This is a genomic window from Cytobacillus firmus DS1 (assembly GCF_000565285.1).
Lineage (GTDB): Bacteria > Bacillota > Bacilli > Bacillales > Cytobacillaceae > Cytobacillus > Cytobacillus firmus_A.
This window is the reverse complement of sequence record NZ_APVL01000005.1, coordinates 230,685-274,159: the sequence shown is the minus strand read 5'-3', so window position 1 is coordinate 274,159 and position 43,475 is coordinate 230,685. Positions and strand designations below refer to the sequence as shown.

The 43,475-nt window shown below is 42.6% G+C and carries 48 protein-coding genes and 2 riboswitches (1 of these 50 only partly in view); of the genes, 11 read left to right on the top strand and 37 right to left on the bottom strand.

Annotated elements, in window-relative coordinates; all coding sequences use genetic code 11:
• Positions 1-67: 67 nt before the first annotated feature.
• From PBF_RS09005 to PBF_RS08900, 23 genes are all read right to left on the bottom strand, one after another.
• Entirely contained in the window at positions 68-370 is a 303-nt protein-coding gene (locus PBF_RS09005) for a YunC family protein (RefSeq protein ID WP_035329361.1), read from the bottom strand.
• A 115-nt stretch (positions 371-485) separates the two neighbouring features.
• Positions 486-1,331, bottom strand: coding sequence for a DUF72 domain-containing protein (locus PBF_RS09000; RefSeq protein ID WP_035329360.1), 846 nt, complete (start codon positions 1,329-1,331; stop codon positions 486-488).
• A gap of 395 nt (positions 1,332-1,726) precedes the next feature.
• Positions 1,727-3,124 (bottom strand): Fe-S cluster assembly protein SufB, encoded by a 1,398-nt coding sequence (sufB, locus tag PBF_RS08995; protein WP_035329359.1) that lies wholly within the window; start codon positions 3,122-3,124, stop codon positions 1,727-1,729.
• A 106-nt stretch (positions 3,125-3,230) separates the two neighbouring features.
• Entirely contained in the window at positions 3,231-3,680 is a 450-nt protein-coding gene (gene sufU / locus PBF_RS08990; protein WP_035329358.1) for a Fe-S cluster assembly sulfur transfer protein SufU, read from the bottom strand.
• On the bottom strand, positions 3,670-4,899 hold the full coding sequence (locus tag PBF_RS08985) for a cysteine desulfurase (RefSeq protein WP_035329357.1): 1,230 nt from the start codon (positions 4,897-4,899) through the stop codon (positions 3,670-3,672). The genes sufU and PBF_RS08985 overlap by 11 nt, the downstream gene beginning before the upstream one ends.
• Positions 4,899-6,209: a Fe-S cluster assembly protein SufD gene (gene sufD / locus PBF_RS08980; protein ID WP_035329356.1), complete on the bottom strand. Its 1,311-nt coding sequence runs from the start codon at positions 6,207-6,209 to the stop codon at positions 4,899-4,901. The genes PBF_RS08985 and sufD overlap by 1 nt, the downstream gene beginning before the upstream one ends.
• Before the next feature lie 17 nt (positions 6,210-6,226).
• A complete protein-coding gene (sufC, locus tag PBF_RS08975; RefSeq protein ID WP_035329355.1) occupies positions 6,227-7,012 on the bottom strand; it encodes a Fe-S cluster assembly ATPase SufC in 786 nt (261 codons plus the stop codon).
• 332 nt (positions 7,013-7,344) lie between these two features.
• Positions 7,345-7,497: a hypothetical protein gene (locus PBF_RS26435; RefSeq protein ID WP_169799774.1), complete on the bottom strand. Its 153-nt coding sequence runs from the start codon at positions 7,495-7,497 to the stop codon at positions 7,345-7,347.
• Positions 7,498-7,790: 293 nt separating this feature from the next.
• Positions 7,791-8,162 (bottom strand): carboxymuconolactone decarboxylase family protein, encoded by a 372-nt coding sequence (locus tag PBF_RS08970; RefSeq protein ID WP_035329354.1) that lies wholly within the window; start codon positions 8,160-8,162, stop codon positions 7,791-7,793.
• A 131-nt stretch (positions 8,163-8,293) separates the two neighbouring features.
• Entirely contained in the window at positions 8,294-9,136 is an 843-nt protein-coding gene (locus tag PBF_RS08965; protein ID WP_035329353.1) for a MetQ/NlpA family ABC transporter substrate-binding protein, read from the bottom strand.
• A 12-nt stretch (positions 9,137-9,148) separates the two neighbouring features.
• Positions 9,149-9,817, bottom strand: coding sequence for a methionine ABC transporter permease (locus PBF_RS08960; protein WP_035329352.1), 669 nt, complete (start codon positions 9,815-9,817; stop codon positions 9,149-9,151).
• Complete coding sequence (locus PBF_RS08955) at positions 9,810-10,835, bottom strand: methionine ABC transporter ATP-binding protein (RefSeq protein ID WP_035329351.1); 1,026 nt, start codon at positions 10,833-10,835, stop codon at positions 9,810-9,812. Before PBF_RS08955 ends, PBF_RS08960 begins: the two co-directional genes overlap by 8 nt.
• Before the next feature lie 153 nt (positions 10,836-10,988).
• Positions 10,989-11,092: riboswitch (SAM riboswitch) on the bottom strand.
• 140 nt (positions 11,093-11,232) lie between these two features.
• Entirely contained in the window at positions 11,233-12,549 is a 1,317-nt protein-coding gene (locus tag PBF_RS08950; protein ID WP_035329350.1) for an O-acetylhomoserine aminocarboxypropyltransferase/cysteine synthase family protein, read from the bottom strand.
• Between the two features lie 85 nt (positions 12,550-12,634).
• A riboswitch (SAM riboswitch) is annotated at positions 12,635-12,735 on the bottom strand.
• 51 nt (positions 12,736-12,786) lie between these two features.
• Positions 12,787-13,125 carry an SCP2 sterol-binding domain-containing protein gene (locus PBF_RS08945; protein ID WP_035329349.1) on the bottom strand — a complete coding sequence of 113 codons (339 nt, stop codon included), beginning with the start codon at positions 13,123-13,125 and terminating at the stop codon, positions 12,787-12,789.
• A gap of 143 nt (positions 13,126-13,268) precedes the next feature.
• The gene (locus PBF_RS08940) at positions 13,269-14,540 is read right to left on the bottom strand and encodes an MFS transporter (RefSeq protein ID WP_035329348.1); all 1,272 of its coding nucleotides are present in this window, start codon (positions 14,538-14,540) and stop codon (positions 13,269-13,271) included.
• 153 nt (positions 14,541-14,693) lie between these two features.
• The gene (locus PBF_RS08935) at positions 14,694-15,002 is read right to left on the bottom strand and encodes a thioredoxin family protein (protein WP_035329347.1); all 309 of its coding nucleotides are present in this window, start codon (positions 15,000-15,002) and stop codon (positions 14,694-14,696) included.
• A gap of 15 nt (positions 15,003-15,017) precedes the next feature.
• Positions 15,018-15,371: a toprim domain-containing protein gene (locus tag PBF_RS08930; protein WP_035329346.1), complete on the bottom strand. Its 354-nt coding sequence runs from the start codon at positions 15,369-15,371 to the stop codon at positions 15,018-15,020.
• A 501-nt stretch (positions 15,372-15,872) separates the two neighbouring features.
• Positions 15,873-16,112, bottom strand: a complete 240-nt coding sequence (locus tag PBF_RS08925; protein WP_035329345.1) for a YusG family protein — start codon at positions 16,110-16,112, stop codon at positions 15,873-15,875.
• 170 nt (positions 16,113-16,282) lie between these two features.
• Positions 16,283-16,666, bottom strand: a complete 384-nt coding sequence (gene gcvH / locus PBF_RS08920; protein ID WP_009331744.1) for a glycine cleavage system protein GcvH — start codon at positions 16,664-16,666, stop codon at positions 16,283-16,285.
• A gap of 82 nt (positions 16,667-16,748) precedes the next feature.
• Positions 16,749-17,108 carry an arsenate reductase family protein gene (locus PBF_RS08915; RefSeq protein WP_035329390.1) on the bottom strand — a complete coding sequence of 120 codons (360 nt, stop codon included), beginning with the start codon at positions 17,106-17,108 and terminating at the stop codon, positions 16,749-16,751.
• Positions 17,109-17,317: 209 nt separating this feature from the next.
• Positions 17,318-19,102, bottom strand: coding sequence for an acyl-CoA dehydrogenase family protein (locus PBF_RS08910; RefSeq protein WP_035329344.1), 1,785 nt, complete (start codon positions 19,100-19,102; stop codon positions 17,318-17,320).
• Positions 19,103-19,167: 65 nt separating this feature from the next.
• Positions 19,168-20,343 carry an acetyl-CoA C-acetyltransferase gene (locus PBF_RS08905; RefSeq protein WP_035329343.1) on the bottom strand — a complete coding sequence of 392 codons (1,176 nt, stop codon included), beginning with the start codon at positions 20,341-20,343 and terminating at the stop codon, positions 19,168-19,170.
• Positions 20,344-20,382: 39 nt separating this feature from the next.
• Positions 20,383-22,764 (bottom strand): 3-hydroxyacyl-CoA dehydrogenase/enoyl-CoA hydratase family protein, encoded by a 2,382-nt coding sequence (locus PBF_RS08900; RefSeq protein ID WP_035329389.1) that lies wholly within the window; start codon positions 22,762-22,764, stop codon positions 20,383-20,385.
• Positions 22,765-23,017: 253 nt separating this feature from the next.
• Here PBF_RS08900 and PBF_RS25380 point away from each other — a divergent pair, with 253 nt between their 5' ends.
• The 3 genes from PBF_RS25380 (at position 23,018) to PBF_RS08890 (ending at position 24,019) form a co-directional block, all read left to right on the top strand.
• Positions 23,018-23,149, top strand: coding sequence for a YuzL family protein (locus tag PBF_RS25380; RefSeq protein ID WP_081757252.1), 132 nt, complete (start codon positions 23,018-23,020; stop codon positions 23,147-23,149).
• 151 nt (positions 23,150-23,300) lie between these two features.
• Entirely contained in the window at positions 23,301-23,573 is a 273-nt protein-coding gene (locus PBF_RS08895; RefSeq protein ID WP_035329342.1) for a hypothetical protein, read from the top strand.
• A 98-nt stretch (positions 23,574-23,671) separates the two neighbouring features.
• Positions 23,672-24,019 (top strand): spore coat protein, encoded by a 348-nt coding sequence (locus tag PBF_RS08890; RefSeq protein WP_035329341.1) that lies wholly within the window; start codon positions 23,672-23,674, stop codon positions 24,017-24,019.
• 500 nt (positions 24,020-24,519) lie between these two features.
• On the opposite strand, the gene PBF_RS08880 is transcribed toward PBF_RS08890, so the two are convergent.
• From PBF_RS08880 to PBF_RS08860, 5 genes are all read right to left on the bottom strand, one after another.
• On the bottom strand, positions 24,520-24,768 hold the full coding sequence (locus PBF_RS08880) for a YusU family protein (RefSeq protein WP_035329339.1): 249 nt from the start codon (positions 24,766-24,768) through the stop codon (positions 24,520-24,522).
• 65 nt (positions 24,769-24,833) lie between these two features.
• Positions 24,834-25,583: an IucA/IucC family C-terminal-domain containing protein gene (locus PBF_RS08875; RefSeq protein ID WP_081757255.1), complete on the bottom strand. Its 750-nt coding sequence runs from the start codon at positions 25,581-25,583 to the stop codon at positions 24,834-24,836.
• 2 nt (positions 25,584-25,585) lie between these two features.
• Positions 25,586-26,404, bottom strand: coding sequence for an ABC transporter ATP-binding protein (locus PBF_RS08870; protein ID WP_035329338.1), 819 nt, complete (start codon positions 26,402-26,404; stop codon positions 25,586-25,588).
• An 81-nt stretch (positions 26,405-26,485) separates the two neighbouring features.
• A complete protein-coding gene (locus PBF_RS08865; RefSeq protein ID WP_035329337.1) occupies positions 26,486-27,541 on the bottom strand; it encodes a FecCD family ABC transporter permease in 1,056 nt (351 codons plus the stop codon).
• Complete coding sequence (locus PBF_RS08860; protein ID WP_035329336.1) at positions 27,541-28,542, bottom strand: FecCD family ABC transporter permease; 1,002 nt, start codon at positions 28,540-28,542, stop codon at positions 27,541-27,543. The genes PBF_RS08865 and PBF_RS08860 overlap by 1 nt, the downstream gene beginning before the upstream one ends.
• Positions 28,543-28,768: 226 nt before the next feature.
• Here PBF_RS08860 and PBF_RS08855 point away from each other — a divergent pair, with 226 nt between their 5' ends.
• From PBF_RS08855 to PBF_RS08840, 4 genes are all read left to right on the top strand, one after another.
• Complete coding sequence (locus PBF_RS08855) at positions 28,769-29,737, top strand: ABC transporter substrate-binding protein (protein ID WP_035329335.1); 969 nt, start codon at positions 28,769-28,771, stop codon at positions 29,735-29,737.
• 266 nt (positions 29,738-30,003) lie between these two features.
• A complete protein-coding gene (locus PBF_RS08850) occupies positions 30,004-31,497 on the top strand; it encodes a spore germination protein (RefSeq protein WP_035329387.1) in 1,494 nt (497 codons plus the stop codon).
• Positions 31,498-31,551: 54 nt separating this feature from the next.
• The gene (locus PBF_RS08845; RefSeq protein WP_035329334.1) at positions 31,552-32,652 is read left to right on the top strand and encodes a GerAB/ArcD/ProY family transporter; all 1,101 of its coding nucleotides are present in this window, start codon (positions 31,552-31,554) and stop codon (positions 32,650-32,652) included.
• Positions 32,649-33,707: a Ger(x)C family spore germination protein gene (locus tag PBF_RS08840; protein WP_035329333.1), complete on the top strand. Its 1,059-nt coding sequence runs from the start codon at positions 32,649-32,651 to the stop codon at positions 33,705-33,707. Before PBF_RS08845 ends, PBF_RS08840 begins: the two co-directional genes overlap by 4 nt.
• A gap of 31 nt (positions 33,708-33,738) precedes the next feature.
• On the opposite strand, the gene rodA is transcribed toward PBF_RS08840, so the two are convergent.
• From rodA to PBF_RS08825, 3 genes are all read right to left on the bottom strand, one after another.
• Positions 33,739-34,911, bottom strand: a complete 1,173-nt coding sequence (rodA, locus tag PBF_RS08835) for a rod shape-determining protein RodA (protein ID WP_035329332.1) — start codon at positions 34,909-34,911, stop codon at positions 33,739-33,741.
• A 248-nt stretch (positions 34,912-35,159) separates the two neighbouring features.
• Positions 35,160-35,942, bottom strand: coding sequence for a DUF4931 domain-containing protein (locus PBF_RS08830; protein ID WP_035329331.1), 783 nt, complete (start codon positions 35,940-35,942; stop codon positions 35,160-35,162).
• A gap of 389 nt (positions 35,943-36,331) precedes the next feature.
• On the bottom strand, positions 36,332-37,096 hold the full coding sequence (locus tag PBF_RS08825) for a FixH family protein (RefSeq protein ID WP_035329330.1): 765 nt from the start codon (positions 37,094-37,096) through the stop codon (positions 36,332-36,334).
• Positions 37,097-37,393: 297 nt separating this feature from the next.
• Here PBF_RS08825 and spoIIP point away from each other — a divergent pair, with 297 nt between their 5' ends.
• Genes spoIIP through PBF_RS08815 form a run of 3 tightly spaced genes read left to right on the top strand, consistent with a single transcriptional unit; the run spans position 37,394 to position 39,510 of the window.
• Positions 37,394-38,527 carry a stage II sporulation protein P gene (gene spoIIP / locus PBF_RS08820; RefSeq protein WP_035329329.1) on the top strand — a complete coding sequence of 378 codons (1,134 nt, stop codon included), beginning with the start codon at positions 37,394-37,396 and terminating at the stop codon, positions 38,525-38,527.
• Entirely contained in the window at positions 38,514-38,711 is a 198-nt protein-coding gene (locus PBF_RS25785) for a hypothetical protein (protein WP_142753065.1), read from the top strand. Before spoIIP ends, PBF_RS25785 begins: the two co-directional genes overlap by 14 nt.
• A 43-nt stretch (positions 38,712-38,754) precedes the next feature.
• On the top strand, positions 38,755-39,510 hold the full coding sequence (locus tag PBF_RS08815; RefSeq protein ID WP_235192224.1) for a (S)-benzoin forming benzil reductase: 756 nt from the start codon (positions 38,755-38,757) through the stop codon (positions 39,508-39,510).
• A gap of 32 nt (positions 39,511-39,542) precedes the next feature.
• On the opposite strand, the gene PBF_RS08810 is transcribed toward PBF_RS08815, so the two are convergent.
• Together PBF_RS08810 and PBF_RS08805 are read right to left on the bottom strand one after the other, a co-directional pair.
• Positions 39,543-40,178, bottom strand: a complete 636-nt coding sequence (locus PBF_RS08810) for a histidine kinase (RefSeq protein WP_035329327.1) — start codon at positions 40,176-40,178, stop codon at positions 39,543-39,545.
• A gap of 268 nt (positions 40,179-40,446) precedes the next feature.
• Positions 40,447-41,274 (bottom strand): DUF2935 domain-containing protein, encoded by an 828-nt coding sequence (locus PBF_RS08805; RefSeq protein ID WP_035329326.1) that lies wholly within the window; start codon positions 41,272-41,274, stop codon positions 40,447-40,449.
• 127 nt (positions 41,275-41,401) lie between these two features.
• Here PBF_RS08805 and PBF_RS27005 point away from each other — a divergent pair, with 127 nt between their 5' ends.
• A complete protein-coding gene (locus tag PBF_RS27005) occupies positions 41,402-41,533 on the top strand; it encodes a hypothetical protein (RefSeq protein WP_268745101.1) in 132 nt (43 codons plus the stop codon).
• 378 nt (positions 41,534-41,911) lie between these two features.
• On the opposite strand, the gene PBF_RS08800 is transcribed toward PBF_RS27005, so the two are convergent.
• The 4 genes from PBF_RS08800 to PBF_RS08785 form a co-directional block, all read right to left on the bottom strand.
• Positions 41,912-42,124 (bottom strand): hypothetical protein, encoded by a 213-nt coding sequence (locus PBF_RS08800; protein WP_035329325.1) that lies wholly within the window; start codon positions 42,122-42,124, stop codon positions 41,912-41,914.
• Positions 42,125-42,227: 103 nt separating this feature from the next.
• The gene (def, locus tag PBF_RS08795) at positions 42,228-42,806 is read right to left on the bottom strand and encodes a peptide deformylase (protein WP_035329324.1); all 579 of its coding nucleotides are present in this window, start codon (positions 42,804-42,806) and stop codon (positions 42,228-42,230) included.
• The gene (locus PBF_RS08790; protein WP_035329323.1) at positions 42,799-42,990 is read right to left on the bottom strand and encodes a helix-turn-helix transcriptional regulator; all 192 of its coding nucleotides are present in this window, start codon (positions 42,988-42,990) and stop codon (positions 42,799-42,801) included. The genes def and PBF_RS08790 overlap by 8 nt, the downstream gene beginning before the upstream one ends.
• Before the next feature lie 209 nt (positions 42,991-43,199).
• Positions 43,200-43,475, bottom strand: partial view of a potassium/proton antiporter gene (locus tag PBF_RS08785; protein ID WP_035329322.1) — the 3' portion only. Its footprint extends 1,215 nt past the window's final position; the window shows 276 of its 1,491 coding nt (coding positions 1,216-1,491); the start codon falls outside the window, past its right edge — the gene reads right to left on this strand; the stop codon is at positions 43,200-43,202.

Below are 43,475 nucleotides of genomic sequence, written 5' to 3'. Positions count from 1 at the left end.
TTATCGACGTTCAAAATTTTATACTTTCTTATCTTTTAAAAAAAGACAGGCCTATTCAGGCATGCCTTTAGATCATTTTGAGCAGTGCTTCTTTTCCGATCGTTCCTTTAACAATGCCCAGTTCCTCTGCCTCATAAGTGACAGATTCAAGCGGGGCATTCAACAGCTGATCTATCGTTTTTACACCGACAGCCCTGCCGGCAATTACTTTGCGGTCCTTAAGTTTCTCATTCAGCAAAGCTACATCCAGGGCTCCGCACATGATATACCCTTTATCATTCGTTACCACCAGCAGATTGGTCTTCGGCAGCTGCACCGAAACACTCAAAAAAGTGTGGCCATCTATATCAATCGGCTTCAGATCAATCATACCTGCACCCACTCCTTTCCTTTTCCCTTACACAATATGTGCGGACAAGGAAAAGGGTGAAAGTGACAGGCACCTATACCAGTTGCTGAAGTGGTACAGGTGCCTGTCACCCGCTTTAGAATAAATCAAGCTGTCTGGGAGCAAGCTGCTGATATTCGATATCGAGCATTTTGATCATTTGTTTAGCGTTGTCTGCCGCGTCACCGCCGGAGTTGTTGTTGAAGACTACGAAGACATTTTTACATTTTTTCTCGAGCATTTTTAGATGTTCTGCCCATTCTGCCAGTTCTTTTTCGTTATAGCGGTACAGATAGCGGACCTCCCGCCAGTTGTCCGCATTCTTCTTCTGCCAGCCGTGAAAGTTTCGGCCATGAAACCGAACAAGAACCTTATCAGGACTGGTTGTTTCCAGGACCATTGGAATAGAGCCCACACCGGCTTGCGGCTCGTCACAGATGCTGTGAATCCAGTCTTCCTCTTTCAAAAAGCTTAATGTGCTTTCCCTAAACTCGGGACGAAACCATGATTGATGCCTGAACTCCAGGGCACAGGGGATATCCCCCATCTGCTCCTTGCACCAGCGAAGGTACTCGACATTAGCTTTTTTGCAGTCAAACCATGGCGGAAATTGAAACAGCACCATAGCCAGTTTGCCGGATTCGATATAAGGCTCCAATGAAACTTTAAATGCTTCAAACATTTCTTCCTTGCTTTCAAAAGGGATTTCGCCTCTCTGATGGCCCGTCATGCCCTGATAGGCTTTTACAATGAATTGAAAACCGTCCGGGGTGTTTTTTACCCATCTGGCGGAGTTGCGCTTCGGCTGCACAGCATAAAATGCAGAGTCCACCTCAACGGTCGGAAAATGGCCGGCGTACTCCTTTAATTTATCTCTCGGCGAAATGGCGCCTGTATAAAGGCTATCATGATCGCCCCAGCCTGTTACGCCTATGATAATCATTGAAGCACCTCCGTTTACCTAAGTATTGTCAAGTTAAAATGAAAACTAATTTAGCTTTTATCAAAGTGATATATCTTCACTTTAGCAGTTTAATCACCACTTTTCCAAAAATAGATAAAAACCATTTTTCTATTTAAAAACCCGCTTACCATGGCAGGTAAACGGGTTTTCATAAAGTGAAACTTCAATCAGTGGGAGTGCTTTTCCCCCTGCTGATTGTTAGTTGAGGCCCACAGGAAGTGGGTCACAAAGACCTTGCCACAGGATGTGGCGTTCTTTAGTCTTTGTCCTTCTTTCGGGGCCTTTACGGGCAGTTTGACCCCCACTTAGCTCCATTGATAATCTGAGTCTTGATATGGGGTCTTACTGCCCGTTAGACTGCGACAAAATATCTATTAACCGATGGAACCTTCCATCTCAAACTTTATCAGTCGGTTCATCTCTACTGCGTATTCCATTGGAAGTTCTTTCGTAAATGGCTCGATGAAGCCCATTACGATCATTTCTGTTGCTTCTTCCTCAGAAATTCCGCGGCTCATAAGATAGAATAGCTGTTCTTCAGATACTTTTGAAACCTTCGCTTCATGCTCAAGAGAGATGTTATCGTTCAGGATTTCATTGTAAGGAATTGTATCTGAAGTTGACTGGTTATCCATGATTAACGTATCACACTCGATATTGGCACGTGCACCGTCCGCTTTGCGGCCGAAGTGAACAATCCCGCGGTATGTTACTTTACCGCCCTGCTTGGAAATCGATTTTGATACAATCGTTGAAGAAGTGTTTGGAGCAAGGTGAATCATTTTCGCACCTGCGTCCTGATGCTGCCCTTTGCCTGCTAATGCAATGGAAAGGGTCATACCGCGTGCGCCTTCTCCTTTAAGAATAACTGCCGGATATTTCATTGTCAGTTTTGAACCGATGTTACCGTCAATCCATTCCATTGTTGCGTTTGATTCACAAACCGCACGCTTCGTAACCAGGTTGTATACGTTGTTTGCCCAGTTTTGGATCGTTGTATAACGGCAATATGCGTCTTTTTTGATGATGATTTCAACAACAGCACTATGAAGTGAGTTGGTTGTGTATACAGGTGCTGTACAGCCCTCTACATAGTGTACATGTGCGCCTTCATCAACAATGATAAGCGTACGCTCAAATTGCCCCATGTTCTCAGAGTTAATGCGGAAATATGCCTGCAATGGCGTATCAACCTTAACTCCTTTAGGAACATAGATGAAAGATCCGCCAGACCAAACGGCCGAGTTTAATGCAGCAAATTTGTTGTCTGTTGGAGGGATAACCTTTGCCCAGTGCTCACGGAAGATATCTTCATTTTCGCGAAGAGCGGAATCTGTATCCTTGAATACGATTCCTTTTGCTTCAAGATCTTCCTGCATGTTATGGTAAACAACCTCTGATTCATACTGTGCAGAAACACCTGCAAGATACTTCTGCTCTGCTTCCGGAATACCCAATTTATCAAACGTCTGTTTGATTTCTTCAGGAACCTCATCCCAAGAGCGTTCAGTTTTTTCAGAAGGCTTTACATAATACGTAATTTCATCAAAGTTTAATGACGCTAAATCTCCGCCCCATTGCGGCATAGGCATGTTATAGAAATGGTCCAATGATTTTAAACGGAAGTCAAGCATCCATTGTGGCTCTTCCTTCAATTTTGAAATCTCTTCAACAATTTCTTTTGTCAAACCGCGTTTTGATCGGAAAATGGAAACGTCTTTATCGGCAAAACCATACTTGTAATCGCCGATCTCAGGCATCTTTTTTGCCATCGTCGTATTCCTCCATTCATATAGGAAAGGGTTCACACCCTATCAATTCATAGTTTTTTAGCACACAAGGCAGACGAAAAAGTTTTTAATCAAACGTTTGATTGATTTATTCCTGTTCTTCTTTCTCCGTGCCGACGCCTTTTTCCATTGCTTTCCATGCCAAAGTGGCGCATTTGATTCTGGCAGGGAATTGGGAAACTCCCTGAAGAGCTTCGATATCGCCAAGATCCAGATCATCTTCATCATATTCTTTTCCCAGCATCATGTCAGAGAAAACTTTGGAAAGCTTTAAGGCTTCTTCAATATTTTTACCCTTGATGGCTTGGGTCATCATGGAAGCTGAGGACATGGAGATGGAACATCCTTCGCCTTCAAATTTCGCATCAGCCACTTTGCCGTCCTCAAGCTTCAGCGTCAATTGAATCCGGTCCCCGCAAGTAGGGTTATTCATATTGATCGTCAGGCTGTCATCTTCAAGTACCCCTTTGTTACGAGGGTTTTTATAATGATCCATTATAACCTGGCGGTAAAGGGTATCTAAATTTTTAGAAGACATCGCTGAAATACTCCTTTGTTTTGACAAGCCCTGAAACAAGCTTATCAATATCTTCTTCCGTATTGTACAGATAGAAGCTTGCACGTGCAGTTGCCGACACCTTAAGCCACTTCATCAGCGGCTGTGCACAATGATGGCCGGCGCGGACTGCAATTCCTTCTGCATCCAATACAGTTGCCACATCATGTGGATGAACATCGTCTATATTGAAGGTAACCAGACCGGCCCGTTTCGAGGCTTCTTTCGGCCCATATATAGTCATTCCGTCTATAGAAGACATTTTTTCCATAGCATAAGCGGCCAGCTTGTGCTCATATGCCTCAATTTCATCCAGGCCAATCTGCTCAAGGAAATCAATAGCGGCACCCAGTCCAATGGCACCTGCAATAATTGGCGTGCCTCCTTCGAATTTCCACGGAAGCTCCTTCCATGTCGATTCATAGAGGCCGACAAAATCGATCATTTCGCCGCCAAATTCAACGGGCTCCATTTTTTCAAGGTGCTTTTTCTTTCCGTAAAGAACACCGATGCCGGTAGGGCCACACATCTTATGGCCGGAAAAGGCAAGAAAATCACAATCCAGGTCCTGCACATCAATTTTCATATGCGGAGCACTTTGTGCACCATCCACAACCATAATCGCGCCATTTTCATGGGCGATTTTTGCAATTTCCTTAATCGGGTTCATAACACCGAGTACATTTGATACCTGCATAATAGACACGATTTTCGTATTGCTTGTCACTGTTTCCCTAACATCTTCAAGAGAGATGGTCCCATCCTCCTGAAGCGGAAGGTACTTTAATGTAGCGCCCGTTTGTCTGGCAACCTGCTGCCAAGGGATGATATTGCTGTGATGCTCCATATAGGTAATCACAATTTCATCACCTTCGTTCAGGTTATCGCGCCCGTAGCTTGCTGCAACTGTATTGATGGAAGTTGTTGTTCCTCTTGTAAAAATAACTTCCTCAGTCGATTTGGCATTAATGAATTTACGTACCTTTTCCCTGGCACCTTCATAGCCATCCGTTGCTCTCGTGCCTAGCGTATGGACGCCTCTATGAACATTCGAGTTATATTCCCGGTAGTATTTATCAATTGCCTCAATTACCGGAACAGGTTTTTGGGAAGTAGCGGCACTGTCCAGATAAACAAGAGGCTTTCCATTGACTTCCTGATCCAGGATGGGAAACATTTGCCGAATCTCACGGGCATTCATTATTTTACTTTCCTTTCAATGACAGCAGTCAGCTGCTTTTTAACGCCTTCGATCGGAAGAGCATTAACAACAGGCGCCAAGAAGCCGTGAATAACAAGACGTTCAGCCTCTTTTTGGGAGATACCGCGGCTCATTAGATAATAAAGCTGCAATGGATCCACACGGCCAACTGAAGCTGCGTGTCCTGCTGTTACATCATCTTCATCGATTAATAAAATCGGGTTGGCATCCCCGCGAGCTTTTTCGCTTAGCATCAGTACGCGTGACTCCTGCTCGGCATTTGACTTGGAAGCCCCATGCTCGATTTTACCGATTCCATTAAAGATGGATGAAGCAGAGTCTTTCATGACCCCATGCTTTAAAATGTAGCCTTCGGAATTCTTCCCGAAATGAACTACTTTCGTTGTAAAGTTTTGAGTCTGTTCCCCGCGTCCTACAACAACTGTTTTAGTATCCCCGAAAGAACCGTCTCCAACAAGGTTAGTTGTATTCTCTGAAACTGTATTGCCATCGTTCATAAGTCCAAGAGCCCACTCAATGCGGGCATCACGGCCTGCAACCCCGCGGCGGTTTACATAAGCAGTTGTTCCCTTAGCAAGTGTGTCAACCGCACCATACTGTACTCGTGCATTCGCACCTGCAATGACCTCTGTAACAATATTGAAGATGCCGTTCGCTTCCTCAACTACAGAAACATAGTTTTCCACGTAAGTAACTGAGCTGTTATCATCAGCTGCAACCAATACATGGTTGAATAGGTTTGCCTCTTTATCATCATGGATATATACAGCCTGAATCGGCGCTGAAATTTCCACATTTTTCGGAACGTACAAGAACGCTCCGCCGTTTAAAAGAGCCGCGTGCAAAGAAGTTAAACGGTGTTCGTCCGTCTTGACGCCATCCTTCATAAAATATTTCTGAAGAAGCTCGCTGTGTTCTCTTGCCGCTGTAAAGATGTCTGTGAAAATAACACCTTTTTCCTGAAGTTCTTTAGATACAGACAAATGCGTAGGTCTATTATTGCGCTGAATATATAAATTCTGATCGCCAGCTTCTGTATCAATCAGGTTTCTTACATCCTCAGGAAGGTCGTTTAGAGACGCAAAGTCTTCGCTTCCGACAATGTGCTTTTCGAACTGTGTGAAGTTCCATTTATCTATTTTGGTTTTATCAGGCTTTGGCATTGGCAGGCTTTCCGCGTCTGCAAGCGCATTTAGACGGAGTTCTGTCAGCCATGCCGGCTCGCCCATATCTTTTGAAAAGGAACTAACATATTCCTTATCAAATGGTAGTTTTATTTCCGTTGTCATAGTGATCCCCCTAACGCTTACGCTTCTTGCCCAACTGTTTCGTCTTCAATGCCCAATTCTTTTTTAATCCAGTCATATCCTTCTGCTTCTAAGCGCTGTGCAAGCTCAGGCCCGCCTGATTTTACAACGCGGCCCTGCATCATCACGTGAACATGGTCAGGTGTGATGTAGTTAAGAAGGCGCTGGTAGTGTGTGATAATTAAGCAGCCAAATTCTTCTCCGCGCATTTCATTGATTCCTTTAGAGACAACTTTCAATGCATCGATATCCAAACCGGAATCGATTTCATCCAGGATAGCCATTTTAGGTTCAAGCATCATTAATTGCAGAATTTCATTGCGCTTCTTTTCTCCGCCTGAGAAACCTTCATTAAGATAGCGCTGAGCCATGTCAAGATCCATTTCAAGAAATTCCATCTTGCTGTCCATTTTGCGGATGAATTTCATAAGAGAAATTTCATTGCCTTCTTCAAGTCGGCTGTTAATTGCAGAACGTAAAAAATCGGCATTTGTTACGCCGCTGATTTCACTCGGATATTGCATTGCAAGGAACAGGCCGGCACGTGCGCGCTCGTCAACTTCCATTTCAAGAACATCTTTACCATCTAACGTGATGCTTCCCTGTGTTACTTCGTATTTTGGGTGGCCCATGATAGCAGAAGATAAAGTAGATTTACCTGTACCGTTCGGCCCCATAATAGCGTGAATTTCTCCGCCTTTAATCTCAAGGTTTACACCTTTTAGTATTTCTTTTCCCTCAATAGCAACATGAAGGTCTTTAATTGTAAGTACTGATCCTGCCATAATATATACCTCCGTCAATAAAAGAAGATTTGTAAATCGGTTTCATTCGCAAATCTCTATTCTCATTTTATTCTCATTACAATCTTATAACAAATCAAATATCATAGCAACTCTTTCAGACCATTAACAAACTTTTCAAACGAAAATGTTTAGAAAGCCTGTAAATATAGATTTTATCATATAAAATCTATGTTATCAAAGAGCGAAATTACCGGAAACCAGATGTCCTGTCTATTTTTTCCCGGTGCTGTAATTTCATGTATTGCAAAAAGAAAACCAGTGCATCATTGGCACTGGTTACTATTTACTTCATTATTATATATACCTTTAACTTAGGAATGAATTTTTCTTTCAAGATCGGCAACTAAGCGCTGGCTTTGAAGATAATCTTCTTCACGTCTTTTTTCAACTTCCATTCGAATATCATGTTTCCGGCTGTACACTTCATATCCAACTCCATGGGCAGCTTGCATAGCTTTTTCCATTTCACTCGTGTAGTTCAGCTGTAACTGACTGATAATGAATCAATCCTTTCGGTTTTTATGCTTTTCAGCATTTAGTATTACATCTAAAATCTTAACACTCATCATATACCCCACACAAAACGGAAAAAACCTGATTTTTTTAGCAAAATAAGGAATGAGGGCTGGTGAAACGCTCTCATATTCCTTATCCTTAGAATCCTGGCTGAATGCTCTGGGATAATGGTTGTTTTATTAATTTTCTGAAAAATCATCATTGGAAAAGAAAGCTCCTGCTATTGAGCAGGAGAAGTTTTTCAGTGATTTTGCTGATTCAATTCTGTCATTGCCTCTTGGACGAGCGTAACCGCCTGGCTCATGGCCGCTCCGCCGCCAAAAGCTGCTGTTACTCCTACCGCCTCAAGAATTTCTGCTTCAGACGCCCCTTGATCAATGCAGCCTTTCGTGTGGTAAATAATACAGTATTCATCCTGAGAATATAAACTGATTCCAAGCGCGATAAGCTGCTTCTCTTTTTGCGATAAAACTCCTTCTTTAAAGCAGGCTTCTGTAAAAGCATTATAATGCTGTGCCAAATCCGGCATTTTTTCAGTGAAAACACCTAATCCCACTTTATAATCATGAAGGGCCGCTTCTATTGAGTTTGAAGGTTCATGATAATGTTCCATCGATCTCCACTCCATTTCAAATAGTATCAAGGTTAGTATGTTTGATTGCTTTTCAATCTATACGGGAAGTGGGGTTGCTGATCTGTGAAAAAAAAAAAAAACAGGCGCTGTGAACGCCTGCATTTCTGCTATTACTCTGATACCGGCACAACGGCACCTTCATATTTTTCAAGAATGAAATCCTGGATTTCCTTTGAACGAAGCACTTCTACAAGAGCTTTAATTCCTTCTTTTTCTTCATCACCTGTACGTACTGCAATTACATTTACATATGGTGATTCTTTATCCTCGATTGCAATTGAATCTTTAAGAGGATTTAACCCTGCATCGATTGCATAGTTGGAGTTAATCAGGACTGCGTCCCCTTCTCCATTATTGTAGATCTGAGGAAGAAGTGATGCTTCATACTCAGTGTCAAACTCTAATTTTTTCGGATTGTCTTTTATATCTTCCAGTGTTGCTTCCGTTTTTTCAACATCTTCCTTTAAAGTAATAAGTCCCTCAGCTTCCAGCATGGAAAGAATGCGTCCATGGTCTGCTACTGAGTTGCTCATGATGATTGTAGCACCCTCAGGTAGATCCTCAAGATTCTTATACTTTTGGGAGTAGACACCGATTGGCTCAATATGAATTCCGCCTGCATTCGTAAAATCGTATCCATGCTCAGCTTTCTGTGACTCAAGGTAAGGAATGTGCTGGAAATAGTTTGCATCCAGCTCTTTAGACTCGAGAGCCTGGTTTGGCAATACATAATCCTGGAATGTTACAACATCAAGTTCAAAGCCTTTTTCTTCAAGTAATGGCTTTGCTTCTTCAAGAATTTCAGCGTGTGGTACGTTGGAAGCCCCTACTGTAATTTTTGTGCTTTCTTTACTTTCTCCGCTTTCACCGGCATTGCCGTCTTCTGACGTTCCGCAAGCTGCAAGAACAAGTGCTACTGCAAGTGCAAGAGCAAGTGATAACCATTTCTTCATATGAATCTCTCCTTAACGTTTGTCTAATTTAGTTGTTATGATATCTCCAATAAACTGGATGATAAATACGATGATAAGAATAATGACAGTCGCCATAAGCGTCACATCACTTCGGCTCCTCTGGAATCCTTCCAGGTAAGCAAGGTTTCCAAGTCCGCCAGCACCGATGACACCTGCCATGGCTGTGTAGCCTACCAGCGCGATGGCTGTCACGGTAATTCCCGAAACAAGGGCAGGCATTGATTCCGGAAGCAGAACCTTCCATATGATCGTGCTTGTTTTTGCGCCCATTGACTTGGCCGCTTCAATTACCCCTTTATCTATTTCCCTTAAGCCGATTTCAACCATTCGGGCATAAAACGGGGCAGCACCAATAATTAATGCGGGCAGTGCTGCATCCTCCCCAATCATTGTTCCCAGCAGAAACTTCGTGAATGGGATTAATAACACAATCAGGATGATAAATGGAATCGAACGGAATATATTGACGAACGCAGAGATAATTTTATTGATCCCAGCATTTTCCCAAATATTCCCCTTTGAAGTCAGGAAGAGCAGCAGCCCCAAAACCGCTCCTAAAATAAAAGTTGCTAGAACAGAAATAGCTGTCATATAGAGGGTTTCCATTGTGGCTTCCCACATGGAATCCCATTTTACATTTGGAAACCATTCGTTAAGCATTGGAAATCACCTCCACGCCCACCTGCTGAGAATGAATAAATTCGATGGCTTTTGCAACTTCCTCTGCCTCTCCATCAACATGGATGAATAAGGTTCCGTAAGAACCGTTCTGCGTCTGGGAAATTTTCCCCTGTAGGATGTTTACGGTTACCTGAAAATTACGAATCAGGTTTGTAATCAGCGGCTGTTCAGCTGATTCGCCTACAAACCCTAATTGCACCACTTTTCCTTTTGGATACAAATCGACCAGGTGATCAATCGTTTCCTTTGTTTCTTCAGGCTCTGTCACCTGCTGGACAAATCGCTTTGTAATCACAGCTTTTGGATTCTTAAAAACATCCAATACAGGTCCGATTTCAACAATCCGGCCGCCTTCCATAACAGCAACCTGATGGCAGATTTTACGGATCACGTGCATTTCATGTGTAATAAGGACAATGGTTAAGCCCAGACGCTCATTGATGTCAACAAGCAGCTCCAAAATGGAATCTGTAGTCTGGGGATCAAGGGCAGATGTCGCCTCATCACAAAGCAGGACTTTTGGATTGTTAGCAAGGGCTCTGGCAATTCCGACCCTTTGCTTTTGACCCCCGCTAAGCTGAGAAGGATAGGCATCTTCCCTTCCTTCCAGACCAACTAGTTTAATGAGCTCGTCTACTCTTTTGAGTCTTTCCTGCCTGGAAACACCAGCTATTTCAAGCGGAAATGCAATATTCTCTCTTACTGTTCTCGACCATAACAGGTTGAAATGCTGGAAGATCATGCTTATTTCCTGACGTGCTTTTCTCAGCTTGCTTCCCTTTATCTTTGAAACCTCATTGCCTGCTACTGTAACACTTCCATGGGTAGGAAGCTCCAGCCCATTCAGCATGCGGATTAAGGTGCTTTTACCTGCACCGCTATATCCGATAACGCCGAAAATCTCTCCTTCTTTTACCTCCAGGTTTACATCATCAACTGCTTTTACCTGGCCGTTTTTTGAAGAAAATATCTTCTGTACATCTTTTATGGAAATCAATGTGATATTCACCTCTTTTATCGAAAGATACAGATAATAATTAATAGACTGCTTTTTATTCCCTTATCTTTTACTCCTTATAGGCTTTCATGCGCAAAAGCAAAAATGCCTTTCTGCACATGAGCAGAAAGGCATAAAGAGATTTAGTCCTTTCTCTCATCTATCAAAGCTATGCTTTGAGTGAATTGGCACCATTTCAACTAATTGACGGTTGCCGGGCTTCATAGGGCACTTCCCTCCACCTCTCTTGATAAGAGCATTACGTTCTATATTAAATTAATACTTTACATTAATTAAGCAGTTTTTTAATTACGTGTGCTATCGTATCATAGCCATTAAAAAGGTGTCAACGATGAAATTTAAAACTTTTTAAAAAAAACGAATGGTAAATGTTCCTTTATGCTTTTGCCGCAAGCGATGTGAGGCCTGCAGCTGCTTCTATCGCCTGTTCCAGGTCTTCAATCAAATCTTCCGCATTCTCGATTCCGATCGAAATCCGAATTAAATCCTCCGATACTCCGGCAGCCTTTAAACCTTCTTCATCCAGCTGCTGATGAGTCGTGCTTGCAGGGTGGATAATCAGGCTCTTTGCGTCCCCGACATTTGCCACATGCGCCCATAGCTGCAGGCTATTGATCAGCTTGGCTCCAGCCTCTCTTCCTCCCGCGATTCCAAACACAGCCACCGCTCCGGCTCCTTTTGGCAAATATTTATCTGCCAATTCTTTGTCCGGATGGCTTTCATGCCCTGGATAGAGCACCCAATTAACGGCTGGATGCGCCTCCAGATATTCCACAACCTTTTTGGTATTGGCAACGTGCTCCTTCATTCTCACATGCAGAGTTTCAAGGCCCAATGTGAACTGGAATGCACTTTGCGCACTCATTGCAGGCCCTAAGTCTCTTAACAGCTGTACGCGTGCTTTGATAATATAAGCTGCTTCGCCAATTGCTTCGCTATAGACAATATCATGGTAGCTCGAATCCGGCTCTGTAAATCCCGGGAACTTAGAGGAATTCCAGTCAAATTTTCCGCCGTCAACTATTATTCCCCCCATTGTGGTACCATTGCCGAGCAGCCATTTTGTCGCAGAGTGTATGACAATGTCAGCTCCATGTTCAATAGGCCTGCAAAGATAAGGGGTAGCAAAAGTGTTATCGACAATCAGCGGCACACCGTTTTCGTGTGCAATCGCAGCAACCTTTTCAATATCCAGGATTTTCAGGCTCGGGTTTCCAATCGTTTCGGCAAAGACGGCCTTTGTTTTATCTGTAATGGCGCTGCGGAAATTTTCCGGATCCTTTGGATCAACCAGTTTCACCTTTATTCCATACTTGGGAAGTGTGACTGCAAACAAATTATAAGTACCGCCATATAGATTGGATGCAGCAACAATTTCATCGCCTGCTTCGGCAATATTTAAAATGGCAAGTGTAATGGCAGACTGGCCGCTTGCAAGAGCGAGCGCACCCACTCCTCCTTCAAGAAGGGCCACTCTTTCCTCAAATACACTGACAGTGGGGTTATGTATCCTGCTATAAATATATCCCGGCTCTTTCAAGGCAAAGAGATCTGCAGCGTGATCTGTATTCTTGAACTGATAAGCATTATTCTGATAAATCGGGACTGCCCTCGCGCCAGTTACAGGGTCAGGTTTTAGCCCTCCATGCACTCCAATGGTTTCAAATCGGTAATCTTTCTGTTTGCCAGTCATCGCGATCTCTCCTCTATAAAAATGTTTGTATTTCACTTCGAAAAGCTGAAAAACCCTCTTCATAAGAAGAGGGCTGTATCGACTCTTCTTATCTTCCAGAGCATCTGCTCTGCTGGATTTAGCACCGTGTACTTTACCGGTTGCCGGGCTTCGCTGGGCCAGTCCCTCCGCCTCTCTTGATAAGAATATTCAGTTAATTGATGTTAAAATGATATTATCATACTATTGAAAAAATGGTCAAGCATTGTGCAGTGAAATTTTCCCTAAAAAGAAAAAAGACTCAAGGAGCAACTTTTTTCTGTATGTGGTGTCCATCATAATTTTATTTTGGGAAATAGCATCCCTTAACTTTACTTCCCCAGTAATCAGTGACAGCACAGCTTCTTCCGATCCCGTAATTTCTACATCAAAATGGCTGGTGCGGCTTGCCTTCCGTATTTCCCCATTTGAAATTTTCAAAGGAATGCATGTGTTTCCCGCCTTAATAAGCAAAGAGAAATTTGATTTTCTTATGAAAAATCCAAGATTCCCTTTAGCCTTTAATTCCCGGATAAATACATCAGGTAAATCCCTCAAAGCCTCACCTCTTTTAATGGGTCTATTGACTTTAATATTCAGTAATAAAGAGCTTTAACCCTTTATTTTTCATTCGACAAAATCAGAAAGGCAATGCCTGTTTAATTGGCATTGCCTTTTCATTTCCCGAGAAATATGTCAGATTATACTATTTTCACAGAGGTTTCTGCAGCTTTTGTTTTATTATAGCCTCTGAATACAAAGAAAAAATAGAGAGAGCCAATCAAATATAAAGAAGCCGTTATGGTGAATACGAGTGCATATCCCCAATAATCACCATATCTTATGACGATCCCTGTTGAAACTGGTCCCATTACAGCCCAGCCCAGATTGAAAACCATCTGATTGACTGAGTTTGCCAGTCCTTTCATCGAATCATTTACCTTTGACATCATCAGTGACATTTGGATAGGATTCCCGGCATTCATCAACGCCTGCCGGAACAAAAAGCCGATGGCAGCCAGCCAAAGGTTTTCAGTATAAGCAGTTAAAAGCAGGAAAGGAAGTGACATGAGCTGCAGGATCACAACGGCTTTAACCTCTCCCACCTTTCTTACCACAACCGGACCGATAATCATAGCAAAGGCCGTGGCAGCCTGCCCTAATGAAATAATAATGCCAATAGCTGAATTGGAGGCTTCAAAGCGGTCTGCGAAGTATAAATTCAGATAGGGGATAACAAGTCCTGCGCCAACTCCAATTAGCAGCTGAGCAAAAGCAAACATCGCAATAATTTTGACACCTTCATTTTTTGCAGAAAAGTTTTTGAATGACAAACCTTTTATGCCCTTTGCATCGTTTTGATCTTTTGAAACCTCTGCAAAACGCAAAATTGGAAGAAAGCCGGCTATGAAGAACATACTTGCAATCAGCAGGGTTATACGGATGCTGGTAAGCTGATCCGTAAACAAAGAAAATACATCTGTTAATATGCCTCCGCTTAAGTTACCGATCACATTTGCACCCGTCATTATAGCAAAATGGATACTGAATAAATGAACCCTTTGGTCAGCCTTTGAATTCTCAGCCAGCCACGGTATGCCCGATACCTGAAGAAAAGCTGTTGTCAGTCCAGTTAAAAAAGCAAATAAGATCAGGAGTTCCTGCATTTCAACCATACTTCTGAAAAGCATAACTGCGCCTGTAGCAACTGCACCAAACAGCATCGCTTTTTTTCTGCCAATTCGGTCGCTGGCGATTCCTGCCGGCACAAGAATCAGTGCTGTCGCGAGAGCAGTCATGGATATGATTTGTCCATTAACACTTTCGGAGTAGCCGAGCTCCCTTATGTAAAAATTATAGATCACCATGAATATCCCAAAACCAATTTGTGTAAGGATATTCGCCATAAAAGCCAATTTTATGTTGCGGTTATAGCCTTTAAATTGACCAGCCCACTCCCTGTAAAATGCCATCCGGATCCCTTCCCGCAATGTATGATTTTTATTTCGATTCCCTAAGTATCATACTCTTTTGAAGTGAATTTGTAAATATATTTCGAATAGTAAAAAGGCGATCTCCCATTTTATACCATGCAAAAAACCAGGGCGCTTTGCTCCTGGTTTGTGCTAATCGAGGCTTCTGATTTTATCCAATAAATAGGGAACGGATCGGAAAGCATATAATTTTTCGTGTAAAGTTCCTTTTCTGAAGATGAGGAGACAGGGGACGCTTTCCACTCCCCATTTTTCAGCCAATTGCGGCATATAATTTAAGTCCGCTTTCCCCATTTTTTGATCTGGCAGCAATTGTTCTGTAACTGCCAGCATCTTTCCTGCCATCTGGCAGGTTCCGCACATAGGCGTGTACAAATAGATAAGAATCGTTTCTTGTCCGCTAACCGCTTCCTCAATTTCCTGCTGCGACCATTCCTGCATTTTATCATCCTTACTTTATCTGTCGAGATATTGTGTATAAACGTCAATGTTAGCTCCGAGCAGCACTGTTGCCAAATGATGTTCAGGTGCAGTCGCTACTTCTCTGTACATTCTATCGATGTATAGATGCTCTGCCTCTGGAAATTCCCTTTTGAATTGTTTTCTAAGCTTTTCACCTGCTGAATCGGCATCCACCAATATATATACATCCTTATCAAACAGTGTGTCAATTAATTCATCCAGTTTGGTAATGCTTATTGTTCCATTTGTGCAGATAATCTCAACGGGTTCTCTTATAATGCTTTTAACCTTTGTTTTATCTGACTTTCCCTCGACAATAATCACTTTTTCCGGAATTCCATCGTTCATCGTCATCACCTGAAAGGAGTTATTTTAAAACTTTTCGTTTAAACTAAAGCTCTTTTCATAAAGAATGTTGTCCGTTGATTTCCGCTGCGGGCACTTGCTTTCCGCGGGGAGGAATGAGAGCCTCCCCGGCTTCGCCTGCGGGGTCTCTCACTTCCCTCTCTTCCCGCTGGAGTCAAGTGCCCTCCGCTCCAATCAACTCAGTAATACAAATAAATTTTAAAAATCCACAAACTTTTATAAGAACAGCAACTAAAAGCCAGTCATACATTGGTTTTTATCTTAATATATTCATTATTCTCGGTTATGGTGTGAATCTCCTGCCCATTTTGGAGGTTAGGACTGCGCTGATTTTGTATATTCCTTTACCAGTTTTGAAAAGGAAATGTTTTTGAAGAAAAATATTATTATGTGTTCTTTAAACGGCCTATTTCATTGTATGCCCGGTCATATTGCTTTAGCCTATTAAATAAACAGCGGAAATCATTCCGCTGTTTACAGTAGTCAGCACCAGCCGCCTTCGTCACAGTCTGTGTAGCGCTCTTGCGCTTTATCCGGAACGGAGACATTCTGGTATATTTTTTGATGTTCGGTTTCAAAATGATGGGACAATTTGAAAGAAGAGCCTTCGGGAAGGCTGATTTGACCTATTTTTTCGTTTTCAAGATAAAGATCTATCCCATTATTGTTCAGCCTGCCGACAACCCGGTCAGTTATATCGATTTTCTGGTGATTCAATGTCATTGGTAACCAATCCTTTCATGCATTTGGGTACCTATAGTTTTGCCCTGTCTCTGTAAAAGAAAAATAGCAATTAAAGGTAAGAACAAAAAAAGCAGATGCAGCTGAATATAACCAGACATGATATACCCTAAAAACACAAAAACCGGTTCGTAAGTGAACCGGCTTTCAAATTAGTCTTCGTTTGTCATTTCTTCATATTGCTCAGCAGTCATTAAGCTTTCTACTTCGCTTAAATCTGAAGGCTCAACCACAACCATCCATGCTTTTTCATATGGAGATTCATTTACGAACTCAGGGTTGTCGTTAAGGTCTTCATTTACTTCAACCACTTTACCGCTTAGAGGCGCATAAAGTTCAGACACTGTTTTTACAGATTCAACGCTTCCGAATGGTTCGTTTGCACTTAGCTCATCGCCAACTTCAGGAAGCTCAACGAAAACGATGTCACCAAGTTCTGATTGCGCGAAATGCGTAATCCCAATGCGGACTTTCCCATCTTCTGTTTTTACCCACTCATGTTCTTCTGAATAACGTAATTCTTTTGGTGTGCTCATTATGTATCCCTCCATATTAATACTTCAATTTATGATCATTAAATCGATCTCATGGTTAATGATGGCTTAAAAGCTCAAGCTTTTAGGAAAGCCATGTATTTTCATATTCCTCTTCTTTGAAGCCCACTGTTACTTTCTCTCCATCTGTCAGCAGCGGACGCTTAATCAGCATGCCGTCTGTTGCCAAAACATCGAGGAGCTCTTCATCTGAAGAGGTTTTTACTCTGTCCTTCAAGCCGAGCTCCCGATATTTTTGGCCACTCGTATTAAAGAACTTCTTTAGTTCCAAACCGCTCTTTTTATAAAGGACTTCAAGTTCGCTTCGAGAAGGCGGATTCTCTGTTATATGTATTTCTTCATAAGACAGATTATGTTCGTCAAGCCATTTCTTGGCCTTCCGGCATGTCCCGCATTTAGGGTACCAATAAAAAGTCAACGCCATTTTTTCACCACCCATTTTAGCAAATTCAGGCTTATCCAAAATTGCTGCCTTTTAATTGAATAGTAACATAAAAGGGTGACAAAGCATAACCTTGATCACCAATTTAATATTCGACATTTTTCTATTTGTTCCTGCAAGCCGGAAAAAGTTTTTGAATGGTTATTTTTTCAATAATAAAGCCCCCTTCATCGGAAGGGAGCTAAGTCAGATTAAACGGTAAAACGTTCAGCGTCGATCAGTTTTTCCGATGCTTCACGCTTCTTTGTAATCACATTGACTGGAGTGTGGCGAGTGAATTTGCGCAGTGCAGACATCATCATGCGCAGGGCATCGCCGTTTTCTACTGCCACAAGTGTTTCCTTTGCATCCTGCTCAATTTCGTTAAACGCCTCCTGGCAGAAGATTTGAGTGTACAGAAGCTTTTGTTTGCTCTTTTCAAGGCCAGCTTTTTCAATGGCCTTTTCAGTGCGGAGAACGACAGATTCCATTGCATAAGCATTCGAAATAATATCCGCAATGTTTACAAGTACTTCCTGTTCTTTATCAAGAGCTTTTCCGTACTTCTGTGCTGCCAAACCTGCTGCAAGCAAGCCGATTTTCTTCGCGTTTTTCACCAGATATTTTTCCTGTGCTAGCGGCTCGTCACCCGGCTCTTCAGGCATCATCATCATGAGCTCTTCCTGCAGCGCCTGGGCCTTCTGGAATAACGGAAGCTCTCCTTTTAATGCTTTGCGGAGGTACGTGCCAGGCACCAATAAACGATTGATTTCGTTTGTCCCTTCGAAAATACGGTTAATGCGTGAATCACGGTAAGCTCTTTCAATCTCATATTCAGCCATGAAACCGTAGCCCCCGTGGATCTGAACACCTTCATCTACTACGTAGTCGAGGACTTCCGTATTGAAGAATTTATTCATGGAGCACTCAATGGCATATTCAGCGATTGACTTTGCGACTTCCTTGCCATCTTTTATTTCTTCATCTGTAAGCTTGCTCATACGGTCCTCGAATAAGCCTACAGTCCGGTATACTGCACTTTCTGCGGCATAAATCTTAGAAGCCATCGTTCCCAGCTTTTCTTTTGTCAAATTAAACTGAGAGATTGGTGTCTTAAATTGCTGACGCTGATTGGCATATTGAACAGCAAGTTCAAATGCGCGCTTCGCCCCGCCAACTGCACCTACTCCTAACTTATAGCGGCCAATATTTAAGATATTAAAAGCAATCACATGGCCCTTGCCGAATTCTCCCAGCAGGTTTTCCTTTGGAACCTGGGCGTCTTCAAGAATTAACGTACGGGTAGAAGAGCTCTTGATTCCCATTTTCTTTTCTTCTGCCCCTACTGATACCCCAGGAAACTCTCTTTCAACGATGAATGCAGAGAAGTGTTCGCCGTCAATTTTTGCGTATACTACGAATACATCTGCGAAGCCTGCATTTGTTATCCATTGCTTTTCACCGTTTAATACATAGTGTGTACCCTCAGCATTCAGCTTAGCAGTTGTTTTTGCTCCAAGAGCGTCAGAACCGGAGCTTGGCTCTGTCAATGCATAAGCGGCAAGCTTTTCGCCTGTAGCAAGTTCAGGAAGGTATTTTTGCTTTTGTTCTTCATTTCCAAATAGAACAATTGGAAGGGAGCCAATGCCGACATGTGCACCGTGAGAAATGGAAAAGCCGCCTGCACGCGCCATTTTCTCTGCAATAAGTGCTGAGCTTACTTTATCTAACGCAAGTCCGCCGTATTCCTCCGGTACATCTGCGCCCAATAGGCCAAGATCTCCAGCTTGCTTCAATAGTTTTACCGAACGGTCAAATTCATGGTTTTCAAGATGTTCAATTTGCGGAACAACTTCATTTACTACATAATCTTCAGTCGTCTTCGCAATCATAACCTGCTCATCTGTATAGTCTTCAGGTGTAAACACCCGGTCATAGAAAACATCTTCGATTAAAAAGCTTCCGCCTTTGATAAGATTTTCAGTTTGATTTGACATTTTCTTTCCTCCATTCTGTTTTTGCGGAGAAAAGCCTGTGGCTTCTCTCCAAATTCCGATTCATCTTATAAAAGTTCAAATACTCCGGCTGCGCCCATGCCGCCTCCGATGCACATTGTTACTACTCCGAATTGCTGATTGCGGCGCTTCATTTCATGGATTAGAGACAGGGTGAGCTTGGCGCCGGAACAGCCCAGCGGGTGCCCTAGTGCAATTGCGCCTCCGTTAACATTTACTTTCTCTTCATCCAATCCGAGCTCACGGATAATTTGAATGGATTGGGATGCAAAAGCTTCATTCAATTCGAATAAACCGATATCCGAAAGCTCCAATCCTGCAAGCTTTAATGCTTTAGGAATGGCCACAACCGGACCGACACCCATGATTTCAGGAGGAACACCGCCTACGGCAAAGCTTCTGAATTTAGCCATTGGCTTCAATCCTGATGATTCTGCCTTTTCCCGGTCCATAACCATTACTGCTGCTGCTCCATCACTTGTTTGAGATGAATTTCCGGCTGTGACACTGCCGGTTACCGAGAATGCGGGACGCAGTTTCCCAAGTGATTCAATTGTGGAATCTGCACGAACACCTTCATCCTGGATGAATTGGATTGTTTTTTCTATCAGCTTATTGTCTTTTCCAACAGATCTGAACGTTACGTCCACAGGTACAATTTCATCTGCAAATTTGCCTTCCCGGATTGCCTTCGCAGCCTTCTGATGACTTCTGACAGCAAATGCATCCTGGTCTTCACGTGTAATGCCATACTTCTTTGCAACCTCTTCAGCTGTATGCCCCATACCCATATAGTATTGCGGAGCTGTTTCCGCCAGTTTTGCGTTCGGGCGGACTACATGCCCCATCATTGGCACCAGACTCATTGATTCTGCTCCGCCCGCAATGATTGTATCTGCATGGCCAATCATGATTTTTTCAGCTGCATAGGCAATGGCCTGCAGGCCTGAAGAACAATAGCGATTGATTGTTATCCCCGGCACTTCATGTGAAAGTCCGGCAAGAGCTCCGATATTCCTTGCCATGTTCAGCCCCTGTTCTGCTTCTGGCATTGAACAGCCGATAATTAGATCATCGATATTTCCTTCATAATCTCCTGCACGCTTAAGGGTTTCCTTTACTGCAAGTGCACCTAAATCATCCGGCCTGACGTTTGCAAGCGTACCTTTTTTGGCTTTTCCGACCGGTGTCCTGGCACCTGCAACTATTACCGCTTCTCTCATTATGTTCCCTCTCTTTCTCTTAATTTCGTAATCTATCATTTAGTTGCGCAATGGCTTTCCTTTTAAAAGCATGTGTTGCATACGCTGCTGTGATTTTGGTTCAGCCACAAGGCTAAGGAATGCTTCGCGCTCCAAGTCAAGTAAATATTGCTCATCGACTTCTGTTCCGTATGGCACTTTCCCGCCTGCAATTACATAGGCAAGCTTTTTGGCTATTTTCAAATCATGCTCTGAGATATAGCCGGAGTATAGCATTGCCTGTGCTCCAAGCAGCAGGGTTGCATAACCTGTTTCACCTACAACCGGCACTTTCTTGCGGACTGGAGGCTTATAGCCTTTCTCATGCAGTGCAAGGACAGCCTGCTTTGCATCATAAAGGAGATGGTCCCCATTCACACTGATGCCATCTGCCAGGTTCAGGAAGTTATTGTCTCTTGCTTCTTCGCCGGATGTTGAAACCTTTGCCATAGCAATTGATTCAAACACTTTATTCGCAACCTTTTGAAGGTCAAATTCCAAACCATTTGGCATGCTTTCAAGATGCTTCAAATAGAGCTCCTTGTTTCCGCTACCACCCGGGATAAGGCCGACACCCACTTCAACAAGTCCCATATATGTTTCACTTGATGCCTGAATATGTGCAGCAGGCAGACATACCTCAGCCCCGCCGCCAAGCGTCATGCCAAACGGAGCGGCAACAACCGGCTTCGCGCTGTACTTAATTTTCATCATGGCATTCTGGAAGTGGCGGACTACCATATCCAGTTCATAAATATTGTCATCCTGCGCTTCCATGAGAATCATCCCAAGGTTGGCACCTACACAGAAGTTCTTGCCCTGATTCCCGATTACAAGACCTTTGTAGTTCTTCTCCACTTCATCTACTGCAAAGTTGATCATCTGGATAATATCCAATCCAATGGCATTGCTTTGCGAATGGAACTCCAGCAATGCAACCCCATCACCTAAATCAACAAGGCTTGCACCGGTATTCTTTTTAATAACACCTTTTTGCTTCTTAAGCTGTTTTAAATTAATTACTTTAGGGTTTTCCTCAATTAATCTGTACTCGCCATTATGATAAAAATATTTCTGGCCATTTTCTTCTTTATAGAAGGAATTGAAGCCTTTTTCCAGCATCTCTTTTACCCATGCCGGCACTTCTTCGCCTGCTTCCTCTATTTTTCGAACCGATTTATCTACTCCAATGGCATCCCAGGTTTCAAATGGGCCCAGTTCCCATCCAAAGCCCCATTTCATCGCACGGTCTATCGCTGTCACATCATCAGCTATTTCGCCGTGGAGCTGTGCTGAATATAGAAGGGCGGGACTGAGAATGTTCCACAATAATTGGCCAGAACGATCATCTGAATATACAAGCGCTTTCAATTTTCCTGCAGTGCCCTTTGCCTGTTTGGCCAGTTCAGTCGATGCTGTCTTAAGCTTTTGGCGCGGGCCATATTCCAAGGTTTCCGGATTCAGTTCCAGAATCTCTTTGCCCTTTTTCAGGAAAAATCCTTGCCCTGTTTTGCTTCCAAGCCAGCCTTTCTCCTGCATCACTTTCATGAAGTCGGGAACTTTAAAAACATCCTTTTCTTTCCCATCCACCTGGTCATAAACATTGTTTGCCACGTGTATAAATGTATCAAGCCCTACTACATCAAGTGTTCTGAAGGTAGCACTTTTCGGCCGGCCAATCAGCGGCCCTGTTATGGAATCTACTTCGCCGACACTGTATTCTCCCTTGAGCATCTCCTGCACTGTAACCAGCAAGCCATATGTGCCGATTCGGTTGGCGATAAAGTTCGGTGTATCTTTTGCTTCAACTACTCCTTTTCCCAGTACATCTTCGCCAAATTGCTTCATAAATGACAGCACTTCAGAAGAAGTTTTTTTAGTAGGTATGACTTCAAGAAGCTTTAAGTAGCGGGGAGGATTAAAGAAATGTGTTCCAAGGAAGTTCTTTTGAAAATCTTCCGAGCGTCCTTCTGACATTGCTTCAACAGATATCCCGGACGTATTGGAGCTTACAATGCTCCCAGGCTTACGGTGCTGGTCAACTTTTTCAAAAACCTGCTTCTTTATGCTGAGGTTTTCCACTACAACTTCAATAATCCAATCGACATCTTTCAGACGCTCCATGTCATCTTCAAAGTTTCCTGCCTCAATCAAAGCTATATTTTTTTTAGAAGTTAATGGAGCAGGCTTCTGCTTTAACAACTTTTGGCGGTTTCCTTCACTGATACGATTTCGGACTTCTTTATTTTCAAGAGAAAGCCCTTTTGCCTTTTCTGCATCCGTTAATTCGCGAGGCGCGATATCCAGTAATAGTGTTGGAATTCCGATATTGGCCAAATGGGCTGCGATCCCAGAGCCCATGACTCCGGAGCCTAAGACTGCCGCCTTTTTTATTTGTTGGATCAACTTGATTTCCCCCTTTTGCTTTTTTGAATGAATACTCATTCATTTTAATATCAAAAAAAATATGCATCTCTTCTGAATGAGTTCTGTTAGTTATAACTATAAAATATTTGCAAAATTTACGCAATGATTTTAAGCGGAAATTTAAAAATGTTTTGAAATTTAATGGTGTCCAGTTTTTGTGCAATTTGTAATAACTGTTTTGGGCACTCTAAAAAAGAAACATTGTTAATTCGTGACGGAGGTGAAATAAATGGGAAAGATGAAAAAAGATCCTTCTAAGGCAGGAGTCAGTGCTGCAAGTGTCCATGGAGATGCGGGCCCGACTGTTGAAAGGGAAGGACCTAAGAAAAGAAATAGCCAAAATAATCAATATAAGCGATGAGCCGTTTTTTGAAAACAGGCTGGCTTCGGTCTTTTTATAGTTTGCATTATGCATATAGGTATATCATCTTGAGCAGAATAGCAAACATTTTTCAGAGGCAAAATATCTTCGAAAACAATTTAAATCGCTATTAGAATCGGAGGGAGAAATTATGCAGCAGCAAAATATGAACATGCAGAATCAGCAGGGTATTATGCAGCAGCCTCCTGCTGTCATTTCCACTAAAGATGCCCTTTACTTAACAGACATGCTTTCCTGGAATCTTCTTGCCTGTAAAAAAGCTCATTTTTACGCGCAGCAATGCCAGGACCAGGAGCTAAAAACACATTTCGAGCAATGCGGCCAAATGCATCAGCGTCACTACGAACAGCTGCTTGTTCATCTAAACCAGCAGAGTCAGCAAAACTTTATGGGAATGCAATAGGAAGGAGCATTGAAAATGAACCAGAACCAGAATCCCAATTCGATTCAAAATCCCGAAACACAGGTGAATAAAACACCGCATAGGAAGGAGCATTGAAAATGAACCAGAACCAGAATCCCAATTCGATTCAAAATCCCGAAACACAGGTGAATAAAACACCGCAAATGAATGAGCGGGATTTTACAAATGATATTCTGTCTACTGAAAAGTATATGACAGATGCCTATTCGGTTGCCTTAAATGAGGCAAGCCACCAGAGCCTGTATCAGGATATTCTTGCAGCATTCAATGAAACACAAAACCAGCAGAGAGAATTTTACAATCTAATGTTCAAAAAAGGCTGGTATAAGGTTGAAGCTGCAGATCAGCAAAAGCTCCAGCAATCCTATCAGCAGTTTCAGGGCTATACCAATCAATTGCCTTATGGCAATGGCCAGATGCAATAGGAAAAGCGGAAGCGCCTTGTCCACGATGGAACGCAGACTAAAAGCGCCACGTCCTGTGGCAACGTCTGCATGACCCCCATCCTCCCAAAAGCTGTTGCTTTCGGTCGTGCGATGTTTATGCTGACGAAGCATTCCTTGTCCTGGGTGCCTCATGCACAAGACGAGCCTCACGGAAAGGCGTTCTTTGCCTTTTTGGGAGGAGTGAACGAAATGTGGAGGCGACTGCTCAGTGACGACAAGCATAAGACGAGCCCTGCAAGAAGGTGTTCTTTCCTTCTGGAAGGGATTGGCTAGTCTTTCGTCCCTAGGAGCCGAAACAAGCCAAGCTTGTGACCTCGAGGGGGTAGGCGCTCCTCCTAAAAGCTAATGCTTTTAGGAGGGGCGATGATGTTGCTGTCGAAGTGTTCCTTGTGGAGCTAGACAATTATCGAATTTGAAAAATCCTAAAAAACAAAACCGCTGCTTTTGATGGCAGCGGTTTATTTAAATACAAAATGTCTTTACTTTTTTTTGCTTCTCATCTCTTCATTCAGTTTTTTTATTTCAGCTATCAGAGTTTTCATTTCCTCTTTTGCATCAGGATATGATTCATTCCAGTGCTTGGCTAGAGGCGGCATGGATTTCGCAATAAAAGAGTACAGCACCCAAGCTTCAACCTTTTCCTTTAACTCCGGGGAGGTCTCTCCAATTAGGAGTTCGGTATATTTTTCAAGCAGGCCATCCAGCTGTTCCTTCAACTTCTCATTCATTGCGATTCCTCCTTTGATTAGTTCAGCTATCAATCATTGGGTTAAAACGGCTACTGATTGAAATTTCATTTTATCCTGCAGGCCTGAGGACATGTCCCGCATCGTTTTCCGCTACTGGTCAAGTAGGAATAGCAGCATGTTTTCCTGGGCCTTACTGCTGTGCCGGTGTTTGCAATCACCATTTTCCTGCTGTCAAATTTCTTTATGGGATTCGTATTTTCACACCCGAATAAATTGCCTGGAGCCTCCTCCAGGATAAACCGATAATCTTCTGCCGCCCTTTCCGAATGTGATTCCACGGGTAAAATCTTTTCGTAAAGCCAGAACAAATAAATCGCAATATTCTCCCAAAGAATTAGTTTCGAGATTTTTGCTTCGCCTGCTATTCTATTGAGCAGCGGAAAGATATGGCCATTAAAAAGAGTGCGCACAGCATCCTCTCTCCATTGTTCCCTCTCCTTACCAGCACCTTGGCCCTGAAGGCGGGTAAATCGAAAGACCGGAAGCCACAGACCGTCTCTTTCCTGACTGACAATTGTAATATTTTCATGCCTGATATCCAATTTTACGTTCCAGGACGTCATGCAATACAAGTAAATGACAGGCAGAAAGGCATACCTTTTTATCAAAATAGAAGCTGCCGTTTTGTTATCAGGTGCTCCTAAATGGTTTTTCACTTTATTCAGATATGCACCCGTTTGAGTTGTGTCCAGCAAATTTTCCACATTAATGGTTAAAGGTGAGCTTTTCCCTGAATCCCGTGCAAGTCTGAACTGCCCGAGAGCTTCCGCCTGCTCTCCTGTTAATTTAATCATCCTTAAAGCCCTTGCCCCTTCAAAATACATCGCCCTTTTCCATAAGGGATGCAAAGAGGTGTGCCGAATAATGGGTCTATCGTCACTTCGCATTCCATGCCAAACACGTTTTTAACCAATCCGCAATTAATGACATGTTCCGGCTTGCCCTGAGCAAATACTTTTTGATCTTTTATCGCAACAATATTATGAGCATAGCGGCAGGCCAAATTCAGATCATGCAGCACCATGACGATGGTACGCTTTTCCTTTTCATTCAACTCGAATAATAAATCAAGGATTTCAATTTGATGTGTCATATCCAAATAGGTAGTAGGCTCATCCAGCAGAATGGTATCTGTATCCTGTGCCAGAGTCATGGCAATCCAGGCCCTCTGTCGCTGCCCCCCGGATAGGGAATCCACTGTCCGGTCTTTCAATTCTTCCATTCCTGTTGCCTTTAAAGCATTTCTGACTTTTAATTCGTCTTCAGTAGACCATTGCTTCAGCCATGTTTGATAGGGGTACCTTCCCTGTTTGACAAGCTGAAGCACTGTGAGTCCTTCCGGAGCTGAAGGAGATTGGGGCAGAATAGCCATTTTTCTGGCAACATCTTTCGTGGAAAGTTTGGCTACAGCCTCACCTTCCAATAATACAGCACCAGATTTTGGCTTTAGCAGCCTGGCAATAGACCTTAGCAATGTCGATTTTCCGCAGCCATTTCCACCAATAAATACAGTGATTTCCCCTTTAGGTATTTCCAGGTCCAGTTCATTAATAATAATGGTGTCTCCATATGACAAGGTTAAGTCTTTTGTAGCGATTGCTTGCCCTGCTGTCATCTCTGCCCTCTCCTTTTCCTAATATTTATATCTATAGGCTCTCCAGTTGCCTGTATCATACGAGTTTCAAGCTTTTCCAGCTTATGCGTTTCTTGTCTTGAAAAGCAGGTAAATAAAATAAGGTGCGCCGATGCTGGCTGTAAACACCCCCGCCGGAATTTCAAGCGGCGAGAACAAAGTCCTGCCTATCAGATCGGCTGCCATGACCAGGATTCCGCCAATCAGAGCAGAAGCCGGAAGCAAAGCTCCAAAAGCAGAGCCTACCATCCTTCGTGCCATATGAGGAGCCATTAAGCCGACAAAGCCTATCCCTCCGCCGAATGCTACAGCTCCGCCAATTAATGCCGTGCTGACCATCAGCAGCAGAAACCGGTATTTCTGTACAGTGCTGCCTACACCCATGGCAATATCATCGCCAAGTTCCTGAATATTAACATTGCGCGCCAGAATAAATGCCATTACCAGAAACATGAGTGTCCATGGGACTAACATTGCGACTTTGTCCCAATTCGAACCGTAAACTGTCCCGGTTATCCAGATATTCGCCTGGCTGGCCTGATAAATTGGCCCAAAGACCATCATCAAAGTGGTGAGTGCCTTCATTAAGCTTGCAAGCCCAATCCCAATTAAAACAAGGCGTATTGGCGACACTCCATCCTTGTAGGCTAGAAAATAAACAAGGAAAGCCAAAATAGCAGCACCCGCAAAAGCAGCAAGAGGCATCCAATTAATACTTACAGTTAATGCATTGTTTTTATCACTAAAGAAAGCAAGAAAACCTACAACTGCTACAGATGCTCCCCCTGTAATCCCGATAATATCAGGAGATGCAAGCGGATTTCTGATAATCCCCTGCAGGATTCCCCCCGCAGCAGCAAGCGCCATTCCCACCATTAAGGCAACGATGATTCTTGGAAGTCTGAATGACTGAATGATCAGCCTATCCATATCCGAACCACCGCCAAAGAATACCTGCACTACCTTTAGAGGGCTGATTTTCATTTCACCCGTGCCGGTGCTGATCACGAATACTCCAGCAGAAGCTGCTGCCAATAATAAAAAAGTGATAAGTGCCTTCCGGTTTACTAAAAAAGATATCTTATCGCCAAAAAGGCGCAGATTATAATATTTTTTCATTATTTATTGAACCCCCTTCTGGCAATATACACAAAGAAAGGAGTTCCAATGACGGCGGTCATGACGCCGACAGGTACTTCCTGCGGCATGATGATGTACCTTGATGATATGTCTGCAATCAGAAGGAGCATTCCGCCGAAAAGACCCGCATAAGGAATAACCCAGCGATGATCAATGCCAACGACAGCACGGGTCAAATGTGGAATGACAATGCCGAGGAAGCCTATGGGACCTGCGACAGCTACCGCTCCTCCTGACAGAAGCACAATAACAATGCCTGCTCCCAGTTTAAGCAATCCTGTTTTCAGGCCCAGCCCCTTCGCTACGTCCTCACCCATTGATAAGACGTTCAATTTCCCCGCAATGATGAGGGAAAAGATCCATCCGGCTAATAAATATGGAAATACTGCTGCGAGGGTCTCCAGCTTCCTTCCCGATACGGATCCTGCCAGCCAAAACAGCACCTGCTCAAGGGCAGTCTCATTAATGACGAGAAAGCCTTGTGTCATCGAAGCAAACATGGCACTCATTGCCGCACCGGCAAGGGTTAATTTCATCGGCGTCAGCCCTTCCCTGCCGATAGAGCCGATAATATATACAAAAATAAATGAAACAGCAGCTCCCAGAAATGAAACCCATGTAAAGACCTGCAGATTACTGATGGAAAATAGCGTTACTGTAATGACAACTGCAAATCCGGCACCTGCGTTAATTCCGAAAATCTCAGGTGCAGCAAGGGGATTCTTTGTTAATGACTGGAGCAGGACACCCGCAATCGCTAAGCTTGCCCCTACCGTCGCTGCAATCAATGCTCTCGGCAGACGGACAGATTGAATGATTATGTGTTCATTCGTTCCGTTGAAGTTTGTAAATGCATCAATTGCCATCTTCCAGGTTGTGTCGGTATATCCGTATACAATACTGAAAGACATTAATACTAATAATAGGAGAGCGGCTGCAAATAGCCCAGCCCATCTCAGAGAATTTGTTTTTAATAGCATAGCGAGACCCTTCTTGCGTCTATTTAATAAGGTTTAGTTACATTTTCAGTCTATTGTACAGAGGATTAGCTGTCAATGAGTTTGAAAATCATTTTCATTGATCATTATAAATATTTTAATGAAAATGATTTTCACTTACCTATTGACAATGTAAAGCGTTCACATTAGTATAAAAACATCAAATGAAAATGATTATCATTAACAACGCAAAATGGAGGAGTACATAATGAAATTCAAATCTTTACTTGCCATTCTTTCAGTTTTCACAATCTTATTCCTTGCTGCCTGCGGGAATAGCAGCGAACAGGATGAGAAAGCCGATAAGGAAAAAGAAGGAACAAAATCAGAAGATACAAGCTATACCGTTGAGCATGCAATGGGCACAACTAAGCTTGATAAAGCACCTGAAAAAGTTGTCATTTTGACAAACGAAGGTACAGAAGCATTACTTTCCATGGGTGTTACTCCAGTTGGTGCCGTTCAGTCCTGGACTGGCGATCCGTGGTATGACCATATCGCTGATGATATGAAAGATGTTCAGGTTGTGGGAACAGAGAGCGAAGTCAATGTAGAAGCAATCGCAGCACTGCAGCCGGACCTTATCATCGGCAACAAGATGCGCCAGGAAAAAATCTATGATCAATTAAATGATATTGCCCCTACTGTTTTTGCTGAAACATTGCGCGGAGACTGGAAGGAAAATTTCGAGCTTTACGCAAAAGCACTCAATAAAGAAGATGAAGGCAAAAAAGTCCTTGCTGATTATGACAGCCGCATCGAAGAAATTAAAACGAGCCTTGGCGATAAATTAGACCAGGAAGTTTCCATTGTACGCTTCATGGCTGGGGACGTCCGCATCTACCATAAAGACTCCTTCTCAGGCGTCATTCTTGATCAAATTGGACTTACGCGTCCGGAAAGCCAGAATGTTGATGACTTCGCTGAAAAGAATGCTACAAAAGAGCGCATTCCTGCCATGGATGGAGATGTATTATTCTACTTCACATATGAAACAGGCGATGGCGAAGCAAGCAAGCTTGCTGAAGAATGGATTGAAGATCCATTATTCAAAAACCTTAAAGTAGCTCAGGAAGGCAATGTTCATGAAGTCAGTGACACCATCTGGAATACTGCCGGAGGCGTGATTGCTGCTAACCTGCTTCTGGATGACATTGAGAAATACCTTGTGAAGTAAAGCAAAACTTGTGATTGCGCTCCCATAATACCCCCTCTTTTATGAGAGCTCAAATATATACTAGATTCAGCGCCTGCCCAACTGCCTTGAGTGGCCAGGCGCCGGAGCTGGACAAAAAGGAACCTGATCCAGGTTCCTTTTTTATTTGCCCTCACTATTTCCTTATATTTACCCGACATTCAAACCTTTTTTTATTGCCTTCCATTCATAAGTTTTCCAAAACCGGCAACAATAAGCGTAATGCCGAAAATGATGGTGATTTAGCTATGAGGAAATGGTTGAAGAATAAACGGATTAAAGAGGATGTAGAGCATAAGGAATGGGAGAAATCCTTCATTAAATCCAAAGACTTTAAAAAAATCTTTTATTATAACCAAAAAACGAATGTGCGTTTTGGACTTACTTTCATGGCTACTTTAATCGATGAAAATATTATCCAGGATGGTATTCTCCCAAATTTGCTGGAAGACGAGTTCCGCGAAATCGAAGACATTAAACAGCTTGTTCCTGTGGCTGATGTGCAGATTTGCGACGACCCTTCTTTAATTGAACAAAAGCTGATGAATGGCTACGTCATGCTGACGATTGAGACAGAGCTCAAACATTTCGGCTTTATAGCTGCGCAAAAAGAAATCGTCAGAGGTCTCAGCCAGCCTGAGGTTGAGTTTTCTGTTATCGGTCCCAAGGAAGCCTTTGTAGAATCTATGGGCCAAAATTTGAATTTAATCCGGAAACGTCTGCCTGTAAAAGAACTGATCATTGAAGAATTCACACTGGGAAGCCTGTCAAAGACTTCAGTCGCAATACTTTATATGGAAAATATCACAAATGAGGATAATGTAGACACTGTCAGGCAGAGACTTAAGAATGTGAAATTTGATGCCATCACAGACAGTTCGTATATTGTCCAGCTGATTAGCGATAACTCCAATTCCCCTTTCCCGCAGCTGCTTGATACAGAGCGGCCTGACAGGGTCGCGGGGATTTTGGCTGAGGGAAAAATCGCTATTGTGGTTGACGGCTCACCCCATGTATTAATTACGCCAACTACTCTCGTTGAGTTTTTCAGCTCATTTGAAGATTATTTTTTAAATTGGATATTATCTTCTTTCTTCCGGCTGATCCGTTTGTTCGCGGTTGCGTTTTCTATTCTGATTACACCTATTTATGTAGCAACTCTTTCATATCATTATGAACTGATTCCCAAGGATTTGATGAGTACTTTAATCACATCAAGGCGGGAGATTCCGCTTCCTCCTATTCTTGAAGCGCTGTTTCTGGAGCTTACGATTGAATTGCTTCGCGAGGCTGGAGCACGTCTTCCGACGAAGGTTGGCCAGACAATCGGTATCGTGGGAGGAATTGTAATAGGAACTGCATCTGTAGAAGCAGGCCTGACGAGTAACGTCCTGCTTATTATTGTAGCCCTTGCAGCTCTCGCTTCCTTTACAACACCTGTTTACAGAATGGGCAATACTATCCGTTTGCTTCGCTTCCCTTTTCTGTTTCTCGCAGAGTTATGGGGCCTGCTCGGAATTGTATTCTGCTTCTGTGTACTGTTGACTCATTTAACCAGGCTGACTTCACTTGGAAGGCCATTCCTTGAACCTCTCTATCCCCCTCGGGTGGTGGATATGAAGGATGCCCTTATCAGGCTTCCATTTGAAGCACAATCCAAAAGGCCAATTTTCTTAAGGACTAAGAACCCTATCCGCTTTAGCAAGAAAAAAGCAAAAAAGAAAAAAGATATTGATGAATAATGAAGCAGGTATCTGCTCAGAGCGTTTTGAGATTATCAAATGGAGGTGAACCAGATGAAGGAACAGCCAATACCAGAGAGATTACAAATATCCCCCTTTTTAGTATTTTACATGGTCATGTCCATACAAATCGGAATTGGCGTATTAGGATATCAGAGGATTATTGCAATGGATGCAGGCTATGATGCCTGGATTTCCATATTATTTGCCGGCGGGTGCATTCACGTAATTATTTGGTTGATTTATAAAATTTGCGATACTGCTGGCGGTGATATTGTATCTGCACATAAATACATCGCAGGCAACTTTATTGGCAAAGCACTCAGCGCCATTTTTATTGGCTATTTTATCCTGTTCTCCTTAACAGTTTTAAGGACATTTATTGAGGTCATACAGGTTTGGATGTTTCCTGAAATCAGCACCTTCTGGTTCTCCTTTGCCTTTATGGCACTTTGTGTATACATTATTTTTGGGGGATTTAGGACAGTCGTGGGTATCGCATTCTTTGGGCTTGTTTTGCCGGCCTACCTTCTCCTCACATTTGGCTGGGCGATAAAATTCTCCAACTATTACAATCTGCTGCCCATTTGGGATCATTCCATAAAAGAGCTGCTTACTGCTTCTTACCATATGTCCCTTACTTTTATCGGGTTTGAAAGCATCATTTTTTTCTACCCTTTTATTAAAGAGCCAAAAAAATCACAGAAATGGGCTCATTTGGCCGTATTGACAACTACTCTTATTTACACGGTTTTAGCCATCATTACCTTTGCCTATTTTTCCGAAGAGCAGCTGTCTAAACAAATTTGGGCAAGTTTAACAATGTGGAAAATAGTTGAAATGCCTTTTGTTGAACGATTTGAATACATTGGAATTGCCAACTGGAACTTAATCATTCTTCCTAATGTGTGCATATCCGTCTGGATCGCCTCACGGCTCATTAAAAGGGTCTTTAATATCCGCCAGAAAGTGGGCGTGTTTTTTGTTGTTGCCGCAGTGCTATCCATTATAAATTTTTTGGATACAAGGGAAAAAATTAATATGCTAAATGACTCTGTTGGCAAAATGGGATTTGTTTTTAACTTTATTTATATTCCTTTGCTTTTCGCTGCTGTCATGATCGCCAAGAAGCTGAAAAAGGGGAAGAAGAAATGAAAAATCTGCTGATTATCTGTCTTATGCTGTTGCTTTCCGGCTGTGTGGACAAAGAAATACTCGATGATATTAACATTGAAGTAGGAGTTGGCTACGATTTAGCAGAGGATTCAAAAGACAAATACAGAGGAACAGTATTATTTCAGGAATTCCAGCCTGATAAAAGTGTGATAAACCGGACCTTTTCAGGAAGCGGAAAGCTCCGGCAAGATCTTTTAATAGATGTGACCCGGCAATCATCTGAGCCGGTAGTGACAGGCGGGTTAAAAGTTGCGGTCTTCGGACCTAAAATTTCCAGACAAGGGATCTATGACCTGATAGATTCTTTTCAAAGAGACCCAAGTATAGGGGCACGGGTATTTGTTGTGACCTCGGAGGATAAAGCGGAAGAAGTGATGAAGGGAGAGTATGGAACAAGGGGCAATTCAACTTACATATATAATTTGATACAGCATAATATTGATAATCGGGATATTCCGAAAACCAACCTTCACATTGTTTCCCGTGATTATTATGAGACAGGGAAAGATACTTTTCTTCCCCGCATCAAAAAGATTGCGGATGATAAAGTGGAGATAATTGGAGTGAGCCTTTTCGACAAGGATAAGGAGGTAGAAATCCTGCCTTTAAAGGATTTGTTCTTTTTTAAACTGCTGGTTGACAAATATAGTAAAGGAAATTTCGATGTTAAGTTAGAAAAAGGAAATTTTGCTGCTGTTAAGAGTATTAAATCCAAACATAAAATTAAAATTACTGATAATCACGCTTCCATTAACATTAATATTGAAGGCATTATCCGTGAGTATACCGGCAGAAAGCTGACTTCAGAGGTGGTTAATGACGTTGAAAAAAAACTGGAGAAAAAGGTTGAAAGGGAATGCCTCAAGCTGCTGAAGCAGTTTCAGGAGCTTGGAATCGATCCAGTTGGGCTGGGCCAAATTAAAAAAACACAGCACCGCAAATTTGATTATAAAAAGTGGGAGGATGAATATAAAACGCTTGAATTTGATGTTAAATGCAATGTCAATGTCGAAGAAACCGGCATTATTGAGTAAGAGCGGGCTTTAATAAGCCCGCTCTTTCTATTTAATCACTAGTTGAGAACATATATTTTTTATAATGGTAGCGAATGGAAAAAATCAGCCCCATGGCCAGCATATTCCCCATCAGCGAGCTTCCTCCATAGCTGATGAAAGGAAGCGGAATGCCTGTGATAGGTAAAAGGCCGATGGTCATTCCGATATTTTGAAAGACATGGAATGTAACCATGCTGATAACACCTACACAAATATAGGTGTAGAAGTTGTTCTTCGTTTCCATGCCAATCTTGGTAATATGGTAAATCAGCAGAAAGAAAAGGCTGACAACAATGCTTGCCCCTACAAAACCAAATTCTTCACCTACAATACTGAAGATAAAGTCGGTATGGCTTTCAGGCAGATAGACCTCCCTCGTTCCATATCCTTTCCCGCTTGTTTCCCCGGATCCAATGGCAAGGAGAGAACGCGTCAGCTGAAATCCGGTTGAACTTTGGTAATTATAGGGGTCAATCCAGGAATAGATGCGGGCAAACTGATATTCCTTTACTCCCAGATACTTCTCAAGGATATCCGGATGCCATAAAACAAAATATAAAATGGTGCCTGCAAAAGCCGCTCCTGTTCCAAATATAGGGGCCAGCAGCTTCCAGCTGATTCCTGAAATGAAGATCATGCCAAGCATGATTGCCAGAAATACAAGGCTTGTCCCTAAATCGGGCTGCTGCATAACCAGCAGCAGGGGCACCATTGTTAGTCCAGCCAATTTAATCAGCAGCCATAAATCAGTCTGCATGGTTTTGTATTGATTTTTTTGATGATGCTCGTCAATCGTTTTCGCCAATACCAAAATAATGAACACTTTAACAAGCTCAGCAGGCTGAAGGGAACCCATTCCCGGAACCTTGTACCATGCTTTTGCCCCATTAATGACTGGAGCTATGCTTGCTGGCGCCACAACCAGGAAGCCAAGCAGTACAATGCCCAGGCCATACACATACCAGGAAATCTTCTTCAGCTGATCAGAATCCAATGTGATTACCGCAGCGATGATTCCTGTTCCCACGGCATACCAGACAACCTGCTTCAAAAGGAAGTTTTCTGTATACTGCCCTGTTGTTTGTGCACTGTAAATAGATATGGCACTTACCAGGAATAGCAGCATCAATATTAATACTAAGCCCCAATCCAGCTTAGGAGGTGTATATCGGTTAGAGGTCATGATTATTCTTCTCCTTTAAAAAACAAAACCATTTACCTTTCAAGGCATAACGGAGCACAGTGCAAGGAATAGCATATGTACCTCACATTATTCCTCGCTACAATATTTCATTATATTTTTTATAGAGATAAATCACAACTTCTAAAAGCGAATGGTTATTATTTCAAATTTTCACGATTACTGAGAATGGTTATTTACGGCCATAATCAGCATAGTCTAAGATACTCTCGATACGGATGCAAAGGGTATTAAGACCCGGTTTTTAACTTCCCGCTGAAATATCTCACTTTTATATCATCTCTCATCCACTCGAGATTATTAGGCACCTGAGGGATACTGTAGCCGATGAAAATAGGCGTTGTAATATAGCGCGGAACAATTTTCGCGTAAATCTCCCTGCCCAGCTTGTAGAAAAACAAGTTATAACTATTGCTTGGAAAAGGGAAGGCATTCAGAATATAATGCGCGGCGGTCTGGATACATTTCGCAAAGTACGGAATATCATCCTGATCGGCAAGCTTCACATTAAATTCATAAAAGCCGATTCTCGGGGAAGTCGATAAAGTGAACACCGTGCCGCTTTCCTCATGAATGAGGAGCCCTTCAAAATCCTGCGCCTGAATTTTTTCCTTGTAATCAATATTTTTCAATCCCACAATCTGCATATGCGGGTGGGCGATACTTCCCCCGGATAATGGGCCATGGTTTTTGAAAAATAATACAGATTCATATTCCCCGCTTTTTTCCATAAGCAGCCAATGTTTTAAACCAAATGAAATTAACCTGACCAAATGCTCCTCAGGGTAAACAGACAGCTCACCATCACATTGATCCGTTTCAATCAGCACTGTCTGATAGGAGTTTTCCAGAACAGGATACTTATTTTTCAGCAAAATAATTGAATCGTCTACGGCAATGATATCTGTCAGCTCCTCCCTTGCACAAAAAGGGCAGCTGATATCCTTATTCCGAATGCTATTAGGCTTTTGGACCCCAATCCCCGTATTAAAATGCAAATGTGTATCTGACATATCTCTGACACCTGCTTTTCTGTAATCTCTCCTTCTATATTATCATGAAACTGGAAGTAGAGTATCTGTGCCAGTTTCATCGGTGCTCTAGTCAGAAGGCTCTTGGGGGGCGGGGAAAGAGTTCGGACATTCACCGGAATTTTCCGGGGTTTGATTCTGAAGTTGCACCATGTTCGGACTCAAACTGACTGCATACTGCCGCTTGTGTCTGAAGTTTCTCTGACTTCCGACTCAAACTGACTTTATCCTCTGGTTTGTGTCTGAAGTTGCTCCGACTTCGGACTTTCACCGGGCTTTTCGGGGGTTTTGTGCCCGAAGTTCCCGCCAAAACTTTATCTGGTAAACTAAAAGAATCAGCGGGGTAATTAATCCTCCCCGCTGAAAAATATTTAATGCACCGTTAATTCAGTTTCTGTGTGCTCGTGAATGTCGTCGCCTTTTTCAACATGTGTCGTGATGGTGTATGTGCCTGCATTTGTAAATAGATGGCCGGCAGCGTAATTGCCCGGTTCTGTTTCAGACATATTTACCCATTGAGGTGTTGCACCATTCAGTGAGATTTCAAGCTTTACTTTAGCGTCCGCCAGCGGTTCCCCTTTATTATCAACCAGGGCAGATAATTGTGTTTGTTCATTCGCATGGATTTGGTCAGGGGCCTGCAGCTCAATGGATACCTCACCGCCATGGCCGTGAGAGTGTCCTTCTTCATGGCTCTCATTTTCCTGGTCATGCCCAGTTCCTGAGTCCTCCGCTTTTGCTTCACCAACTTGTACCGAAACCATTGGCATGGTATGCTGGCTTCTTGCCGTAACATGGGACTGAACATAGTAAAGGCCTTCCTCAGTAAAAGTATGATCAGCAGTATATTTACCTTCTGAGCCGTGCTTTGCCTCTATCATTTCACCGTTTTCTTTTTGTCCTTCCTGCCAGATTTCAAATTTCACCTCATCCGCATCTGTTACAGCCTCATCGCCTTGTTTGACAGTGACAGCAAAGGCTGCCTCCTCGCCAGGGTTCAAAGTTTCAGGCACCTCGATGACAGCTTCAATAATTTGCGGCACTTCACCGTTATTAGCAGGCTTTTCTTCTTCTGATTGGCTGCACCCTCCAAGAACAAGTAACCCCGCCATTATGCTGAATAATATCTTTTTCAATTTAGTGTCCCTCTCTTTATCTATATTGTTCTTTGATAAGATAACTATAATAGCCATTTGTGATAAAACAATGAAATCTTTTCAAAAAATAAAAGGCCCTTTCAGGCCTTTTAAGATTTAGTACAAAGGATTGCTTTTTATTATGTATTTTATACTATTTGGATGCAAGATCATTCAGGACCACTTTTTTGTCCCCTGCTTTCGTGATATCTTCTGTAGCCTCTTTTCATAATAAGGAAATCCCCTATCTTCTAATTCAGCTTATCCGTCATATATTTAGAGAGTGGAGGGGTTTATATGCATTCTAAATTAGGTGTCCGTTCCCTTTTCTTTTATATAAACAGCTGGCTTTTCAGTATTTGTGCCGTTGTGGCGCTCGCCGGGGCTGTTACGCTTTATCCGGCTGCCTTTTCTTCCTCACATATGAATGTGCTGCTGAAGGATATTAAAGCCGGCCAGCTCTTCATTCACTTTTTGAAAGCTGAAAACCATTATTTTTATAAGGAAGCTCCTGCTGAAAGCTACTCCCTGTCCGGAACCCTATTTAAGCTGGCAACCAATACACAGCCACAGGATATTAGAACGTTCCTTGGCCGGGAGCTTCCAGGTTTTTCAATTTTCGATACCGGTATTGCCGTTGCCGGAGAGGGTACCGATTTTACCAACCTGCCAGTGGAATCTGCCCCTCCACTTGAAGTTCTTTTAAAAGAAAAAGAATTGGCGATGAATAACGGCCAAAGCGATGAAAATGCTTCTCCCCCGGTAATCCCGGACGAAAAAGGGGTTTTTATTTACCATTCCCACAGCTGGGAATCGTTTGCTCCGTTATTAAAAGATGTAAAGAATACAGATGAGGCCGTCAGTCCCAATGAACAGGTGAATATTATTGCTGTCGGGAAAAAGCTTAGTGAAGAACTGGCGAGAAAAGGCATAGGTGCTGAGCATGATAAAACCAATATAGCCGCAGAACTGAAAAAGAAGGGCTGGAACTGGGAAAATTCCTATACGATGTCCAGAGAAACTGTCCAAACTGCCATGACAGTGAATAAAGATGTTAAATTCTTAATCGATATCCACAGAGATTCGCTTCCCCGCGGGAAAACAACCGCATTAATTGGCGAGGAGCCATACGCACGACTGTTTTTTGTCGTCGGCAAGGAGCACAAAAACTATGAGCAGAACTTAAAAGTGGCTACTGAGCTCCACCAGGCACTGGAAGCAAAATATAAGGGAATTAGCAGGGGGGTCATTGTGAAAGGAAAAAGTGAAGGCAACGGCATTTATAACCAGGATCTTTCCGAACGGGCCCTTCTAATGGAGTTCGGTGGTGTGGAAAATAATCTGGATGAACTGAATAATTCCATTAAAGCATTTGCGGATGTGTTCAGTGATTATTACTGGAAGGCAGAGCCGGTCAATGCGAAAGATTAGCGCTTGTCATTATTGTCTCCTGTTTACTTTTTTCAGCACCTATTTTCTTTACCTTCTATTTGGCATAAGCACGATTACGGCTGCCTGCCTGTTTTCAGGAATTACCCTCTCCATTATCAATTTAATAGAGGATGAAATGAAGGCATTCAGACAGGAACACAATGGCCGATACAGGAAAAAATAATTGTTTTCTGCTTTAATAGTAGATAATGAAGGCGAAAATAGGAGTGATTAAATTGAAATTGGCTATCATAACAGGAGCATCAAAAGGATTAGGAGCTTCCATTGCAAGGAGAATGATGACGGAAGGAACAGGAATCATATCTGTATCAAGGACCGAAAACCCGGAATTGGCGAAACTTGCTGCAGAGAACCATGTATTCTACGCCCAATATTTCTGCAACCTGTCCTCACCGGATGAGCTTGAATCTGTTTTCAGCAAATTGTCAGCATTATTGCAGGAAAAACAGCCGGAGATCGTATATGTATATAACAATGCAGGGGTCATTGATCCAATCGGCACAGCCGGGAATCTCAATCATGCGGCATTAATTCAGAATGCTCACGTTAACCTGATTGCTCCTATATTGATTTCGAATATCCTTCTGCGTGAAGTTTCAAGTGATATGGTCATTGTCAATATTACTTCAGGCGCTGCGGAAAGACCCATACAGGGGTGGAGTGCATACTGCAGCACAAAAGCCGGAATAAATATGTTCACGGAAACTGCCGCATTGGAATTGCAGACAGCCGGAAGCAGACAGAAGATTATTGCCTTTAGCCCAGGTGTCATGGACACAGATATGCAGGGAACCATTCGTTCTTCAGCGAAGGAAGCATTTCATGATCTGGAGAAATTCCAGGAATATAAGGAGAAAGGAATGCTAAGGGATACAGAAACTGTGGCAAACGCATTGGTCGGCCTGCTGCTTCATAAGGAGATTGAGAGCGGAAAAGTTTATTATGTAAACGACTTAATTTAAATATGTTAAAGGCCGGCTGCAGGCCGGCTTTCTTATTCATATTCCAATATATTACTATCAACAACACCATGGTGAATACGCAGCACTTCATGGTTATTTTCTCTTTGTATCACAAAAAAACCATTTGAGAAGTCGGAGGATAATTCTTTAAAAAAGATGCCATTTATTCCATTCTTGTGACTTTCTCCAATGATTAAATGGTAATCGGAGCCTTTTTTGACGATCTGGGCCGGCAGCCCTTTATCAGTATCATCAGAAGGATCATGGACCTTTCTGGAAACTTCTGCGACAAGAATATCCACCCCATCAAGCAGCTGGAATAATTCATTGATCAGCGAAGGCTTTACCATCCGCTCCAGCTTGGTTTGAACAGCCTGTCCAAGAATAATCTGGGTAATTTTAAACTCCTGTACCACATCAGCGATCACCCTGGCAGTTTTTTTGCCCCCAGCATACTTGGTGAGCATCTTCAGCCCATATTTCTCTGCTAAACTTTCGAACAAGTATTTTGTCTGAAGCTCGTTAAAGTTAAACTCTTCCTGTTTCCGGTTTTCTACGGAGAGAATATAGCCCTCTCCCTGAAAAGCTTCCTTCAGTTTTTTTCCTCGCTGGGCCAGTCTTTCCGCATGATTGGGATTGCTTACACAAATTAATATATTTTCCTTCATTTTAACACCTCTCCCACCGGATTCTATTTTCAGTATAGCACGAATACCATGGAATAAACCTGGGGCGCAAGGGAACCAAAAGTTTGAATCAAAATTTTTTTGAAAATATGAATAAGAATTTCTTTATCCGTGCATACTAATCCTACAAGTGTAAATCCCCCTTTTTTTTCAGCTTCCTTTCAAGGAAGCATTTTTTTTGTGAAATTGCCTCCCTGCCCGCCAACATAAAGAAAAGCCCTCCTTTTTAAAAGAGGGTTTCCAATAGCTATTATCCATAAGACGGTTTTTTCAAAGAACATTTTGAAGCTTCTCCCGCCAGTTCAGGAGCATAATAACTGAGCTTTTTTATTAAATAGCAGGCTTCCGGGAAATGATGTTCCAGAAATCTCAGAGTCGTTTTATTGAGAATACTTTTGCCGGCATATTTCTGTATAATGCCTTTAATATATTCATTCATTTCAATTACAGCAGCCCCCACGTCCCTTGCCATTTCCTGCTGGCGCGGAAACCCTGGCTGCGTGAATCGGAGATACCCCTTCATATGGCGGTTCTGCACCAGAAATCCCTGAAAAATCCTTGTATAAATTTGTGCCTGTTCCTCTACAAAAACCTCAATTGGATCAATCGAATTCCTCAGAAGGATAATATGCCCCAGCTGATCCTCGAGCCACAAATCCAGCAGATCAAAAAGAGATTGCGGCGGAGGTGTAAGCCCTTTTGCATAATAAGACAGAAGCCGCAAATATTCCTGATTTTCACTCAATGTGCCGTTAAAATACGTTGGCGAAAGATTAATATTGATCATGTTATTGATTCTCAAATTCTGAAGTTTTCCTTCAAATTGAAAATAGCCATTTGCAATCGGCCATATCTCAATGGCCATTGCAATAGCCTCCTGTGAGTCTGCCTGTACAGAGGGGGATAAATGATTAAGCCTGGTCCTAAGGTTCCGGAAGGCTTGCCTGTATTCATCCGCTCTTTTTACATACTTGCCTTGGGCTGGAGAAAGATGGTCCCTGACAAATATCGCATGATCTTCAAGAACCTCCAGCCAGAAAGCATGCTCCTCCCACGGTGTCAAACCTATTTCATTCATCCAGATCCCCCCATATTAATCCTTTTAAATGTATATGCAATTTAAAAGGAAACATGAAAGCCGGTCCGGATAAAAAGGAAGTGGTTTAGAGAAAATAAGGAAGCATTTTGATGAAAGGAGAATCCCAATGACCAAAAAGTACAATAAAGGCAGCAATAATCAAAATTCACCAAGAGGGAATCAATCCCCGATCAGCGGTGATAACAGTAAGGGCAATAAGAGGAATAAGGACCAAAAAGATAAGACTGATTTGGATTAAGAAAAGCGCAAGGCGCCCGCCTATCTAGGAACGCAGACTAAAACCGCCACGTCCTGTGGCAACGTCTGCATGACCCGCATCCTGCGGGCCTCAAGCATAAGACAAGCCGGCTGAAAGGTTGTTCTTTAACCTTTTGGACGGATTGAAAGAAATGTTGAGGCGACTGCCCAGGGACGACTAGCATAAGACGTTCCCTGTAAGAAGGTGTTTTTTCCTTCTGGAAGGGAGCGGCTTATGACCTCGAGTCCCTAGGAGCCGAAACAAGACAAGCTTATGACCCCGAGAGCCGATGGCGCCTGGAGCTAGACAGTTATCGAAGTTCAAAGTTATACTTTTAATCTTTAATAGAAAAACGGCTTCCTGTTCGAAGCCGGTTTTCTATTCGTCATCGCCTGAAATTTTAATTGCTGGTGTTTCGTTATAAAGGTAGGTTGGAGCCATATTTTGTTTTGGCTCACGATTATTCATTGCTTCTTGCAGCTTAAGATTAGCATCCTCTGTTTCTGTTGCGCTGCTCATTTGGGAATAAACAGTCTGATCTTCAAGTTTTTCATTTAGCCTGATATTCGTTTCAGCAGTTTTATCATCCATTTACCTAATCCTCCTTTTGTTATAGTTTGTTATAAATGGTTGTTAAATATTTACCACATTCTGTTTCTATAAAACAAAAAGCATAAACCCATGGCCTATGCTTCTAAAAGTTCTCCATAACCGAGTTTTCCGGAACTTTGAACGGATCATTTTTATCAATTCGATCATAAAACATAATTCCGTTAAGATGGTCGATTTCATGCTGCATGATGATAGACGGAATCCCCTTAAACCGGAGTGTCACTTCCTCTCCATCAAAATTATGCGCTTTTACCTTAATGCGCTCATAACGGGGCACATACCCTTTTACATCACGGTCTACAGACAAACAGCCTTCACCCTCCGGAAGAAAAATGACACCGACAGAGTGGCTGATAATTTTCGGGTTAATTAAATAATGCTCCTGAGGCTCGCCTTTTTCATTGGTAAAATAAGCCGTAAACATGCGCTTGCTCAGGCCAATCTGGTTGGCGGATAGTCCAATGCCCGGTCGCAAACCATATTTCTTTGCAATGGCAGGATCCTGGCTGTTCTTCAAATACTGCATCATCGCAATCAGCGTACCGCGATCTTCTTCATTTAAAGGCACTGTGACTTCCTTTGTTACTCCACGCAGGATCGAATCACCCTCACGTACAATATCCTTCATCGTAATGATTGTATCCGCATTAAATTTACTCATAAATAAACAATTCATCTACCTTTACTTTTAATGTTTTAGAAATTTTAAAAGCGAGCTCCAGTGTGGGATCATATTTATTATTTTCTATGCAGTTAATTGTCTGCCTGGCCACACTGCACTCTTGAGCGAGCCTTTTCTGAGTTATTCCCAGCTTTTTTCTCATTTCCTTTATTTTATTTTTCATCCTACCACCTTTGGACCGAAACTGTTCTTATGGTAGCATTTCAGATGGCAGGATGTCTAATACTTTGGACATTCGTGATATGCATGAAAATTTTTTCGCAAAAACCTGGGAGATAACAGCGAATTTTTGATTATCCGTGATTTAACCCCTTTATCCGCGGAATAGCAAAAAGCCAGTGCAGATCCCCTCCACACTGGTTCCCTAGTTGACTATGCCTCTGCTTCAACCAGAGTTTCAGCTTGTTTTTTCTTTTTCAGCAGCAGCTTTAGCTCTCTTTTATATTTTCTCTTAGTAAGGATGTAAAGAAAATCTCCCTGCTCAATTTGGGTGTTGCCTGTTGGAGTAATTAACTCATCTTTACGAATGATTGCATTGACGAGTGCGCCTTCAGGAAAAGGAATCTCCATCAGATTTTGCCCTATTATGAATGCATCTTCTTCGATTTCAAATTCAATCATTTCAGCATCTGCTTTCCCAAGGGAAAC

Bases quoted from the DNA above. Each gene is read 5' to 3' on its own strand.
- PBF_RS08895 (WP_035329342.1), top strand. From the start codon at position 23,301: ATGCAGCAGCAAAATATGAACATGCAGAATCAGCAGGGTATTATGCAG.
- PBF_RS09005 (WP_035329361.1), bottom strand. From the start codon at position 370: ATGATTGATCTGAAGCCGATTGATATAGATGGCCACACTTTTTTGAGT.
- PBF_RS08805 (WP_035329326.1), bottom strand. From the start codon at position 41,274: ATGAATGAAATAGGTTTGACACCGTGGGAGGAGCATGCTTTCTGGCTG.
- PBF_RS08800 (WP_035329325.1), bottom strand. From the start codon at position 42,124: ATGGATGATAAAACTGCTGAAACGAATATCAGGCTAAATGAAAAACTT.
- PBF_RS26435 (WP_169799774.1), bottom strand. From the start codon at position 7,497: ATGGAAAAAGCTATGCAAGCTGCCCATGGAGTTGGATATGAAGTGTAC.
- PBF_RS08915 (WP_035329390.1), bottom strand. From the start codon at position 17,108: ATGGCGTTGACTTTTTATTGGTACCCTAAATGCGGGACATGCCGGAAG.
- PBF_RS08790 (WP_035329323.1), bottom strand. From the start codon at position 42,990: ATGAAAAATAAAATAAAGGAAATGAGAAAAAAGCTGGGAATAACTCAG.
- PBF_RS08960 (WP_035329352.1), bottom strand. From the start codon at position 9,817: ATGCTTAACGAATGGTTTCCAAATGTAAAATGGGATTCCATGTGGGAA.
- PBF_RS08930 (WP_035329346.1), bottom strand. From the start codon at position 15,371: ATGAACGATGGAATTCCGGAAAAAGTGATTATTGTCGAGGGAAAGTCA.
- PBF_RS09000 (WP_035329360.1), bottom strand. From the start codon at position 1,331: ATGATTATCATAGGCGTAACAGGCTGGGGCGATCATGATAGCCTTTAT.
- PBF_RS08940 (WP_035329348.1), bottom strand. From the start codon at position 14,540: ATGGCATTTTACAGGGAGTGGGCTGGTCAATTTAAAGGCTATAACCGC.
- PBF_RS08845 (WP_035329334.1), top strand. From the start codon at position 31,552: ATGAAGGAACAGCCAATACCAGAGAGATTACAAATATCCCCCTTTTTA.
- PBF_RS08890 (WP_035329341.1), top strand. From the start codon at position 23,672: ATGAACCAGAACCAGAATCCCAATTCGATTCAAAATCCCGAAACACAG.
- PBF_RS08905 (WP_035329343.1), bottom strand. From the start codon at position 20,343: ATGAGAGAAGCGGTAATAGTTGCAGGTGCCAGGACACCGGTCGGAAAA.
- sufU (WP_035329358.1), bottom strand. From the start codon at position 3,680: ATGTCTTCTAAAAATTTAGATACCCTTTACCGCCAGGTTATAATGGAT.
- PBF_RS27005 (WP_268745101.1), top strand. From the start codon at position 41,402: ATGACCAAAAAGTACAATAAAGGCAGCAATAATCAAAATTCACCAAGA.
- PBF_RS25380 (WP_081757252.1), top strand. From the start codon at position 23,018: ATGGGAAAGATGAAAAAAGATCCTTCTAAGGCAGGAGTCAGTGCTGCA.
- PBF_RS08925 (WP_035329345.1), bottom strand. From the start codon at position 16,112: ATGACATTGAATCACCAGAAAATCGATATAACTGACCGGGTTGTCGGC.
- PBF_RS08855 (WP_035329335.1), top strand. From the start codon at position 28,769: ATGAAATTCAAATCTTTACTTGCCATTCTTTCAGTTTTCACAATCTTA.
- PBF_RS08860 (WP_035329336.1), bottom strand. From the start codon at position 28,542: ATGCTATTAAAAACAAATTCTCTGAGATGGGCTGGGCTATTTGCAGCC.
- def (WP_035329324.1), bottom strand. From the start codon at position 42,806: ATGAGTAAATTTAATGCGGATACAATCATTACGATGAAGGATATTGTA.
- PBF_RS08870 (WP_035329338.1), bottom strand. From the start codon at position 26,404: ATGACAGCAGGGCAAGCAATCGCTACAAAAGACTTAACCTTGTCATAT.
- rodA (WP_035329332.1), bottom strand. From the start codon at position 34,911: ATGACCTCTAACCGATATACACCTCCTAAGCTGGATTGGGGCTTAGTA.
- spoIIP (WP_035329329.1), top strand. From the start codon at position 37,394: ATGCATTCTAAATTAGGTGTCCGTTCCCTTTTCTTTTATATAAACAGC.
- sufB (WP_035329359.1), bottom strand. From the start codon at position 3,124: ATGGCAAAAAAGATGCCTGAGATCGGCGATTACAAGTATGGTTTTGCC.
- sufC (WP_035329355.1), bottom strand. From the start codon at position 7,012: ATGGCAGGATCAGTACTTACAATTAAAGACCTTCATGTTGCTATTGAG.
- PBF_RS08910 (WP_035329344.1), bottom strand. From the start codon at position 19,102: ATGTCAAATCAAACTGAAAATCTTATCAAAGGCGGAAGCTTTTTAATC.
- PBF_RS08830 (WP_035329331.1), bottom strand. From the start codon at position 35,942: ATGTCAGATACACATTTGCATTTTAATACGGGGATTGGGGTCCAAAAG.
- PBF_RS08865 (WP_035329337.1), bottom strand. From the start codon at position 27,541: ATGAAAAAATATTATAATCTGCGCCTTTTTGGCGATAAGATATCTTTT.
- PBF_RS08970 (WP_035329354.1), bottom strand. From the start codon at position 8,162: ATGGAACATTATCATGAACCTTCAAACTCAATAGAAGCGGCCCTTCAT.
- PBF_RS25785 (WP_142753065.1), top strand. From the start codon at position 38,514: ATGCGAAAGATTAGCGCTTGTCATTATTGTCTCCTGTTTACTTTTTTC.
- PBF_RS08950 (WP_035329350.1), bottom strand. From the start codon at position 12,549: ATGACTGGCAAACAGAAAGATTACCGATTTGAAACCATTGGAGTGCAT.
- PBF_RS08935 (WP_035329347.1), bottom strand. From the start codon at position 15,002: ATGCAGGAATGGTCGCAGCAGGAAATTGAGGAAGCGGTTAGCGGACAA.
- PBF_RS08850 (WP_035329387.1), top strand. From the start codon at position 30,004: ATGAGGAAATGGTTGAAGAATAAACGGATTAAAGAGGATGTAGAGCAT.
- PBF_RS08875 (WP_081757255.1), bottom strand. From the start codon at position 25,583: ATGATTAAATTAACAGGAGAGCAGGCGGAAGCTCTCGGGCAGTTCAGA.
- gcvH (WP_009331744.1), bottom strand. From the start codon at position 16,666: ATGAGCACACCAAAAGAATTACGTTATTCAGAAGAACATGAGTGGGTA.
- PBF_RS08840 (WP_035329333.1), top strand. From the start codon at position 32,649: ATGAAAAATCTGCTGATTATCTGTCTTATGCTGTTGCTTTCCGGCTGT.
- PBF_RS08880 (WP_035329339.1), bottom strand. From the start codon at position 24,768: ATGAATGAGAAGTTGAAGGAACAGCTGGATGGCCTGCTTGAAAAATAT.
- PBF_RS08985 (WP_035329357.1), bottom strand. From the start codon at position 4,899: ATGAATGCCCGTGAGATTCGGCAAATGTTTCCCATCCTGGATCAGGAA.
- PBF_RS08810 (WP_035329327.1), bottom strand. From the start codon at position 40,178: ATGAAGGAAAATATATTAATTTGTGTAAGCAATCCCAATCATGCGGAA.
- sufD (WP_035329356.1), bottom strand. From the start codon at position 6,209: ATGACAACGGAAATAAAACTACCATTTGATAAGGAATATGTTAGTTCC.
- PBF_RS08965 (WP_035329353.1), bottom strand. From the start codon at position 9,136: ATGAAGAAATGGTTATCACTTGCTCTTGCACTTGCAGTAGCACTTGTT.